Origin of the sequence: Pseudomonas alloputida (assembly GCF_021283545.2) — a bacterium.
Classification (GTDB): Bacteria; Pseudomonadota; Gammaproteobacteria; order Pseudomonadales; family Pseudomonadaceae; genus Aquipseudomonas; species Aquipseudomonas alloputida.
The window spans coordinates 5,607,844-5,663,717 of the sequence record NZ_CP128540.1 but is presented as its reverse complement, the minus strand read 5'-3'; the positions used below and the strand labels follow the sequence as shown (position 1 = coordinate 5,663,717).

The 55,874-nt window shown below is 63.6% G+C and carries 57 protein-coding genes (2 of these 57 only partly in view); 30 read left to right on the top strand and 27 right to left on the bottom strand.

Annotated features, from left to right (window positions below; genetic code table 11):
- The 5 genes from fis to LU682_RS26270 all read right to left on the bottom strand — a co-directional run.
- Positions 1–293 carry the 5' portion of a DNA-binding transcriptional regulator Fis gene (fis, locus tag LU682_RS26290; protein ID WP_003249693.1) on the bottom strand. 28 nt of this gene lie to the left of the window's left edge, so the window shows 293 of its 321 coding nt (coding positions 1–293); it begins with the start codon at positions 291–293; its stop codon lies beyond the left edge, outside the window.
- Complete coding sequence (gene dusB / locus LU682_RS26285; protein ID WP_010955431.1) at positions 290–1,303, bottom strand: tRNA dihydrouridine synthase DusB; 1,014 nt, start codon at positions 1,301–1,303, stop codon at positions 290–292. Before dusB ends, fis begins: the two co-directional genes overlap by 4 nt.
- A gap of 207 nt (positions 1,304–1,510) precedes the next feature.
- Positions 1,511–2,866 carry a DUF3426 domain-containing protein gene (locus LU682_RS26280; protein ID WP_060495267.1) on the bottom strand — a complete coding sequence of 452 codons (1,356 nt, stop codon included), beginning with the start codon at positions 2,864–2,866 and terminating at the stop codon, positions 1,511–1,513.
- A 42-nt stretch (positions 2,867–2,908) separates the two neighbouring features.
- On the bottom strand, positions 2,909–3,787 hold the full coding sequence (gene prmA, locus LU682_RS26275) for a 50S ribosomal protein L11 methyltransferase (RefSeq protein ID WP_010955429.1): 879 nt from the start codon (positions 3,785–3,787) through the stop codon (positions 2,909–2,911).
- A 117-nt stretch (positions 3,788–3,904) separates the two neighbouring features.
- A complete protein-coding gene (locus LU682_RS26270; protein ID WP_010955428.1) occupies positions 3,905–4,360 on the bottom strand; it encodes a MaoC family dehydratase in 456 nt (151 codons plus the stop codon).
- Between the two features lie 143 nt (positions 4,361–4,503).
- On the opposite strand from LU682_RS26270, the gene LU682_RS26265 reads away from it, so the two are divergent.
- From LU682_RS26265 to LU682_RS26255, 3 genes are read left to right on the top strand one after another with little or no spacing between them, the layout of a single operon-like run.
- Complete coding sequence (locus LU682_RS26265) at positions 4,504–4,866, top strand: CidA/LrgA family protein (protein WP_049586734.1); 363 nt, start codon at positions 4,504–4,506, stop codon at positions 4,864–4,866.
- On the top strand, positions 4,863–5,579 hold the full coding sequence (locus LU682_RS26260) for an LrgB family protein (RefSeq protein WP_004576852.1): 717 nt from the start codon (positions 4,863–4,865) through the stop codon (positions 5,577–5,579). The genes LU682_RS26265 and LU682_RS26260 overlap by 4 nt, the downstream gene beginning before the upstream one ends.
- Before the next feature lie 9 nt (positions 5,580–5,588).
- The gene (locus tag LU682_RS26255) at positions 5,589–6,179 is read left to right on the top strand and encodes an LON peptidase substrate-binding domain-containing protein (protein ID WP_049586736.1); all 591 of its coding nucleotides are present in this window, start codon (positions 5,589–5,591) and stop codon (positions 6,177–6,179) included.
- 111 nt (positions 6,180–6,290) lie between these two features.
- On the opposite strand, the gene LU682_RS26250 is transcribed toward LU682_RS26255, so the two are convergent.
- Together LU682_RS26250 and LU682_RS26245 are read right to left on the bottom strand one after the other, a co-directional pair.
- Positions 6,291–7,607, bottom strand: coding sequence for a bifunctional DedA family/phosphatase PAP2 family protein (locus LU682_RS26250; RefSeq protein WP_010955425.1), 1,317 nt, complete (start codon positions 7,605–7,607; stop codon positions 6,291–6,293).
- A gap of 2 nt (positions 7,608–7,609) precedes the next feature.
- Positions 7,610–8,278: a DNA-3-methyladenine glycosylase gene (locus tag LU682_RS26245; RefSeq protein ID WP_010955424.1), complete on the bottom strand. Its 669-nt coding sequence runs from the start codon at positions 8,276–8,278 to the stop codon at positions 7,610–7,612.
- A gap of 305 nt (positions 8,279–8,583) precedes the next feature.
- On the opposite strand from LU682_RS26245, the gene LU682_RS26240 reads away from it, so the two are divergent.
- From LU682_RS26240 to LU682_RS26180, 13 genes are all read left to right on the top strand, one after another.
- Complete coding sequence (locus LU682_RS26240; RefSeq protein WP_004576854.1) at positions 8,584–9,855, top strand: glutamate-5-semialdehyde dehydrogenase; 1,272 nt, start codon at positions 8,584–8,586, stop codon at positions 9,853–9,855.
- Positions 9,824–10,516, top strand: coding sequence for a nicotinate-nucleotide adenylyltransferase (nadD, locus tag LU682_RS26235; protein ID WP_010955423.1), 693 nt, complete (start codon positions 9,824–9,826; stop codon positions 10,514–10,516). Before LU682_RS26240 ends, nadD begins: the two co-directional genes overlap by 32 nt.
- 43 nt (positions 10,517–10,559) lie before the next feature.
- Complete coding sequence (rsfS, locus tag LU682_RS26230; protein ID WP_009685825.1) at positions 10,560–10,979, top strand: ribosome silencing factor; 420 nt, start codon at positions 10,560–10,562, stop codon at positions 10,977–10,979.
- Between the two features lie 10 nt (positions 10,980–10,989).
- Positions 10,990–11,457 (top strand): 23S rRNA (pseudouridine(1915)-N(3))-methyltransferase RlmH, encoded by a 468-nt coding sequence (gene rlmH / locus LU682_RS26225; RefSeq protein WP_003249722.1) that lies wholly within the window; start codon positions 10,990–10,992, stop codon positions 11,455–11,457.
- Positions 11,458–11,473: 16 nt separating this feature from the next.
- Positions 11,474–13,363, top strand: a complete 1,890-nt coding sequence (mrdA, locus tag LU682_RS26220) for a penicillin-binding protein 2 (RefSeq protein WP_010955422.1) — start codon at positions 11,474–11,476, stop codon at positions 13,361–13,363.
- Positions 13,364–13,401: 38 nt separating this feature from the next.
- Positions 13,402–14,505 (top strand): rod shape-determining protein RodA, encoded by a 1,104-nt coding sequence (gene rodA / locus LU682_RS26215; RefSeq protein WP_003249727.1) that lies wholly within the window; start codon positions 13,402–13,404, stop codon positions 14,503–14,505.
- A 17-nt stretch (positions 14,506–14,522) separates the two neighbouring features.
- Positions 14,523–15,533, top strand: coding sequence for a lytic murein transglycosylase B (gene mltB, locus LU682_RS26210; RefSeq protein WP_014592536.1), 1,011 nt, complete (start codon positions 14,523–14,525; stop codon positions 15,531–15,533).
- Entirely contained in the window at positions 15,533–16,534 is a 1,002-nt protein-coding gene (locus LU682_RS26205) for a septal ring lytic transglycosylase RlpA family protein (RefSeq protein ID WP_010955419.1), read from the top strand. Before mltB ends, LU682_RS26205 begins: the two co-directional genes overlap by 1 nt.
- A 220-nt stretch (positions 16,535–16,754) precedes the next feature.
- Positions 16,755–17,915 carry a D-alanyl-D-alanine carboxypeptidase family protein gene (locus LU682_RS26200; protein WP_010955418.1) on the top strand — a complete coding sequence of 387 codons (1,161 nt, stop codon included), beginning with the start codon at positions 16,755–16,757 and terminating at the stop codon, positions 17,913–17,915.
- A 73-nt stretch (positions 17,916–17,988) separates the two neighbouring features.
- Positions 17,989–18,264 carry a DUF493 domain-containing protein gene (locus LU682_RS26195; RefSeq protein WP_010955417.1) on the top strand — a complete coding sequence of 92 codons (276 nt, stop codon included), beginning with the start codon at positions 17,989–17,991 and terminating at the stop codon, positions 18,262–18,264.
- The gene (gene lipB / locus LU682_RS26190) at positions 18,264–18,911 is read left to right on the top strand and encodes a lipoyl(octanoyl) transferase LipB (protein WP_003249738.1); all 648 of its coding nucleotides are present in this window, start codon (positions 18,264–18,266) and stop codon (positions 18,909–18,911) included. Before LU682_RS26195 ends, lipB begins: the two co-directional genes overlap by 1 nt.
- A 2-nt stretch (positions 18,912–18,913) precedes the next feature.
- Positions 18,914–19,930: a lipoyl synthase gene (gene lipA, locus LU682_RS26185; protein ID WP_003249742.1), complete on the top strand. Its 1,017-nt coding sequence runs from the start codon at positions 18,914–18,916 to the stop codon at positions 19,928–19,930.
- 98 nt (positions 19,931–20,028) lie between these two features.
- Positions 20,029–20,967 (top strand): S66 peptidase family protein, encoded by a 939-nt coding sequence (locus tag LU682_RS26180; RefSeq protein WP_010955415.1) that lies wholly within the window; start codon positions 20,029–20,031, stop codon positions 20,965–20,967.
- A gap of 33 nt (positions 20,968–21,000) precedes the next feature.
- Here LU682_RS26180 and LU682_RS26175 read toward each other — a convergent pair whose 3' ends face one another.
- The 5 genes from LU682_RS26175 to leuS form a co-directional block, all read right to left on the bottom strand.
- Entirely contained in the window at positions 21,001–22,317 is a 1,317-nt protein-coding gene (locus LU682_RS26175) for a lytic murein transglycosylase (protein WP_010955414.1), read from the bottom strand.
- Positions 22,318–22,377: 60 nt separating this feature from the next.
- On the bottom strand, positions 22,378–22,542 hold the full coding sequence (gene arfA / locus LU682_RS26170) for an alternative ribosome rescue factor ArfA (protein WP_003249747.1): 165 nt from the start codon (positions 22,540–22,542) through the stop codon (positions 22,378–22,380).
- A gap of 216 nt (positions 22,543–22,758) precedes the next feature.
- Positions 22,759–23,796 (bottom strand): DNA polymerase III subunit delta, encoded by a 1,038-nt coding sequence (gene holA / locus LU682_RS26165; protein WP_003249749.1) that lies wholly within the window; start codon positions 23,794–23,796, stop codon positions 22,759–22,761.
- 39 nt (positions 23,797–23,835) lie between these two features.
- Complete coding sequence (locus LU682_RS26160; RefSeq protein ID WP_010955413.1) at positions 23,836–24,441, bottom strand: LPS-assembly lipoprotein LptE; 606 nt, start codon at positions 24,439–24,441, stop codon at positions 23,836–23,838.
- Between the two features lie 61 nt (positions 24,442–24,502).
- A complete protein-coding gene (leuS, locus tag LU682_RS26155; protein WP_010955412.1) occupies positions 24,503–27,109 on the bottom strand; it encodes a leucine--tRNA ligase in 2,607 nt (868 codons plus the stop codon).
- A gap of 227 nt (positions 27,110–27,336) precedes the next feature.
- Here leuS and LU682_RS26150 point away from each other — a divergent pair, with 227 nt between their 5' ends.
- On the top strand, positions 27,337–27,651 hold the full coding sequence (locus LU682_RS26150; protein WP_010955411.1) for a hypothetical protein: 315 nt from the start codon (positions 27,337–27,339) through the stop codon (positions 27,649–27,651).
- A gap of 134 nt (positions 27,652–27,785) precedes the next feature.
- Positions 27,786–28,547, top strand: a complete 762-nt coding sequence (locus tag LU682_RS26145) for a YdcF family protein (protein WP_010955410.1) — start codon at positions 27,786–27,788, stop codon at positions 28,545–28,547.
- A 146-nt stretch (positions 28,548–28,693) separates the two neighbouring features.
- Here the strand turns inward: LU682_RS26145 and lnt are convergent, their stop codons facing one another.
- Genes lnt through LU682_RS26125 form a run of 4 tightly spaced genes read right to left on the bottom strand, consistent with a single transcriptional unit; the run spans position 28,694 to position 32,549 of the window.
- Positions 28,694–30,211: an apolipoprotein N-acyltransferase gene (gene lnt, locus LU682_RS26140; protein ID WP_010955409.1), complete on the bottom strand. Its 1,518-nt coding sequence runs from the start codon at positions 30,209–30,211 to the stop codon at positions 28,694–28,696.
- Between the two features lie 8 nt (positions 30,212–30,219).
- Complete coding sequence (locus tag LU682_RS26135) at positions 30,220–31,059, bottom strand: CorC family transporter (RefSeq protein ID WP_003249762.1); 840 nt, start codon at positions 31,057–31,059, stop codon at positions 30,220–30,222.
- Between the two features lie 25 nt (positions 31,060–31,084).
- Complete coding sequence (ybeY, locus tag LU682_RS26130; protein WP_010955408.1) at positions 31,085–31,558, bottom strand: rRNA maturation RNase YbeY; 474 nt, start codon at positions 31,556–31,558, stop codon at positions 31,085–31,087.
- Positions 31,551–32,549, bottom strand: a complete 999-nt coding sequence (locus tag LU682_RS26125; protein ID WP_010955407.1) for a PhoH family protein — start codon at positions 32,547–32,549, stop codon at positions 31,551–31,553. The genes ybeY and LU682_RS26125 overlap by 8 nt, the downstream gene beginning before the upstream one ends.
- A gap of 232 nt (positions 32,550–32,781) precedes the next feature.
- Here LU682_RS26125 and LU682_RS26120 point away from each other — a divergent pair, with 232 nt between their 5' ends.
- Positions 32,782–33,108, top strand: a complete 327-nt coding sequence (locus tag LU682_RS26120; protein ID WP_003249769.1) for a DUF1820 family protein — start codon at positions 32,782–32,784, stop codon at positions 33,106–33,108.
- A gap of 3 nt (positions 33,109–33,111) precedes the next feature.
- On the opposite strand, the gene LU682_RS26115 is transcribed toward LU682_RS26120, so the two are convergent.
- The 4 genes from LU682_RS26115 to LU682_RS26100 all read right to left on the bottom strand — a co-directional run bounded on the left by LU682_RS26115 (position 33,112) and on the right by LU682_RS26100 (position 36,636).
- Positions 33,112–33,657, bottom strand: coding sequence for a tetratricopeptide repeat protein (locus tag LU682_RS26115; RefSeq protein ID WP_060489418.1), 546 nt, complete (start codon positions 33,655–33,657; stop codon positions 33,112–33,114).
- Between the two features lie 244 nt (positions 33,658–33,901).
- Entirely contained in the window at positions 33,902–35,185 is a 1,284-nt protein-coding gene (gene hemL, locus LU682_RS26110; RefSeq protein ID WP_010955406.1) for a glutamate-1-semialdehyde 2,1-aminomutase, read from the bottom strand.
- Between the two features lie 16 nt (positions 35,186–35,201).
- Positions 35,202–35,825, bottom strand: coding sequence for a thiamine phosphate synthase (gene thiE, locus LU682_RS26105; protein ID WP_010955405.1), 624 nt, complete (start codon positions 35,823–35,825; stop codon positions 35,202–35,204).
- A 13-nt stretch (positions 35,826–35,838) separates the two neighbouring features.
- A complete protein-coding gene (locus LU682_RS26100; RefSeq protein WP_010955404.1) occupies positions 35,839–36,636 on the bottom strand; it encodes a hydroxymethylpyrimidine/phosphomethylpyrimidine kinase in 798 nt (265 codons plus the stop codon).
- 265 nt (positions 36,637–36,901) lie between these two features.
- Here LU682_RS26100 and LU682_RS26095 point away from each other — a divergent pair, with 265 nt between their 5' ends.
- From LU682_RS26095 to LU682_RS26080, 4 genes are all read left to right on the top strand, one after another.
- Complete coding sequence (locus LU682_RS26095) at positions 36,902–38,890, top strand: sensor histidine kinase (RefSeq protein ID WP_010955403.1); 1,989 nt, start codon at positions 36,902–36,904, stop codon at positions 38,888–38,890.
- Between the two features lie 207 nt (positions 38,891–39,097).
- The gene (locus LU682_RS26090; RefSeq protein WP_010955402.1) at positions 39,098–40,750 is read left to right on the top strand and encodes an acyl-CoA dehydrogenase family protein; all 1,653 of its coding nucleotides are present in this window, start codon (positions 39,098–39,100) and stop codon (positions 40,748–40,750) included.
- 105 nt (positions 40,751–40,855) lie between these two features.
- Entirely contained in the window at positions 40,856–42,319 is a 1,464-nt protein-coding gene (amn, locus tag LU682_RS26085) for an AMP nucleosidase (protein ID WP_010955401.1), read from the top strand.
- 6 nt (positions 42,320–42,325) lie between these two features.
- Positions 42,326–42,958 (top strand): pseudouridine synthase, encoded by a 633-nt coding sequence (locus tag LU682_RS26080; protein WP_049586600.1) that lies wholly within the window; start codon positions 42,326–42,328, stop codon positions 42,956–42,958.
- A 35-nt stretch (positions 42,959–42,993) separates the two neighbouring features.
- On the opposite strand, the gene LU682_RS26075 is transcribed toward LU682_RS26080, so the two are convergent.
- Positions 42,994–43,197 (bottom strand): DUF2788 domain-containing protein, encoded by a 204-nt coding sequence (locus tag LU682_RS26075; RefSeq protein WP_003249787.1) that lies wholly within the window; start codon positions 43,195–43,197, stop codon positions 42,994–42,996.
- Positions 43,198–43,250: 53 nt separating this feature from the next.
- Complete coding sequence (locus tag LU682_RS26070) at positions 43,251–43,727, bottom strand: Lrp/AsnC family transcriptional regulator (RefSeq protein WP_003249795.1); 477 nt, start codon at positions 43,725–43,727, stop codon at positions 43,251–43,253.
- Between the two features lie 395 nt (positions 43,728–44,122).
- Between LU682_RS26070 and LU682_RS26065 the strand changes: the two genes are divergently transcribed.
- Complete coding sequence (locus tag LU682_RS26065) at positions 44,123–44,959, top strand: DUF6515 family protein (protein WP_049586602.1); 837 nt, start codon at positions 44,123–44,125, stop codon at positions 44,957–44,959.
- Positions 44,960–44,986: 27 nt separating this feature from the next.
- Here LU682_RS26065 and LU682_RS26060 read toward each other — a convergent pair whose 3' ends face one another.
- Complete coding sequence (locus LU682_RS26060; protein ID WP_269805815.1) at positions 44,987–45,859, bottom strand: cation diffusion facilitator family transporter; 873 nt, start codon at positions 45,857–45,859, stop codon at positions 44,987–44,989.
- 22 nt (positions 45,860–45,881) lie between these two features.
- Positions 45,882–46,301: a hypothetical protein gene (locus tag LU682_RS26055; RefSeq protein WP_014592516.1), complete on the bottom strand. Its 420-nt coding sequence runs from the start codon at positions 46,299–46,301 to the stop codon at positions 45,882–45,884.
- Between the two features lie 116 nt (positions 46,302–46,417).
- Here LU682_RS26055 and hrpB point away from each other — a divergent pair, with 116 nt between their 5' ends.
- Positions 46,418–48,946 (top strand): ATP-dependent helicase HrpB, encoded by a 2,529-nt coding sequence (gene hrpB, locus LU682_RS26050; RefSeq protein ID WP_010955397.1) that lies wholly within the window; start codon positions 46,418–46,420, stop codon positions 48,944–48,946.
- 69 nt (positions 48,947–49,015) lie between these two features.
- On the opposite strand, the gene LU682_RS26045 is transcribed toward hrpB, so the two are convergent.
- Positions 49,016–49,534: a hypothetical protein gene (locus tag LU682_RS26045; protein WP_049586603.1), complete on the bottom strand. Its 519-nt coding sequence runs from the start codon at positions 49,532–49,534 to the stop codon at positions 49,016–49,018.
- An 85-nt stretch (positions 49,535–49,619) separates the two neighbouring features.
- Positions 49,620–50,276: a YciC family protein gene (locus tag LU682_RS26040; RefSeq protein ID WP_010955396.1), complete on the bottom strand. Its 657-nt coding sequence runs from the start codon at positions 50,274–50,276 to the stop codon at positions 49,620–49,622.
- Between the two features lie 167 nt (positions 50,277–50,443).
- Here LU682_RS26040 and LU682_RS26035 point away from each other — a divergent pair, with 167 nt between their 5' ends.
- The 5 genes from LU682_RS26035 (at position 50,444) to rhlE1 (ending at position 54,910) form a co-directional block, all read left to right on the top strand.
- Entirely contained in the window at positions 50,444–51,202 is a 759-nt protein-coding gene (locus LU682_RS26035) for a DUF2076 domain-containing protein (protein WP_010955395.1), read from the top strand.
- Between the two features lie 160 nt (positions 51,203–51,362).
- A complete protein-coding gene (locus LU682_RS26030; RefSeq protein ID WP_010955394.1) occupies positions 51,363–51,842 on the top strand; it encodes a LabA-like NYN domain-containing protein in 480 nt (159 codons plus the stop codon).
- 9 nt (positions 51,843–51,851) lie between these two features.
- Entirely contained in the window at positions 51,852–52,463 is a 612-nt protein-coding gene (locus LU682_RS26025) for a 3'-5' exonuclease (protein ID WP_010955393.1), read from the top strand.
- Positions 52,464–52,602: 139 nt separating this feature from the next.
- On the top strand, positions 52,603–53,523 hold the full coding sequence (gene yedA / locus LU682_RS26020) for a drug/metabolite exporter YedA (protein WP_004576856.1): 921 nt from the start codon (positions 52,603–52,605) through the stop codon (positions 53,521–53,523).
- Between the two features lie 55 nt (positions 53,524–53,578).
- A complete protein-coding gene (gene rhlE1, locus LU682_RS26015; RefSeq protein WP_010955392.1) occupies positions 53,579–54,910 on the top strand; it encodes an RNA helicase RhlE1 in 1,332 nt (443 codons plus the stop codon).
- A gap of 67 nt (positions 54,911–54,977) precedes the next feature.
- Here rhlE1 and LU682_RS26010 read toward each other — a convergent pair whose 3' ends face one another.
- Positions 54,978–55,874, bottom strand: partial view of a TIGR03862 family flavoprotein gene (locus LU682_RS26010; RefSeq protein ID WP_010955391.1) — the 3' portion only. 342 nt of this gene lie beyond the right edge of the window; 897 of the gene's 1,239 nt are visible here — the last part of the coding sequence; the start codon falls outside the window, past its right edge — the gene reads right to left on this strand; it ends in the stop codon at positions 54,978–54,980.

Sequence of the window (55,874 nt, the reverse complement as noted above, 5' to 3'; positions counted from 1 at the left end):
TTGCGCAGGGTGCCTCGGTTCAGCCCGAGCATCTCGCTGGCCTTGGTCTGGTTGCCCTTCACGTAGTTCATCACGCTTTCGAGCAGGGGCGCCTCGACTTCGGAGAGCACCAGGTTGTACACGTCCGTCACGGTCGCGCCTTCCAGGTGGGCGAAGTAGTTGTGCAGCGCCTTCTCGACGCTGTCGCGAAGGGTCTGGCCCTCTTCGCTCGGCGTGTTGAGGTGCTGTTTCAGGTTGGCGTTGTCGCTCACGGGCGTTGTTCCACTCACAAAATTCTCGGTCATCATCGTCATGCGGCCACCCCTTGTCCGTCCTCTGTCTCAAGGCTCTGTCGACGTTCGCTGAAAAACGCGCGAACGTTGGCGCACTGCGCTTGTGTGTCTTCCAAAGCGTTGAACCGGGCGCGAAACTCCTTGCCGCCGGGTCGTGTTGCCAGGTACCAGCCAACGTGCTTGCGGGCGATACGTACGCCCATCACATCGCCATAGAAGGCATGCAGCGCGGCCAGATGCTCCAGCAGGATGCGTTCCACTTCGTCCAGTTGCGGCGCTGGCAGATGTTCGCCAGTGCGCAGGTAATGCTCGATCTCGCGAAAGATCCATGGCCGCCCCTGGGCAGCCCGGCCAATCAACAGGCCATCGACCCCGGTGGTTTCCAGCACCGCCCGGGCCTTTTCTGGCGAGGTGATATCGCCGTTGGCAAAAACCGGGATTGACACCGCCTGCTTGATGGCACCGATGGTGTCGTACTCGGCTTCGCCGGTGTACAGGTCGGCACGTGTGCGGCCATGCACCGCCAGCGCCTGGATGCCAGCCTGTTCGGCGATCTTCGCCACGTTCAGGCCGTTCTTGTTCGCCCGGTCCCAGCCGGTGCGGATTTTCAGGGTCACCGGTACGTCCACGGCGCTGACCACGGCGTGGAGGATCTCGCTGACCAAGGCTTCATCTCTCAATAAAGCAGAGCCTGCGGCTTTGTTGCAGACTTTTTTTGCCGGACAGCCCATGTTGATATCGATGATCTGGGCACCCGCCTCGACATTGGCCTTTGCCGCCGCAGCCATCATCTGCGCATCGCCGCCGGCGATCTGCACCGAGCGTGGCTCGGGATCACCTTCATGGATGCGGCGCAGGCTCGACTTGCGGCTGTTCCACAGGCTCATGTCGCTGCTAACCATTTCCGACACCACCATACCGGCGCCCAGGCGCTGGCAAAGTGTACGGAAAGGCTGGTCCGTGACCCCGGCCATGGGCGCGAGGATCAGGTTGTTACGTAGTGTGTATTGGCCGATGCGTACCGCCGACATAGGTGATCCCTGTTGTGGGGCCGAATCTTGGAGTTCGAAAAAGGGTTGGCATGATACCCGCTCTCGATGACTGGATAAAGATGGATTTGGATAAAATCTGAACAGTTGTCGGCTTATGCCTTTGCGCTTCAAGCAGCAGGCGACAGGACGAAAAGCGGTCGCGGTTGGGGCTTCTTGTCTTGTCGCTCGCTGCTGGCCGCTTGTCGCCTACTCTGGCGAACGGAAGCTCAGGCTGTAATTCACGGCCTTCGGGCCAGGGTCGAGGATGTCCAGGGCAATGTGGATTGGCGTCTGGCTGGGCATTTCACCGCGCCCTGCCAGTTCGCCCGACAGGTACTCGCTGGGCTTGAAGCGACGGCTGGCGATCAGTTGGCCATTGAGGTCGGCGAAGCGCAGCTCCAGCAACGGGAATGGCTGGGCGAACGGCGCGCGGTTGTAGATGATCGCGTCGACAATCAGCGCGCCCTTGAAGTCCGGGTGGCTGCGTACCACCAGATTGCTGCTCTTGATGCGTGCAATATCGACGCGGGTAGGCACCTGGCAACCGACCATCGGGCAGATCTGCTGGAAAATCGGCCGATACTGGTCCTGCCGGGCCATTTCGTCGAAGTGGAACCACACGTACTGGAACGCGAGCAGGCCGGCAGCCAGCAGGGTCAGAAAGCCCCACAGCAGGCGCTTGCCCCAGTTGGGTGCGGGTTTTTCCCAGCCTAGCTGCAATGGGTCGTCGACCACATCGACCAGCGGCTCCTTGCGCGAGGGGCGCTCGGATTTGCCGGCAAGGCCTGGTTCCAGGCGCTCTCCGGGCAGCGGCTCTACGGGCTCGTCGTCATGCGCCGACAGGCGCAGCGCCAGTGGCTCGTCGTCGCGGGCGCTCAGGCCCGTTTCCGGGGTTTCGTCATCGCTGATGCGCAGCGGTTCGCTGAATGCGGGCTGGTCATCGCGTTCGGCCGCACCGTGCACGGGGGGCTCGCCATCGATGTCCAGGTCAAGGTTGCTGCCCAGGGTAGGCTCGGTGCGTTCGCCGGGTGCAGGCTCCAGGTCGAGCTCCAAAGGTTCCGGTTCCAGCAGCACCGGGGTAGGCTCTGCCGGTTCCTGCGGCACGTAGGGCTCATCGGTAGCCGTGCCGAAAAGGTCTTCTGCGTGCTCGTGCGGGTGAAGTTCATCGCGCCGTGCCTGCAGCTTGTCATCCTGGCTGGCCGGGTGGGTCGGGGCCGGTTGGCCGCGACGCTCCAGGCGCTCCAGTTCCTTGTCGAGGTCGAGCTCGTCCAGCGCCTGGGCAGTCAGCGCCCAGTCCTGGTCAGGTGGGGTGCCGCGTACGCTGGTGGCAGGCTCTTGCGCCGGCTCGGCCAGCGGCTCGGCAGGCACTGCAGGTACCGGTGCCGGCACCACGGGGGCGCTGGTGGTGGCGGCGCGGTTTTGCTCCAGCAGCTGCTTGGCGGCATTGAATACCTGCAGGCAGTGACCGCAGCGCACCACGCCACGGGCCACGCCCAACTGGTGGTGGGTGACGCGAAAGCTGGTCTGGCAATGCGGGCACTGGGTGACGAAACTGTCGGTCATGCGGCGATCCGGGAGCTGTGCAGAAAAGTATTCTAGGCCCGCTTAGCGACGCCGACCACTGATGCGCACCCAGCCGTCGCGCACGACGATCGGGTCCAGTTCAAAGTCGGCGGCATAAGCGGCGGCCACGTCTTCACCTTGCTCGGCGAGGATGCCCGAAAGCGCCAGCAGGCCACCTGGGCGAACCAGGCCGGACAACTGTGGCGCCAGCGACACCAGCGGGCCGGCGAGGATGTTGGCAACCAGCACGTCGGCCTGCATCGCCGGCATGTGCTCGGGCAGGTACAGCGCCAGTTTCTCGTCGGCAATGCCGTTGCGTTGGGCGTTGTCGCGCGAAGCCTCGATGGCTTGCACGTCGATGTCGGTGCCTACCGCTTCGCGGGCGCCCAGCAGCAGCGCAGCGATGGCCAGGATGCCCGAACCGCAGCCAAAGTCCAGCACCTGGGTGCCTTCAAGCTGCTGGCCGTCGAGCCATTCCAGGCACAGGGCCGTGGTGGGGTGAGTGCCGGTGCCAAAGGCCAGGCCCGGGTCGAGCAGCAGGTTCACGGCGTCCTTTTCCGGGGCATCGTGCCAGCTGGGCACGATCCACAGGCGGCGGCCGAAGCGCATCGGCTGGAAGTTGTCCATCCAGCTGCGTTCCCAGTCCTGGTCCTCGATCACCTCGGCCTGGTGCTCGGGCAGCTCGGCGCCGGTCAGCAGGCGCAGGTGGGCGAACACCTGTTCAGGGTCGGCATTGGCCTCGAACAGCGCCAGCAGGTGAGTGTGCGACCACAGCGGGGTGGTGTTGAGGTCGGGTTCGAAGATCGGTTGATCTTCGGCATCCATGAATGTGACCGAGACGGCGCCTACTTCAAGCAGCGCATCTTCATAGGTTTCGGCTTGTTCCGGGCTGATGGCCAGGCGTACTTGCAGCCAGGGCATGGCGGGCACCTTTGATAAATCGACAGGGGCAGCCCTAGGCTGCGCGAAGGCTGGCAGTTTACGCGAGTGCGGGGGATTTGTGGATCGGGGGCTGCACAGCAGCTCCCCGGGCATGTATCAGACAAAACAGAGCGACAGCGACTCGGCTATATAAGCAGGCTTCTCTTCACCCTCAATCTCCAGCGTGGCAATCGCCTTGAGTAGCCACTGCCCCGGCTTTTTCTCCACCACCTCGCCCAGCTTTACCTTCAGCCGAACCCGGCTGTCGACCTTGACCGGCTGAATGAAGCGCACGCTGTCCAGCCCGTAGTTCACCACCATCTTCAGTCCTTGCGGCAGGACGAGGATGTCCTCGATCAGCTTGGGGATCAGCGACAAGGTCAGGAAACCATGGGCGATCGTGCCGCCAAACGGGGTTTTTGCCGCCTTCTCAGGGTCGACATGGATGAACTGGAAATCGCCGGTCGCCTCGGCGAACAGGTTGATGCGCTGCTGGTCGATCTTCAACCACTCCGAGTGGCCCAGCTCCTTGCCAACGTACTGCGAAAGCTCTGTAACCGGTACATGGGGCATCGCGGACTCTCCGGGTTGTCAGTTGGTACGAAAGTACAAGATCAGCACGGCGAACCGTTTCAGTCAAGTTGCCCGCTTTTCGGCGAATATCGGTCTACAGCCGAGCGTGCTTATAATGGCGGCCATGCCCGAGGGAGATGCTTATGCTGTTGCGTGGTTTGACCTGGCTGGTACTGTTCCAGCTGCTGGGGACGGCGATCAATCACCTGTTCGTGCCGTTTTTACCCGGGCCGATCATCGGCCTGTTGTTGCTGCTGCTCTTCCTCATGGCCCGCGGTGAGGTCGGCAAGCCGCTGAACGAGGCCGCAAGCAGCTTGCTGCGCTATCTCCCGCTGCTGCTGGTGCCGCCGGCAGTCGGGGTGATGGTATATGCCAAGGACATTGCCGCCGACTTCTGGGCGATTGCCGGGGCCTTGCTGATCTCCTGTCTGGTGACCCTGGTGTTCGTCGGTGTGCTGATGCAAAAGCTCATCCAGCGCCAGGGCAAGCGTGAGGAGCAGCCATGATGCTCGATTGGCAGGGCGCGCTCGATGCGGTCATTCATCACCCATTGTTCGGTATCGGCATCACGCTGGGGGCCTATCAGGTAGTGCTGGCAGCCTACGAGAAAACCCGCTGGATCTTCCTGCAACCTGTATTGGTATCGATGCTGCTGGTGATCGGTGTGTTGCTGCTGTGCGGCATCGATTACAGCGAGTACCGCAAAAGCACCGAAATCATGAACATCCTGCTGGGGCCCGCTACGGTGGCCCTGGCTGTGCCGCTCTATCTTAACCTGCGGCGGATCCGCCAGCTGTTCTGGCCTACATTTACTACGCTGGTAGTCGGAGGCCTGTTCGCCACGCTCTGCTGCCTGGTGCTGGGTTGGTGGTTCGGTGCCGAGCACATGATCCTGATGACCATGGCGCCGAAGTCCGTCACCTCGCCGATCGCCATGCTGGTGGCTGAGCAGATTGGTGGCGTGGCGGCCCTGGCAGCGGTGTTCGTGTTGATTACCGGGGTGATCGGGGCGATCTTCGGCCCGGCGTTGCTGAGCCGCTTCGGCGTGCACAGCCCTGAGGCGCGCGGCATGTCGCTGGGCGTGACCGCACACGCAGTGGGCACTTCGGTGGCCCTGCAGGAAAGTGACGAATGCGGCGCCTTTGCCGCGCTGGCGATGAGCCTGATGGGAGTGGCTACAGCGGTGTTCCTGCCGCTGGCGGTCAGCCTGGTGGCTTGAGGAATTGTGATGACGCTACCGCTGTTTCCGCTCAATACCGTGCTGTTTCCTGGCTGCTTTCTCGATTTGCAGATTTTCGAGGCGCGCTACCTGGACATGATCGGGCGCTGCATGAAGCAGGGCGAAGGGTTTGGTGTGGTGTGCATCCTTGAGGGCGATCAAGTCGGCAAGGCGCCGCCGGTGGTCGCCTCGATCGGCTGTGAAGCGGTGATCCGCGACTTCGTGCAGCAGGATAACGGCTTGCTGGGTATCCGCGTCGAGGGCGTGCGGCGCTTCAATCTGGAAAGCTCCGAGGTGCAGAAGGACCAGTTGCTGGTGGGCCAGGTGCAATGGCTGCCGGAGCAGGCCGACAGCCCGTTGCTGGAGGCCGATGACGACCTATTGGCGCTGCTGGTGGCCCTGGGTGAGCACCCCATGGTCGAAGCGCTGGGCATGCCGCGGCCGGTGGACGGGCGTCAGGCGCTGGCCAATCAGCTGGCGTACCTGTTGCCGTTCATGGAAGAGGACAAGCTGGACCTGCTGACCCTCGATTCGCCACAGCAGCGGCTGGGCGAGATCCAGAAGCTGCTGGAGCGGATTCAGGGGGAGTTGTTCGCCTGATGGTTCTGTATTGCCTGTGCCGGCCTATTCGCGGGTAAACCCGCTCCTACGATAAGCGCGATCCCGTGCGTAGGAGCGGGTTTACCCGCGAATAGGCCGGCACAGGCAACATCAATATTGATACCTGACCAACGCCTGCGGCAACGCATGCATGGCGAAGAACGCCAGCAGCGCCACGCATGCCGGCAACACCAGCCACCACACCCGCAGCGGCAGGGCTGGCAGGGTCTGCTGGCGTTGCACCAATGTCAGGCTGAGTGCGCACACGCAACAGGCCAGCAGGGCCCCGGCCAGGATATCGGTTGGCCAGTGCGCCCCCAGGTACACCCGCGACAGGGCAATCGCCAGCGCCGGAATGCACCCCAGCATCACCCAGGTCAGGCGCATGCGTGGTGGCTGCCCACGCCCCGCCAGTACGGCCATGACCAGGAAGAACGCGAACGATGCCGAGCTGTGCCCGCTGGGCATGCTGTAGCTGGTCAGTGGGTCGGTCAGTACTTCCGGCCTGGCCCGGGCAAATAGCCATTTCAGTGTGCCGTTGGCGATCGCCGTGCCCATCAACGCGCCCGCCGCGAAAAATGCGTGTCGCCACTGACGGGCAAGCAGCAGCAGGCCGGTCAGCAGGGCGCCGAGGAACAACTGGGTGCGGAAATCGCCTAGCCGTGTCACCAGCACCACGGTGCCGTCGATGGCCTGGCTGCGATGCTCCTGGACCAGTGTCATCACGCCTTGGTCGAACTCATGGAAGTAGGGCCAGCCGAGGAATACACCGGCCAGGGCGATGAAGCTGAGCGCGGCAACCAGCCGGGTGCCGTGGCGCTGGTCACGCAGGCTGGTATTGAGGCTCAGGCCGATCAGCACCGCGAGGGCGCCGGCTATGATCCCGGCGTCCAGCCAGAAGCCTTCCGGCAGGGGCAGGCGCATGGCGGCGCCGGTGGCCCAGCCGGGCAGCAGGTAGGCGACCGACCAGCCGGCGCCCGCCAGCAGGCTGACGGCGATGAAGCGCGGCAGGGGCATGTCGAACATGCCGGCGACCATTGGCAGCATCGGCCGCAGCGGGCCGATGAAGCGGCCTACCAGCAGGCTGGCGATGCCATAACGCTGGAAGTAGCTTTCGGCGCTGCCGATCCATTCCGGATGGTGGCGTAGCAGCGGCAGCCGGCGAATGTTCTGGTGGAAGTACTTGCCCACTGCGTAAGACATGGCGTCGCCCAGCAGGCCGCCGAGAAAGCCGAGGAGCAGCGTTTCGCCCAGGCTGAACGTGCCGTTACCGGCCAGTACCGCAACGGCGAACAGCAGTACGGTGCCCGGCACGATAATGCCGGCGATGGCCAGGCATTCGATGCAGGCCACCAGGAAAATCGCCAGGCCAAGCCACTGCGGGTTGGCGCTGAGCCAGCCGGTCAGGCTGTCGAGCCATTGGCCCATGTTCAGCTTCCTTGTTCGAGAATGAAGAAATCACGGCCTTCGACTTGGCCGCGACGTAACGGGTTCCGTGTGCAGAAACGGGCGTATTCGGCATCGACGAAGCGGTACGGCAGGTGCTCGTCGCGCCCGTGCGGGATGCCCAGGCGAGCGGCCTGGATCACCCGGGGCACGGCGTTGCCGCAGTCCTCGACGTACAGGCGTTCGGCGTCGAAACGCTGGGCGTCCCAATGCGGCACTTTCAGGCCCAGGGCCCGGCATAGCAGGGTCTGGCCGGCGCACAGGCGCTCTTGCGGGCGGATATTGCCGCTTGCATCGGGGTTGTTCAATTGCATCTGCGCCAGGCTGTCGGGCCCCGAGAGGGTGTCCTGCCAAGGATAGGCAGACTTGATCAGCACCGCGTTGCCCGGCCCGTGGGCGCTGAAGTTCAGCGAATCGCCGCCGCGGGCGTAGTACATGTAGATGTGCCCCCCATCCAGGAATAGCGCCTTGCGTTTTTCGGTGTAGCCGAGCGAAGCGTGGCTACCTTTGTCGGAAAGGTAGTAGGCCTCGGTCTCGATGATCCGCGCGGCCAGCCACAGGTCGCCGTGGCGGTGACGGATGACCTTGCCCAGCAGGGCCTTGGCCAGGGTCTGGGCGTCGCGGTCGAAAAAGCTGTCGGGCAGGGCTGGCATGCGGGGCAGTTCGTGGCTGGAGAGGCGGGGATGATAGCAATGAATGGCTTAATCGAGGCTGAATTGGACGGTGATGTTGGCAGTGCCGGCCCTTTCGCGGGTAAACCCGCTCCTACACAAATCCCAGTGGGAGCGGGCGCGCCCGCTAAAGGGCCGCGACAGGAGATGGAAATCTCGATAACCCCGGTTACATCTTTCCTACACATTGCCCCATCCATTTTCTACCATCCGCCACCCGCCGCTGGGCGTACACCTGCGCGGCAGTTATAATCAGCCGATTTCCCCTTCGCCAAGACACCGAACCCATGACTGAGTCCGTTCTTGACTATATGACCCGTTTGGGTCGCGCTGCCCGTGAGGCTTCCCGGGTGATTGGCCGTGCCAGCACCGCGCAGAAGAACCGCGCCCTGCAAGCCGCCGCCGACGCGCTGGATGCTGCCCGTGCCGAGCTCACCGCTGCCAACGAGCTGGACCTGGCCGCCGGCCGCGCCAGTGGCCTGGAGCCCGCACTGCTCGATCGTCTGGCGCTGACCCCGGCGCGTATCGACGGCATGATCACCGGCTTGCGCCAGGTGGCCAGCCTGCCGGACCCAGTCGGTGCCATCCGCGACATGAGCTACCGTCCATCGGGCATTCAGGTAGGCAAGATGCGTACCCCGCTGGGGGTGATCGGGATCATCTATGAATCGCGTCCGAACGTGACCATTGATGCCGCCAGCCTGTGCCTCAAGTCGGGCAATGCAACCATCCTGCGTGGCGGTTCCGAAGCCATCCACTCCAACCGCGCCATTGCCACCTGCATTCAGCGTGGCCTGGCCGAAGCCGGCCTGCCGGCGGCGGTGGTGCAGGTGGTCGAAACCACCGACCGCGAAGCCGTGGGCGCGCTGATCAGCATGCCGGAATTCGTCGATGTCATCGTGCCGCGCGGAGGCCGTGGCCTGATCGAGCGCATCAGCCGCGATGCCCGCGTGCCGGTGATCAAGCACCTGGACGGCATCTGCCACATCTATGTCAGCCAGCATGCCGACCTGGACAAGGCCTGGAATGTGGCTTTCAACGCCAAGACCTACCGCTACGGCATCTGCGGTGCCATGGAAACGCTGCTGGTCGACCAACAAGTGGCTGAGCGCTTCCTGCCAGAAATGGCCCGCCGCTTCGTGGAGAAGGGCGTGGAGCTGCGCGGTTGCGAGCGTACCCAGGCTATCATCAGCGCCAAACCGGCCACCGAAGCCGACTGGCACACGGAATACCTCGATGCGATCCTGTCGATTCGCGTGGTCGACGGCCTGAACCAGGCCATCGAGCACATCAACCACTATGGCTCGCACCACACCGACTCGATCATCAGCGAACACCAGGGTGAAGCCCGTCAGTTCATGGCTGAGGTCGATTCGGCGTCGGTCATGCTCAACACCCCGACCTGCTTTGCCGATGGCTTCGAGTACGGCCTGGGTGCGGAAATCGGTATTTCCACCGACAAGCTGCATGCCCGCGGCCCTGTCGGCCTGGAAGGCCTGACCTGCGAGAAGTATGTGGTGATCGGCGATGGCCAGTTGCGCGGCCAGGGGTCCTGCTGAGTTGAGCAAGGCCCAGGCAGTCCGGCGTATCGGCATTCTAGGTGGTACCTTCGACCCCGTGCATATCGGCCACTTGCGCAGCGCGCTGGAAGTGGCCGAGTTCATGGGGCTGGATGAGCTACGCCTGTTGCCCAATGCCCGGCCGCCGCACCGCGACACGCCACAGGTGGCCGCGCAGGATCGCCTGGCGATGGTCCGTGAAGCGGTGCAGGGCGTCGCTTGCCTGAGCGTCGATGCCCGCGAGCTGGAACGTGACAAGCCGTCGTACACCATCGATACGCTGGAATCGATCCGCGCCGAACTGTCCGGCCACGACCAGCTGTTCCTGGTGCTGGGTTGGGATGCCTTCTGTGGCCTGCCCGCCTGGCATCGCTGGGAAGAATTGCTGCAACACTGTCACATCCTGGTACTGCAACGTCCGGATGCCGACGTAGAACCCCCTGACGAGTTGCGCAACCTGTTGGCTGCGCGCTCGGAGAGCGATCCCACCGCCATGTCCGGCCCGGCGGGAAATATTTCGTTCGTCTGGCAGACGCCGCTTGCGGTGTCGGCTACACAGATCCGACAGCTGCTGGCCAGCGGCAAATCGGTGAGGTTCCTGGTGCCGGACGCCGTACTGGCCTATATCGAGGCGCACGAACTATATCGTGCGCCCAACTGACGGTGCCTCTGGCGCCTCATCCAACGAGTTGAACGAGTTTTATATGACCAAGCAGAAAATTTACGGCGAAGAACTGGTCGCAGTGACCAAGGCAGCGCTGGAAGACGTCAAGGCCCAGGACATCCAGGTCATCGACGTGCGCGAGAAGCACAGCCTGACCGACTACATGATCATTGCCACCGGTACCTCCAACCGCCAGATCAACGCGATGGCCGAAAAGGTCCGTGAAGCAGTCAAGGCCAAGGGCGCCCAGCCACTGGGTGAAGAAGGCAAGGGCGACAGCGACTGGGTGCTGCTGGACCTGAACGACGTCATCGTGCACATGATGACCGCCGCTGCCCGCCAGTTCTACGACCTTGAGCGTCTGTGGCAGGGTGCCGAGCAAAGCCGTGCCGCCGATGGCAAGCACCACAGCCCGGACCATGCCCACGAGTACTCCGACAAGCTCAAAGACCGCGAATAAGGAAAGCGCTGTGCGTCTGCGCCTGATTGCGGTCGGCTCGCGCATGCCGAAGTGGGTCGAGGAAGGCTGGCATGAATATGCCAAGCGCCTGCCCGCCGAGCTGTCGCTGGAGCTGGTGGAAATCCCGCTGAATACCCGTGGCAAGAATGCCGACGTCGCCCGCCTGATCCGTCAGGAGGGCGAAGCCATGCTGAGCAAAGTGCAGCCTGGGGAACGCATTGTCACCCTCGAGGTCCATGGCAAGCCATGGAGTACCGAGCAGCTGGCGACCGAGCTGGACCGCTGGCGCCTGGATGCGCGCACGGTGAATTTGATGGTGGGCGGCCCGGAGGGCCTGGCGCCTGAGGTTTGCGCGCGCGCCGAGCAACGTTGGTCGCTGTCGCCGCTGACTTTGCCGCACCCGTTGGTAAGGATACTCATCGGCGAGCAGATCTACCGCGCCTGGACCGTGTTGTCCGGGCACCCTTACCACAAATGAGCCTGTAAGCAGTCCGATGTCGCAGCCGATCCGTCTCAAGGACCACGAGAAAGACGCCCGCCTGGTGCGCAAACGCGTCGTGGTCGGCGCAGTCGCGATCATGCTGCTTGTGTGCGTGTTGATCGCACGGCTGTACTACCTGCAGATCATCCAGTACGACTACCACTCCACGCTGTCGGAGAACAACCGGGTGCATGTGCAGCCGATCCCGCCGACCCGCGGGCTGATCTTCGACCGCAACGGGGTGATCGTTGCCGACAACCGCCCCAGCTTCAGCCTGTCGATGACCCGCGAACGTGCGGGTAACTGGCAGGAAGTGCTGGATACCATCGTCGAAGTGCTGGACCTCACCGCTGACGACCGTGCCCTGTTCGAGAAGCGCATGCGCCAGGGCCGCCGGCCATTCGAGCCGGTGCCGATCCTGTTCGAGCTCAACGAAGAGCAGATCGCCCGCGTGGCGGTAAACCAGTTCCGCCTGCCGGGTGTCGAGGTGGTGGCACAGCTGGTGCGGCATTACCCGCAGGGTGCGCATTTCGCCCATTCGGTGGGTTATGTCGGGCGGATCAACGAGAAAGAGCTGAAAACGCTCGACCCGGTGAACTACAGCGGTACCCACCATATCGGCAAGACCGGCATCGAGCGCTTCTACGAGGCCGCCCTGCACGGTCAGGTGGGTTACGAGGAAGTCGAGACCAACGCCCGTGGCCGGGTGTTGCGGGTGCTCAAGCGCACCGATCCGAAGCCGGGCAAGGACATTGTGCTGAGCCTGGACATCAAGCTGCAGGAGGCCGCTGAAGCCGCCCTGGGAGGCCGGCGTGGTGCAGTGGTTGCGCTCGACCCGCGAACCGGCGAGGTGCTGGCGATGGTGAGTCAGCCTAGCTTCGACCCCAACCTGTTCGTCACCGGCATCAGCTTCAAGGCCTATGCCGAGTTGCGCGATTCGATCGATCGGCCGCTGTTCAACCGCGTGCTGCGTGGCTTGTACCCGCCGGGGTCGACCATCAAGCCGGCGGTGGCTATTGCCGGTCTGGACAGTGGCGTCGTGAATGCCAGCAGCAGGGTGTTCGACCCTGGCTACTACCAGCTGCCCAACTACGACCATAAATACCGTAACTGGAACCGCTCCGGGGATGGCTGGGTCGACCTGGACACCGCCATCATGCGCTCGAACGACACCTACTTCTATGACCTTGCGCACAAGATGGGCATCGATCGCTTGTCCAGCTACATGAACAAGTTCGGTATCGGCCAGCGGGTTTCCCTCGACATGTTCGAGGAGTCTGCCGGGTTGATGCCGTCGCGCGAATGGAAGCGTGCCACCCGTCGCCAGGCCTGGTTCCCTGGCGAAACCCTGATTCTCGGCATCGGCCAGGGCTATATGCAGGCCACGCCGCTGCAACTGGCCCAGGCCACTGCACTGATCGCCAACAAAGGTGTGTGGAACCGCCCGCACCTGGCCAAGACCATCGAAGGCTTGCCGCCGGTAGACGACAACCCCATGGAAGACATCGTACTGCGTGACAAGTCCGACTGGGCCAAGGTCACCCATGGCATGGAACAGGTGATGCACAACGCCCGCGGTACCGCGCGCAAGGCAGCTGCCGGAGCCCAGTACCGCATTGCCGGCAAGAGCGGTACCGCCCAGGTGGTGGCGATCAAGCAGGGCGAGAAGTACGATCGCAACAAACTCCAGGAGCGCCACCGCGACCATGCCCTGTTCGTCGCGTTTGCCCCAGCCGAAGCCCCGAAAATCGTGGTTTCGGTGATGGTCGAGAACGGTGAGTCCGGCTCGGGTGTCGCCGCTCCGGTGGTACGCCAGATCATGGACGCCTGGCTGCTCGACGAAAATGGCCGGCTCAAACCCGAGTTCGCGCCCGCCACCGTTACCCAGGAATCGGCCCTGTGATGAACAATTTCGATCGCATGCTCTCCAGCGAGGATGTGATGCGTCGGCGTGCGAGCTTTCTGCAACGCATCCATATCGACGGCCCCTTGCTGATCATTCTGCTGACCCTTGCAGCCGGCAGCCTGTTCGTACTGTATTCGGCCAGTGGCAAGAACTGGGACCTGCTGCTCAAGCAAGCCACCTCGTTTGGCATCGGTCTGGTGTCGATGTTCGTCATCGCCCAGCTGGAGCCGCGCTTCATGGCGCGTTGGGTGCCATTGGCCTACCTGGCCGGGGTGCTGTTGCTGGTAGTAGTGGACGTGATGGGCCACAACGCCATGGGGGCCACACGCTGGATCAACATTCCTGGGGTGATCCGCTTCCAGCCCTCGGAATTCATGAAGATCATCATGCCGGCGACCATCGCCTGGTACCTGTCAAAGCGCACCTTGCCGCCCCATTTGAAGCACGTGGCGATCAGCCTGGTGCTGATCGGCGTGCCGTTCATGCTGATCGTACGTCAGCCCGACCTGGGGACCGCGCTGCTGATCCTGGCCTCTGGTGCCTTCGTGCTGTTCATGGGCGGCTTGCGCTGGCGCTGGATCCTCAGCGTGCTGGCGGCAGCCGTGCCAGTCGCGGTGGCAATGTGGTTCTTCGTCATGCACGACTACCAGAAGCAGCGGGTATTGACCTTCCTCGACCCTGAAAGCGACCCGTTGGGCACCGGTTGGAACATCATCCAGTCCAAGGCGGCGATCGGCTCGGGCGGGGTGTTTGGCAAAGGCTGGCTGCTTGGCACGCAGTCGCACCTGGACTTTTTGCCGGAAAGCCACACCGACTTCATCATCGCCGTGCTCGGCGAGGAATTCGGCCTGGTAGGCATCTGCCTGCTGCTGATTGTCTACCTGCTGCTGATCGGCCGTGGCCTGGTGATCACCGCCCAGGCGCAGACCCTGTTCGGCAAGCTGCTTGCGGGCAGCCTGACCATGACTTTTTTTGTATACGTGTTCGTCAATATCGGAATGGTAAGCGGCCTTCTGCCCGTGGTGGGCGTGCCGTTACCTTTCATCAGCTATGGCGGAACATCGTTGGTGACGCTGCTGTCAGCGTTTGGCGTTTTGATGTCGATCCATACGCACCGCAAATGGATCGCGCAGGTTTGAATAAGGTGAACAATTTCATGCAAGCAGTGCGTAACTGGGCTGCCCGTTGTGCGCCTTGGATCGGTGCGGTGGGCCTGTTCGGCGCTGTACAGCTGGCCCATGCCGGCGAATACGACGGCTCGCCCGAGGTAGCCGCGTTTGTTGGCGAAATGAGCCGCGACTATGGTTTTGCGCCTGAGCAACTGATGGGTGTGTTTCGTGAGGTGCAGCGCAAGCAGTCGATTCTCGACGCCATCTCGCGCCCGGCCGAGCGGGTCAAACCGTGGAAGGACTACCGGCCGATGTTCATCACCGATGCGCGTATCGCTCGCGGTGTGGATTTCTGGCGTCAGCACGAGGCTGTATTGGCACGTGCCGAGCAGGAGTACGGCGTACCTGCGCAGTACATTGTCGCGATCATCGGCGTGGAAACCTTCTTTGGCCGCAATACCGGCAACTACCGGGTGATCGACGCCCTGTCGACGCTGGGCTTCGACTACCCGCCACGGGCCGAGTTCTTCCGCAAGGAGCTGCGAGAGTTCCTGCTGCTGGCCCGTGAGGAGCAGCTTGATCCCTTGACGCTCAAGGGCTCGTACGCCGGCGCCATGGGGCTGCCGCAGTTCATGCCAAGCAGCTTCCGCAACTACGCGGTGGACTTCGACGGGGACGGCCATATCAATATCTGGAACAACCCTGACGATGCCATCGGCAGCGTGGCCAGCTACTTCAAGCGCCACGGCTGGGTGGCCGGCGAGGGTGTGGTCAGTCGCGCCTGGGTGGAAGGTGAGCGCGCCGACGAAGGCCTGACCACCGGCATCGAGCCGGTGAAAACGGTAGGGGAGTTGCGTACGCTTGGCTGGTCGGTTCATGATTCGCTGCGCGATGATCTGCCGGTTACCGCCTTCCGTCTCGAGGGCGAGAGCGGCCCCGAGTACTGGATGGGCCTGAAGAACTTCTACGCGATCACTCGCTACAACCGCAGCGTGATGTATGCCATGGCGGTACATCAGCTTGCGGAACAGCTGGTTCAAGTACGGGGCGTCAAGTAATGCGCGCAATCATCTCTGGCAACGCTTTCAAGCTGCTCACCTGCCTCGCCGTCGGTGTGGCGCTGGCCAGCTGCTCTTCCAACCGGCCGGCCCCGAAAAGCAGTGGTAATGTCGTGCGCAGCCAGCCGGGCCTGGACATCAACCGGGCGCACAAGGACGGCGCACCGTGGTGGGACGTGGATGTCAACAAGATCCCCGATGCCACCCCGACCGTGCACACCGGTAACTACAAGGCCAACCCGTACACCGTGCTGGGCAAGACCTACTACCCGATGCAGGACTCGCGCAACTACCGCGCCGAGGGTACGGCATCGTGGTACGGCACCAAGTTCCACGGGCAGAACACTGCCAACGGCGAGCTGTACGACCTGTATGGCATGAGCGCAGCGCACAAGACCCTGCCGCTGCCAGCCTATGTGCGGGTGACCAACCTGGCGAACGGCCGCAGCGTGATCCTTCGGGTGAACGACCGTGGCCCGTTCTATTCCGACCGAATCATCGACTTGTCCTATGCTGCCGCGAAAAAGCTCGGCTATGCCGAGATCGGCACCGCGCATGTGCGCGTCGAGGGTATCGATCCGCAGCAGTGGTGGGCTCAGCGCGGCCAAACGCCGCCGATGGTGCTGAAGGAGCCGCAAGTGGCGCAGACCCAGGCAATACCGGCCAGTACCGGGCGGGTCGAGCAGTGGACCCCGCCACCACAGCAGCACGCAGCGCCCGTGGTACCCGTGCAGGTAGGTGGCAACAACGTGCCCGGCGGTAACGGTGGCAGTTTCTTGCAGGTAGGCGCGTTCGCCAACCCGGACGCTGCCGAGTTGCTGCGCGCCAAGCTCAGCACCATGGTCAATGCACCCGTGTTCATCAGCTCGATCGTGCGTAACCAGCAGACCCTGCACCGCGTGCGCCTGGGGCCGATCGGCAGCCAGGGCGAGATCCAGCAAGCACAAGACAGCATTCGCCTGGCGAACTTGGGGCAGGCAAAGCTGGTCACAGCAGACTGACTGTGGGAGCGGGCGCGCCTGCGAAGACGGCAACACCAAACTATCGGTTTTGTCATGAATTGCCGGTCGCGGCCATGTACAATGACCGCTTTTGCCCGCAGCGACATAAAGCCGCACGTTCGCGGGCCAGGCCATTGGCCATAAAACTAGACTGACTGGCGCTGGGCACATGATCTTGCCCAGGGAACATCTCAGACCATTAGCGATTTTCGAGAGACGGATGAACATCACCAACCTTGCCAAACGACTTTGCCTGCCTGTACTGCTGCTGATCACGCCTGCCGCCTTCGCGGCGGAGCAGATGACGCCGGCGCCACCGCAACTGGCAGCCAAGTCCTACGTACTCATGGACGCGTCCAGCGGCAACGTGCTGGTCGAGAACAACGGTGACGAGCGCCTGCCGCCAGCCAGCCTGACCAAGCTGATGACCGCCTATATCGCCACCCTGGACATCCGCCGCGGCCAGATCGGTGAAAGCGACCCGGTTACCGTCAGCGAAAACGCCTGGCGTACCGGCGGTTCGCGCATGTTCATCAAGGTTGGTAGCCAGGTAACGGTCAGCGACCTGCTGCACGGCATCATCATCCAGTCCGGTAACGACGCCTCGGTCGCCCTGGCCGAGCACATCGCCGGCAGCGAAGACGCCTTTGCCGACATGATGAACAAGACGGCTGCCGACCTGGGCATGACCAACAGCCACTTCATGAACCCTACCGGTCTGCCGCACCCCGAGCATTACTCGTCGGCGCACGACATGGCGACCCTGGCCCGTGCGATCATCAACGTCGACCCGGCCCACTACGCCATCTACTCGCAGAAAGAGTTCTTCTGGAACAACATCAAGCAGCCTAACCGCAACCTGCTGCTGTGGCGTGACAAGACCGTCGATGGCCTGAAAACCGGTCACACCGACGAAGCCGGCTACTGCATGGTGGCTTCGGCCGTTCGTGACGGCCAGCGCCTGATCGCCGTGGTGTTCGGTACCAACAGCGAGCAATCGCGTGCTGCCGAAACCCAGAAGCTGCTGACCTACGGTTTCCGCTTCTTCGAAACCCAGACCTTCTACCAGAAAGGCACCGAGCTGACCCAGGCGCCGGTCTGGAAGGGCGCTACCAGCCAAGTCAAGGCTGGCCTGGCTGACGACCTGACCATGACTATGCCTAAAGGCCAATTGAAGCGCCTGCAGGCTTCGATGACCATGAACCCGCAGCTCACCGCACCGATCGCCAAAGGTGACGTGATCGGCAAAGTGGAAGTCAAACTGGACGAAAAAGTGATTCACAGTGCCGACCTGATCGCCCTTGATGGCGTCGAGGAAGGTGGTTTCTTCCGCCGTATGTGGGATAGCATCCGTCTATTCTTCTACGGGTTGTTCAACTGATACGTGACCTGCATGCCCCCGCGCCTACCGCGGGGGTGTTGTTGTTGCCACGGCTTACGAGGCCGTTTCCGCCATGAGCGAACCAGACGTCAAGTCGCACAAGATCGAATTCCCTTGCGACGATTACCCGATCAAGGTCATTGGTGACACCGTTGTCGGTTTCAAGGACATGGTCATCGAGGTGCTCAGCAAGCACGCCAAAGTCGACCTTTCCACCCTGGCCGAACGCCAGAGCAAGGAAGGCAAGTACACCACCGTGCAATTGCACATCGTTGCCGAAAGCGAGAACCAGCTGCACGATATCAACAGCGCCCTGCGCGCTACCGGCATCGTGAAAATGGTGCTTTGATGTCCGCCTGCCTCGGTTTTCGCGAGCTTGGCCTGCAGCCCTATGAACCGGTGCTGGAGGCCATGCGTCGTTTTACCGAGCAGCGCAGCCCGGACAGCCAGGATGAAATCTGGCTGGTCGAGCACCCTGCGGTCTTCACCCAGGGGCAGGCCGGCAAGGCCGAGCACCTGCTGGTGCCGGGCGACATTCCGGTGGTGCAGACCGACCGCGGCGGCCAGGTCACCTACCATGGCCCCGGGCAGCTGGTGGCCTACCTGCTGCTGGATGTGCGCCGGCTGGGCTTTGGCGTGCGTGAGCTGGTCAGCCGTATCGAGCTGGCCCTCATCGACCTGCTCGCCAGCTATGCTGTTCAGGCGTCTGCCAAGCCCGATGCCCCGGGTGTCTATGTCGACGGAGCGAAAATCGCCTCCCTCGGCCTGCGAATTCGCAACGGCCGTTCGTTTCACGGCCTTGCCCTGAACGTGGACATGGACCTTGCGCCATTCCGCCGAATCAACCCCTGCGGCTATGCGGGGCTGGCGATGACCCAGCTGCGCGACCTGGCAGGTCCGATCGAACTCGACGAGGTCAGGACAAGGCTGCGCGGACAGCTGGTCAAGCACCTCGACTACGCTGAGCAGACGACCCTCACGGGCGGAATCGACTGAATATGACAACTGTGCAAGAAGCCGTGCCGAACCTGATACCTACCCAGGATGCCACCCCGCGCCCAGCGCCGAAGAAGGTGGAAGCTGGGGTCAAGCTGCGTGGTGCCGACAAAGTCGCGCGCATCCCGGTGAAGATCATCCCTACCGATGAGCTACCCAAGAAGCCCGACTGGATTCGCGTGCGTATCCCGGTGTCGCCCGAGGTAGACCGCATCAAACAACTGCTGCGCAAGCACAAACTGCACAGCGTGTGCGAAGAGGCCTCCTGCCCGAACCTGGGCGAGTGCTTCTCGGGTGGTACCGCCACCTTCATGATCATGGGTGACATCTGCACCCGTCGTTGCCCGTTCTGCGACGTTGGTCACGGCCGACCGAAGCCGCTGGATCTGGACGAGCCGAAAAACCTGGCTGTCGCCATTGCCGACCTGCGCCTGAAGTATGTGGTGATCACCTCGGTGGACCGCGACGACCTGCGTGACGGTGGTGCCCAGCACTTTGCTGACTGCATCCGGGAAATCCGCGCGCTGTCGCCGGGCGTGCAGTTGGAGACCTTGGTGCCTGACTACCGTGGCCGTATGGACGTTGCCCTGGAGATCACCGCGCAAGAGCCGCCGGATGTGTTCAACCACAACCTCGAGACCGTACCGCGCCTGTACAAGGCCGCGCGCCCGGGTTCGGACTATGACTGGTCGCTGGACTTGCTGCAGAAGTTCAAGCAGTTGGTGCCGCACGTACCGACCAAGTCGGGCCTGATGCTCGGCCTGGGCGAAACCGACGAGGAAGTGATCGAAGTGATGCACCGCATGCGCGAGCATGACATCGACATGCTCACCCTCGGCCAGTACCTGCAGCCGTCGCGCAGCCACTTGCCGGTGCAGCGTTTCGTTCACCCGGACACCTTTGCCTGGTTCGCCGAGGAAGGTTACAAGATGGGCTTCAAGAACGTTGCTTCTGGCCCGCTGGTGCGTTCTTCGTACCACGCCGACCAGCAGGCCCACGAAGCCAAGATCAAGCTCTGAGCTATGCTCTAGCCTAGAGCGGAGCCACAGATGCCGATGCGCGCCCAAGGGCGGCATCGGCATTTTTGTTTGTGTCCAATGCGCTGCAAGGAGCCGCGATGTACTGCGCCAAAACCTTCCAACCCACCCTGCCAGCCGCGCTGCCGGCCAACGCATGTTTTGCCATTGTCGCCCCGGCGGGCGCGGCGCGGCTTGATGCGCACAAGGTTAGCCAGTGGTTCGTTGACCGCGGCTACCGTTGCCGTATCTACCCGGGTGCCCTGCAGGCGCAGGGCTACCTGGCGGGGCCGGACCAGCAGCGCCTGCAGGACTTGCATGCAGCGTTTGCCGATCCGGCCATGGACGCCATCCTGTGCATGCGTGGGGGCTACGGCAGCATGCGCCTGCTTGACCAGCTCGACTTTGAACTGATCCGGCGCAACCCCAAGCCGCTGATCGGCTACAGCGACATCACCGCGTTGCATACGGCGATCTACCGGCATGCCGGGCTGGTGACCTTCCATGGGGGGATGCTCAATGCCGACCTGTTGGGGGCCAAGTTGCCACCGACCGAGTCGTCGTTGCTGGCGCAACTGGGTGGGCATGTGAGGGCAGGCGAGCAGGTCGCGCACCCGGCGGGCTTCGCATTGGACTGCGTGCTGCCGGGGGTGGCCAGCGGACCGTTGCTGGGGGGCAACCTGTCGATGCTGGGGGCGACCATGGGGACCCTTGCCGAGCTGGATACCCAGGGCTGCATCCTGTTCATCGAGGACGTCAATGAGCCGTTGTACCGGGTGGATCGGCTGCTGACCCAGTTACGCCTGGCAGGCAAGCTGGAGGGGGTCAAGGGCGTGCTGGTGGGCGACTTTGCCGGGATTACCACAGCGGCGCTGACGCCGTTGCTGGAGGATACGTTTGCACCGCTGGGTGTGCCGGTGCTGGCGGGTTGGCGCAGCGGGCACTGTGACCCGAATGTATGCTTGCCCCTGGGGGCTCGGGTGAGGCTGGACAGTGTTCAGCAAACACTGGTGCTGGAGCAGGATCTGTTCAGGGCGTGAGATTACCGGGGCCGCGCAGCGGCCCCGGAATGCTTACTGCTGGCGCAGGCTCTCAAGCAGCTTGTGGGTCGGGTAGCCATCCGCCGGCCATCCCAGCCCTTGCTGGGCATTGCGGATTGCCTTGCGGGTATTGGCCCCGATAATGCCATCGGCATTACCCGCATCATGCCCGCGGCTGTTCAGCAAGTTCTGCAACTCCATGCGCTCGGTGCGGCTGAGCGGCAGGTCCTCTTTCGGCCAGCTGCCGGCAATGAAGCCCCAGCCGCTGAAGCGATCCCCGAGCAGGCTCACCGCCAGGGCATAGGACGACGAGTTGTTGTATTTGAGGATGGCGCGGAAGTTGTCCAGCACCAGGAACGCCGGGCCGCGTGCACCGGCCGGCAGCAGCAGGGCGGCAGACAGCTGGTTGCTACCTGCCGGCAGCTGGGTACCCGCTGGCAGTTTCACGCCCATCGCCAGCCATTCACTCACCGGTTTGCGCAGTGCACCATCGGCCTGCCAGAAGTCGAAGCCGGCCGGCACCTGTACCTCGAAGCCCCACGGTTGGCCGCGTTTCCAGCCCGAACTCTGCAGGTAGTGCGCTGTTGAGGCCAGGGCGTCTGGTGTGCTGTTCCAGATGTCGCGGCGGCCATCGCCGTCGAAGTCCACGGCATGGGTGTTGTAGGTGGTCGGGATGAACTGGGTCTGGCCCATGGCGCCGGCCCACGAGCCACGCATGGCTTCAGGCTGGATGTCACCATGCTGGATGATCTGCAGCGCGGCAATCAGCTGATCCTGGGCGAACTGTGGGCGGCGGCCCTCATAGGCCAAAGTGGCCAGCGAGCGGATCACCGACTTGCTGCCCTGGAACTGGCCGAAGTTGCTTTCCATGCCCCACACCGCGACCAGCACCTGGCGGTCCACGCCATAGCGTTGCTCAAGGCGAGTCAGCAGCTCGGCGTTCTGCTCCAGCAGCTTCTTGCCGTTGCGCACACGCAGGGGCGACAGGGCGCCTTCGAGGTATTCCCACACCGGGCGGGTGAACTCCGGCTGGCTGCGGTCTGCCTTGATCACGTCCAGGTCGGGGGTGACACCGAGGAAGGCGCGGTCGAAGGTGCTCGGCGAAATGCCGGCTTGCAGGGCCTGCTCGCGGAAGCCCGCTTGCCATTGGGCGAAGGTTTGCAGGGGCTGGATGTCAGTGCTGACGTCGGGCGTTGCGCCGGGCACGGTCACCACGGGATTGGGTTGGGCAGGGGCCAGCGGCAGCGCGTCGGCGGCGGTGGGCTTTTCCGCACAGGCCACGAGCAGGATGAAGCTGGAGGCCGCGATCAGCTGGCGGGTTTCCCAGCGGGGGATAAGACGGAAGAGCATGCACAGATCCAGAGTTGCAGGTCAGGTGACGACCATACCATGCCTGCGCTTGCGATGCTTTCATGCAGCCAAAAAGTAGGAAGCCTCCCAATCTCTCGATTGGAAGGCTTCGCGGCGGTAGCTGCCTTTGCCCTTGTTCGGTTGTTCCTGGCGGCAGCGGAACAGTGGCTGGGCAACGATGGACTTGGCCTTGTTGGGGCCGTGCTTTTTCGGCTTTTTGCTCATGGTGGGCTTCCCGGGTTGGGTGAGTTTCGGGCGCACTGTAGGCCCCCCGAAGGGTGGGGGCCAATTGATTGTGTATATGGTCGAGGCGCTGGTGCCTATGTGTAGGAGCGGGTTTACCCGCGAATACGGTGGCGGCGGCAACGGTGAACGGTGGGTGGAGATTGATTAGCAGGTCCGGCCTCTTCGCGGGTAAACCCGCTCCTACGACGGCCGCAGTTACTCGGGAGGGAGGGCCAGGCGCTGGCCAGCCATCAACAGCGACAGCCGCGCCAGGCCAATCCACGGCGAACCTTCAGCCTGCCCTTTGATCTGCGCATCGATTCGCTGGGCATCCTGCAGCAGTTGCGCCCAACGCTGCGCCGAGAGGCGCTGCAGGGCCTTGCTGACCAGCGGTCGGCGTTTGTCCCAGATGGGCGGGCGGGCCTGGCTGAACGCTTTGTCCAATGGCACGCCTTGGCTGAACTGCTGGGCTAGCCCCGCCAGTTGGCGCAGCTCACGGGCCAAGGCCCAGAGGATGACTGGCGGCTCCACACCTTCACCGCGCAAGCCTTCGAGCATACGCAGGGCATGCGCAGCCTCGCCGTTGAGAATGGCATCGACCAGGCCGAAGACATCGAAGCGGGCACTGTCGGCGACGGCAGCCTGCACGGTTTCCACGGTGATCTGGCTGCCTTCGGCCAGCAGCTTGAGTTTTTCGATTTCCTGCGCGGCTGCCAGCAGGTTGCCTTCCACGCGCGCGGCAATCAGGTCGACGGCATCACGCTGGGCTGACAGGCCGGCCTGTTGCAGGCGCTGGTTGATCCACTGCGGGAGCTGGTGCACATCCACCGGCCAGATCTGGATGAACTGGCAATGGGCGCCTTCGATCAATGCCTTGCCCCACTTGGTCTTCTGCGCACTGCTGTCGAGCTTGGGCAGGCTGATCAGCAGCAGCGTGTCTTCGGCGGGGTTGGCGCAGTATTCCATCAGCGCAGCGGCACCCTTGTCACCGGGCTTGCCCGAGGGCAGGCGCAGTTCCAGCAGGCGGCGCTGGGCGAACAGCGACAGGCTTGCACCGGCCTGGAGCAGGGTGCCCCAGTCGAAGTTGGCGTCGGCACTGAATACCTGGCGTTCATCGAAACCTTGCTGACGCGCGGCATTGCGGATGGCGTCGGCGGCTTCCTGGCACAGCAGCGGGTCGTCGCCACTGACCACGTAGACCGGTGCCAGGGCGCCTTGCAGGTGCTTGTTGAGTTGGGCGGGGGCGAGTTTCATGGGGAACAGGCGGGGCGCCCGAGGGCGCCCCTCGCGGGCTTAGTTGCCCGGTACTTCCAGTGGCGATTGCTGAGGCGTCTCGGCTTGCTGGCGGCGGGCAGCCTCCAGCGCGGCAGCTTCGGCTTGGGCGCGCTCGTCTGCTTTACGCTGCAGCTCATCCAGTTGGGGCGGGGACAGCATCTGCAAACGTACGACCATGGCGTTGACCAGGTCGCGGCGCATTTCTTCGCGGGCGCGTTTGGCTTCCTGCTCGGAGCCGGTGATGTTCGAGCCGTCACGCACGTAGACCTTGCGTACCTCCAGCTTGTCGCTCATCAGCTCCAGGTTGTTCAGGCCCAGGATGCTGTAGTCCAGCTTGGTGGTCAGCTCGTACTCGGCGGTACGGTTGCCGCTGTTGTAGGTCGCCGAGCGCTCGCGCTCCTGTTCGTTGGTCAGCACCAGGCGATACGGTGCGCCGGCGTGCACGTTGACGCCGCTACGTTCCAGCACTTCACGCAGCTGGAGCACGGTCGGGCCGTAGGCATTGCGCGCGCTGACGTCCATTTCCTTCACGCTCAGCTCGGTGGCGCCGGTGCCGCGCAGCTGGAAACCGCAGGCGCTGAGCATGACCGCCAGGCCGATTACCAGCAAATTGCGTTTGATCATGTTGTTGCTCCCTTTTGGGCCTGTTCCGCCCACCCGCAATCGATGCGGGTGGGCGTTTTCATCAGTTGGCGACGATGTTGACCAGCTTGCCCGGTACCACGATGACCTTGCGGATGGTCAGGCCATCGATGAAGCGCAGGACATTCTCGTTGCTGCGGGCAGCGGCTTCGACTTCTTCGCGGCTGGCAGCGGCAGGCATCTCGACCTGGCCGCGCAGTTTACCGTTGACCTGAACCACCAAGGTAATGGAGTCCTGCACCAGCGCCTGTTCGTCGACGCTTGGCCAGGCGGCATCGATCACCGAGCCTGCGTGGCCCAGGTGCTGCCACAGCGCGTGAGAGATGTGCGGAGTGATCGGCGCCAGCAGCAGGGTGACGGCTTCCAGGCCTTCCTGCAGCAGGGCGCGGTCCTGTTCGGTGGCTTGCGGGGCCTTTTCCAGCACGTTCATCACGGTCATCACCTGGGCGATGGCGGTATTGAACTTGTGGAACTGGCCCACGTCGGTGCTGGCCTGCTTGATGGCAGCGTGAATGGCGCGGCGGATGACCTTTTGCGCGTCGTCCAGGGCGGCAACATCCAGCTTGCCTGGCAGGCCCTGGCTGACGTGAGCCTGAGCCAGACGCCAGACACGGCGCAGGAAGCGGCTGGCACCTTCGACGCCGGAGTCGGACCATTCCAGGCTCATGTCGGGCGGCGAGGCGAACATCATGAACAGGCGGCAGGTGTCGGCGCCGTAGGCTTCGATCATGGACTGCGGGTCGACGCCGTTGTTTTTCGACTTCGACATTTTCTCGGTGCCACCGATTTCCACCGGCAAGCCGTCGGTCTTCAGGCGGGCGCCAATGATCTTGGCTTTGGCATCACGCTCGATTTCGACATCGGCCGGGTTGAACCAGTCCTTGCCGCCGTTGCTGGCAACGCGGTAGTAGGTTTCGGCGACCACCATGCCCTGGGTCAGCAGGTTCTTGAACGGCTCGTTCGAGGTGACCAGGCCTTCGTCACGCATCAGCTTGTGGAAGAAGCGCGCGTACAGCAGGTGCAGGATCGCGTGTTCGATACCGCCGATGTACTGATCTACCGGCAGCCAGTGGTTGGCGGCTTTGGGGTCGACCAGGCCTTTGTCGTAGTTTGGCGAGGCGTAGCGGGCGAAGTACCAGGACGACTCGACGAAGGTGTCCATGGTGTCGGTTTCGCGCTTGGCCGCAGCACCGCATTTCGGGCAGCTGCATTCGTAGAATTCAGGCATGCGTGCCAGTGGCGAACCGGCGCCGTCCGGCACCACGTTCTCCGGCAGGGTGACCGGCAGCTGGTCTTCCGGCACCGGGACGTCGCCGCAGGACGGGCAGTGGATGATCGGGATCGGGCAGCCCCAGTAGCGCTGGCGGCTGATACCCCAGTCGCGCAGGCGGAACTGTGTACGCGATTTGCCCAGTTCCTTGCGGATCAGGGCCGCTTCGATGGCGTCGAAGGCGCCAGCAAAGTCCAGGCCGTCGAATTCTGCGGAGTTGATCAGCTGGCCGTGCTCACCATAGGCGGCCTGCCACTCGCTGCCGACTTCATCGCCAGCGCTGGTGCGCACCACGGCCTTGACCGGCAAGTTGTACTTGTGGGCGAACTCGAAGTCGCGCTCGTCGTGGGCCGGCACGGCCATTACCGCGCCATCGCCGTAGTGCATCAGCACGTAGTTGGCGACCCATACTGGCAGCTTCTCGCCGGTGAGCGGGTGCTCGACCAGCAGGGAAGTGGCCATGCCTTTCTTCTCCTGGGTGGCCATGTCGGCTTCGGCAACGCTGCCGCTCTTGCACTCATCGATGAACGCCTGCAGCGCCGGGTTGCCCTGCGCAGCCTGGGTGGCCAGCGGGTGCTCGGCGGCGACGGCGACATAGGTGGCGCCCATCAGCGTGTCCGGACGGGTGGTGAAGACCTTGAGGGTGCCTTCGTGGCCGATGCTGGCCTTGTCGTACGGGAACTGGACTTCCATGCCGCGCGATTTGCCGATCCAGTTGCGCTGCATGGTCTTGACCTGCTCAGGCCAGCCCGGCAGCTCGTCAAGGCTCTCCAGCAGCTCGTCGGCGTAATCGGTGATGCGGAAGTAGTACATCGGGATTTCGCGCTTCTCGATCAGCGCGCCCGAACGCCAGCCACGGCCGTCGATGACTTGTTCGTTGGCCAGTACGGTCTGGTCCGCCGGGTCCCAGTTCACGGTACCGTTCTTGCGGTAGATGATGCCTTTTTCGAACAGGCGGGTGAACAGCCACTGCTCCCAACGGTAATAGTCGGGTTTGCAGGTGGTGACTTCACGTGCCCAGTCGATGGCCAGGCCCAGGCTCTTGAGCTGGGTCTTCATGTAGTCGATGTTTTCGTACGTCCACTTGGCCGGGGCGACGTTGTTTTTCATCGCCGCGTTTTCCGCGGGCATGCCGAAAGCGTCCCAGCCCATCGGCTGCAGGACGTTCTTGCCCAGCATGCGCTGGTAGCGGGCAATCACGTCACCGATGGTGTAGTTGCGCACGTGGCCCATGTGTAGCTTGCCGCTCGGGTACGGGAACATCGATAGGCAATAGTAGGTGTCTTTGCCTGGCTGTTCGGTAACAGCGAACGATTGTTGCTCGTCCCAGAACTTCTGGGCGGCGGCTTCGATATCACGGGGCGTGTATTGTTCGTGCATGGCTACTTTTGGCTGAGAGAGAAGAGACCTTGTTCCAGGCAGCGGAACCTCGCTGCGTCCGGCACTCCGGTGTCGTTTAGAGTGAACGCCGTAGCATACAGCAGCGCCGCGCATCGTGGGAAACCTTCGTTGCGAATGGCCGCTGGTCGCGGCGCACGGCTGCTTTTTGCAGCGACGCTAAGCTCAGGTGTGGGGGGAGATATTCTTACCTTCAATGAGGTGAACGGATGGGAGAGACGCAGCTACCCGCAATCAGACCGGAGCTTTACGAGCGCCTGATCGACCGGCTTGGCCTGGCACTGGAAACGGCCAGGACCTCGGTGCGATTGCGCGACGAGATGCCAGCTGAGCTTGAGTTGCGTGGCCTGAGCCACGCAGAGTTCGAAGTGATCAAGGCCTACCTGGAATCCCTTCCGGAGCGCCACAATGCCCCTGTCGGCAGTTACCCACAAGCGGAGCCGACATCGGCCAAGATCATCTGGCTCAAGGACAAGAAACGCCCCGCCAGTACGGCGAGATCCAGGACGCTGCCACATCGCTAGCCGTTCAGGACGCCAGGCGCAGGCTATCGCGCGCCGGTTCTTCACTATCACACAACTCAAGATCGACGCCGGTACGCACTTGTTGACCGGCGTCGATCCTTCTAGGCTGCACGCCTGCCAAGGAGGTGTGGCCGATGCCGATCCGATTCTTCATCAAACAATGGCTGATGCCGCCGGGCGTGCTGTTCTTGCTGCTGCTTGCGGCATGGTGGCTGCGTACGCGGCGGCCCCGGTTGGCGGCGCTTTGCTTTAGCGTAGGGCTGGGTGGCCTGTGGTTGATGAGCCTGCCGCTGGTGGTGCAGGAAACCGCCCGTGTGCTGGAAAGTGAGCCGCCGCTGGCCGTGAGCGACTGGGCCGGCCTGGCGAGCCGGGCGGATGCCATTGTGGTGCTGGGCGCCGGGCGCGAGCGCGGGGACCCGGCCTGGGGTGGCGGTGACCAGCCCACGGCCACGGCACTGGAACGGATGCGCTTTGCCGCGCGGCTGGCCAAGGCTTCGGGCCTGCCAGTGTTGACCAGTGGTGGGTTGCATTACGGCACGCCGCCCAGCGAGGCGAGGCTGATGGCGGAACGCTTGCATGAAGATTTCGCTGTCGAGGTGAAATGGCGCGAAGAGGCCAGCCGCACGACCTGGGAAAATGCTCAGCTGACGGCCAAGGTGCTGCAGCCTTTGGGATTTCGCCGGGTGGTGCTGGTGACCCAGGCCTGGCACATGCAGCGCTCACGCTGGAGTTTTGAACAGGCGGGGTTCGAGGTGGTGCCGGCGCCGGTGGGGTTCCTTGGGCGCGATCATGCGCGGCCGTTTGGCGGGCTGCTGCCAGAGAGCCGGGCGATGTGGCAGAGCGGGCAGTTGTTCAATGAAGTGGTGGGGTTGGTGGGGTATCGGGTGTTCTACTGATTCACCGGCTTACATAATCCCCTGTAGGACCGGGCTTGCCCGCGAAAGGGCCTGCCCTGCTGGCCAATCTCCACCCGCCGTTCACCGTTGCCGCGACTACCGTATTCGCGGGTAAACCCGCTCCTACAGTGGTCGCGTATCGTCAATCAGACGGTTTTTGCAATACGCCCTGCCAGCAACGCCCAGCCCAGCAGCAATGCACAGACAATCGCCAGCGGCCATGAGCGCCATTGCAGGTAAGGCGTCAGCTGCTGCATCGGCACCACCTCGCCATACAGCACGGCCTGCTGGAACTGCGGAATCTGCGTGGTAATGCGGCCAAACGGGTCGATCAGCGCGGTCACGCCGTTGTTGGTGGCGCGGATCATCCAGCGGCCGGCTTCCAGCGCGCGCATCTGCGCCATCTGCAGGTGCTGCAAGGGGCCGATCGATTTGCCGAACCAGGTGTCGTTGCTGATGGTCAGCAGCAGGTCGCTACGCGCAGCCAGGCCGGCGGCGAACTCGGGGTAGACCACCTCGTAGCAGATGTAAGGGGCAATCTGGTAGCCCTTGGCCTGCAGCAGCGGCTGGTCTTCCGGACCGCGGGCGAAGTCGGACATGGGCAGGTTGAAGAACTCGATGGCCCCACGCAGCACGTCTTGCAGCGGCACATACTCGCCAAATGGCACCAGCTTCTGCTTGAGGTAGGTGCCGTCGCCTTCGCCAGTGACGGTGATGCCGTTGTAGTAGCGGCGCTGGTGGTGCACTTCTTCACGCACCGGCACGCCCGTGATCAGCGCCGAGTGGCGCTCGGCGGCGAAGCGGCCCATCACGTCGATGTAGCCCTGGGCCTGGTCCTTGAGCACCGGAACGGCGGTTTCCGGCCACACCAGCAGGTCCACCGGCCTGGAGCTGAAGCTCAGGTCGCGGTATAGCGCCAGTTGCGCGTCGATGTGCGCGGGGTCCCATTTCAGGTCCTGCTCGACGTTGCCCTGGATCGCTGCCACTTTCAGCGGATCGCCTGCCGGAATGGTCCAGGCATGGCCCTTGAGCGCCAGGCCCAGCCCCCAGGGGGCCAGCAACAGCACGCTGGCCACGGCCAGGAACGAGGGGCGGGGGCGCAGGCGGTGCAGGTTGCACAGCAGGGCGGCGGTAAGGGCGAGGGTGAAGGAAATCAGCCATACCCCGCCCAGTGGCGCAAGGCCGGCCAACGGGCCGTCCAGTTGGCTATAGCCGGCGTAGAGCCAGGGGAAACCGGTCAGGAACCAGCCGCGGAAGGCCTCTTGCAGTAGCCAGAGGGCGGCGAAGCACAGGGCGTCGGCCAGTGGTGCTTCGTTGCGCCGTAGCCAGCGCGCCCATAGCCAGGTGGGCAGGGCGAAGAACCAGGCCAGTGCGGCGAAGAACGCCAGCAGCAACACGATTGCCAGCAGCGGCGAGGCGCCGCCGTAGGTGTTCATGCTGACGTAGATCCACCAGGTGCCGGCGCCATACAGGCCAAACCCAAACCACCAGCCACGCCACATGGCCTGGCGCGGGCTGAGCTCGCGCAGGCCAAGGTAGAGCACCGCGATGGACAACACCGCCAACGGCCAGATGTCGAACGGCGCCAGGGCCAGGAGGGTGGAAGCACCGGCCGCCAGGGCCAGCAGGTTACCGGGCCAGCCGGGGCGGGTGATCCAACGCATGTTTGTCCTTAACGGGTGATCGGGGTCAGGCGCAGCAAGTGTATCCGCCGGCTGTCGGCGTTGAGAATACGGAACTTGTAAGACCCGATCTCAGTGGTTTCGTTGCGCTTGGGCAGGTGGCCAAAGGCGCTCATCACCAGGCCGCCGACCGTGTCGAACTCGTCATCGGAGAACTCGCTGTCGAAGAACTCGTTGAAGTTCTCGATCGGGGTAAGCGCTTTGACCAGGAAATCACCGCTGGGCAGTGGTTTGATGTAGCTGTCTTCCTCGACGTCGTGCTCGTCTTCGATATCGCCGACGATCTGCTCCAGCACGTCCTCAATGGTGACCAGGCCCGCCACGCCGCCATATTCGTCGATGACGATGGCCATGTGGTTGTGGTTGGCGCGGAATTCACGCAGCAACACGTTCAGGCGCTTGGACTCGGGCACGAAGGTGGCCGGGCGCAGCAGGTCCTTGATGTTGAAGCTGTCGCCGTTCTCCTTGAGGATCAACGGCAGCAAGTCTTTGGCGAGCAGGATCCCGAGCACATCGTCATGGCTTTCGCCGATTACCGGGTAGCGCGAGTGCGCGGCGTCGATCACCGCCGGCAGGAACTCGCGAGGCGACTGGCCGGCCTTGATGCTGTTCATCTGCGAACGCGGCACCATGATGTCGCGAACTTGCAGGTCGGCGACCTGAATGGCGCCTTCGACGATGGTCAGCGCTTCGCTGTCCAGCAATTTGTTCTGATGGGCTTCGCGCAGCAGCTCAAGCAGCTCCTGGCGGTTTTTCGGCTCATGGGCAAAAGCCTGGGTCAGTTTACCCAGCCAGGACTTCTGCCCGTTGCTCGATCGATCTTCGCTCATGGCGGTTCTCGTGATCCTTCGTGTATCAGTGTGTGATTGTGTCGGTTTCATCATCGGCATACGGGTCGGGGTGACCCAGTTCTGCCAGCAATTCCCGTTCCAGGCTTTCCATTTCCTCGGCTTCCTCATCCTCGATGTGGTCGTAGCCGAGCAAGTGCAGGCAACCGTGGATGACCAGGTGCGCCCAGTGCGCTTCCAGCGATTTGCCTTGTTCGGCCGCTTCGCGCTCGACCACCGCTACACAGATGACCAGGTCGCCCAGCAGCGGGATATCGAGCAGGTCATCGGGCACATCGGCCGGGAACGACAACACATTGGTCGCGTAGTCCTTGTGCCGGTAGGTGTGGTTCAGCTCGCGGCCTTCGGCTTCGTCGACCAGGCGAATGGTCATTTCCGAGTCGGCGCTGCGCTGGCGCAACGCCAATTCGCACCAGCGGCGCAAGGCGGCGTCTTCTGGAGTGGCAGCATCCGTGGCCCGTTGGATATCAAGTTCAAGCATCTTTGCCGGACGCCTCGGGCTTGGGCTGGCGGGCTTCGAAGCGGTCGTAGGCTTCGACGATACGCTGAACCAGTGGGTGACGAACCACATCCTTGGGTTGGAAATGGGTAAAGCTGATCCCCGGAACGTCCTTCAGCACCTCGATGACGTGCGCCAGGCCCGACTTGGTGCCACGGGGCAGGTCGACCTGGGTGATGTCACCGGTGATCACCGCGGTAGAGCCGAAACCGATGCGGGTCAGGAACATCTTCATCTGCTCGAGCGTGGTGTTCTGGCTTTCGTCGAGGATGATGAAGCTGTTGTTCAGGGTGCGGCCACGCATGTAGGCCAGAGGGGCGATTTCGATCACCTGGCGTTCGATCAGCTTGGCCACGTGTTCGAAGCCAAGCATTTCGTACAGGGCGTCGTACAGCGGGCGCAGGTACGGGTCGATTTTCTGTGCCAGGTCGCCGGGCAGGAAACCGAGCTTCTCACCCGCCTCGACCGCCGGGCGCACCAGCAGGATGCGGCGCACCTGTTCGCGTTCCAGCGCGTCCACGGCGCAGGCTACGGCCAGGTAGGTCTTGCCGGTACCGGCCGGGCCGATGCCGAAATTGATGTCGTTGGCCAGGATTTCCTTGACGTAGCGCTGCTGGTTGAGCCCGCGCGGGCGGATATTGCCCTTGCGCGTGCGCAGCGACACGCTGACCTCGTTGACGGCCGGGTTGTCGATGTTCTCGACAGCCGACTCCTGCAGGTACAGGTGCACGGTTTCCGGTGACAGGTCGGTGGCCTTGGTCTCGCGATAGAGACGGCGCAGCAGCTGTTCTGCAGCGGAGGTGGTCCTGGGTTCGCCGATCAGTTCGAACTGATTGCCGCGGTTGCGGATCTCGATGGCCAGGCGCTGTTCGATCAGGCGCAGGTGCTCGTCGAACTGGCCGCACAAGTTGGCGAAACGGTGGGCCTCGAAGGGTTCGAGGATGAAACGATGGGGTTCTATGGGTGCGTTCAAGGTCGTTTTTAGCCGCTCGACGGCGATGGAGTTGAACTCAAGAATAACCCTTGAATGGCAGTGGCGAAAGCACTGAAACGTTCAACGGTATGTACAGGCTGTTCTGGCCTCCCCGCGGGTCAACCCGCTCCGGCAAGGGCGGTGGGGATCCTGTGGGCGTGGGTCCACCCGTGAACAGGCCAGAACAGGTATCATGCCCACCTTTTCTTACGCATGTGTTATCTGGCCGAACATGAGCAAACGCGAACCCGCCATCTATAAAGTGATCTTCCTGAACCAGGGTCAGGTCTTCGAGATGTACGCCAAGCAGATCTACCAGAGTGACCTGTGGGGCTTTCTGGAAATCGAGGAGTTCGTGTTCGGCGAGCGCTCGCAACTGGTAGTGGACCCGAGTGAGGAGAAGCTCAAGAGCCAGTTCGACGGAGTGGTCCGCAGTTTCGTGCCGATGCACTCGATTGTGCGCATCGATGAGGTGGAGCGCCTGGGCACGGCGAAGATCAGCGAGGCCAAGGGCGGCGGCAATGTGATGCCGTTCCCGATGCCAATGCCGGAAAAGTGACCTTCAGGGAAGCGGCGAGAACGGCGTGCGCCCTTCGGCGTTCTGCAGTTCGAGCAGGTACTTGCGGAAAATCTGGCCGAGCACCTGGGTGGCATGCTCCAGTTCGTCGCGGGGCATTTGCTCGGTCACTTCGTCGGCCATGTCCAGCGCATCTTCGGCGCCATTGACCGCAGCCATTTTCAGCAGGATGTAGGCCTGCACGTTGTTGGCCTTGACCCCTTCGCCATGGAAGAACATGGCACCCAGACGGTATTGGGCGTCGGCTTGGCCTTGCAGCGATGCCTTCTGGAACCAGTCCAGGGCTTTGCCCAGGTTTTTTGGCGTTTGCGTGTAGTAATACTCGCCCAGTTCGAATTGCGCCTGGGCATCCCCCGCAGTCGCCGTCTGCTCGCAGGCCTTGAGGGCGTTTGCCAGGTCTTCAGGCTGAACGTTCAAGGTGCAGTGGCCCGTCGCCGGAATCAGCAACGAGTTACCGCCCTCCGCCAGGGCCAGCAGGGGCTGAAGAAGCAACAGGCAGCCCAGGGTCAGGGCGCGGCCGGTGCGGTTCATGGGGATCGACTTACCTCTGCAAAGCTGCGGCCAATGTCTCTGGTGGCACATTATGGGATAAGCAGCGCCAACCTTACAAAGTTTTACTCGAATTTCTGCTTGGTTGGGGAAGTCAGCTGATTGTGTGTGCGTATTTATTGCCTGTGCCGGCCTCTTCGCGGGTGAACCCGCTCCTACAAGGGGGTGTCGCTTTCTTGAGTGTAGGAGTGGGTTGGCTCACGAAGAGGCCGGTACAGGCTGGCCATCACTTCAGGGCAGCAAAGGCTTTCTCAGCCGCATCCAGGGTGATCTGCAGCTCCTTGTCGCCATGGGCGATGGAGGTGAAGCCCGCTTCGAATGCGCTCGGTGCCAGGTACACGCCACCGTCGAGCATCAGGTGGAAGAAGCGCTTGAAGCGCTCGGCATCGCTGGCCATCACGTCTTCGAAGGTGACGATATCGTCGGCGCCGCTGAAGTACAGGCCGAACATGGCACCGGCCTGGGTGGTGACGAATGGCACGCCAGCGGCATCGGCGCGTTGCTGCAGGCCGTCAAGCATGCGGCTGGTGTAGTCGGTCAGCTCGGCGTGGAAGCCTGGGCGGCTGATCAGCTTGAGGGTGGTCAGGCCGGCGGCCATGGCCAGCGGGTTGCCCGACAGGGTGCCGGCCTGGTAGACCGGGCCGAGCGGGGCGATGCAGCCCATGATTTCACGCTTGCCGCCGAAACAGCCGACCGGCATGCCGCCACCGACGATCTTGCCGAAGGTCGACAGGTCCGGCTTGATGCCGTAATGGCCCTGGGCGCCGCCGAGCGAGACGCGGAAACCGGTCATCACTTCGTCGAAGATCAGCACCACGCCATGCTTGTCGCATTGCTCGCGCAGGCCCTCGAGGAAGCCCGGTGCTGGTGGTACGCAGTTCATGTTGCCGGCCACTGGCTCCACGATGATGCAGGCCACGGTCTGGCCAACTTCGGCCAGGGTCTTCTCGACGGCGGCGATGTCGTTGAACGGCAGGGTCAGGGTGTGCTTGGCGAAGTCCGCTGGCACGCCTGCCGAGCTTGGCACGCCTTGGGTCAGCAAGCCCGAGCCGGCTTTTACCAGCAGGCTGTCGGAGTGGCCGTGGTAGCAGCCTTCGAACTTGATGATGGCGTCACGGCCAGTGTAGCCACGGGCCAGACGGATGGCGCTCATGGTGGCTTCAGTGCCCGAGCTGACCATGCGCACCATTTCCATCGACGGTACGATCGAGCAGACCAGGTCGGCCATCTCGGTTTCCATGGCGGTCGGCGCGCCGTAGGACAGGCCGTGCTCCAGCTGCCTGCGTACCGAGTCCAGCACGTCCGGGTGGCCGTGGCCGAGGATCATCGGGCCCCACGAGCCGACGTAGTCGACGTAGCGTTTGTCGTCCTCGTCAACGACATAGGCGCCTTCGGCATGCTTGAAGAACAGCGGCGTGCCGCCAACGCTCTTGAAAGCGCGGACCGGCGAGTTGACACCGCCAGGGATGTGCTTCTGGGCTTGGGCGAACAGGGCTTCGGAACGGGACATGGAAGTATCTCTCGAATCAGGATGCGAACAAGGCGTTGAAGGCGCGGGCGCGGCGGGTGACTTCCTGCGCGCTGTCGGCACCGAACAAGCCGTGGATCACCGCCAGCAGGTCGGCGCCGTGGGCGACCAGTGGGGCGGCGTTGTCGAGGGTGATGCCACCGATCACGGCGATCGGCAGTTTCACCTGGGCGCGGGCCTGCTCGAGCAGGCCGACGTTGGCAGCGGGCGCGCCCGGCTTGGTGACAGAATTGAAGAAGCGGCCAAAGGCCACGTAGCTGGCGCCTTCGCTGGCAGCCTGGGCGGCCAGTTCGAGGCTGGCGTGGCAGGTGGAGCCGATGATTGCCTGACGGCCGAGCAGTGCGCGGGCCGGGGTCAGCGGGCCGTCGGTCTGGCCCAGGTGCACGCCGACACCCAGGCGGGCGGCCAGTTCGGCGTCATCGTTGATCAGCAACTGGGTGCCGTAACGCTCGCAGAGCTTCATCAGCCCTTCGGCTTCACGCAGGCGGCGCGCAGCATCGTCGGTCTTGTCGCGGTACTGCAGCAGACACACGCCGCCTTCCAGGGCCGCCTCGACATGGGACAGGAAACGGCCGGCGAGCAGCTGGCTGTCGGTGATGGCGTACAGACCGCGTAGCTTCATTGAAGGCCTCGTATCAGGAGCAGAAGTCCAGGGGCAGGCGGCGCGGCACGTATTGGCCCTTGCCCAGTTGCTCGGCGTCACGCAGGGTGCGCCAGGTGTAGTCCAGGGCGGTGCGCACGGCGCTTTCCAACTGCTCGCCGAGCGCCAGGCGGCCGGCCAGGGCGCTGGCCAGGGTGCAGCCCGAGCCATGGTAGCTGCCCGGCAGGCGCTGGCAAGTCCAAGTGAAGTGCTGGCCGTCCTGGGTGTACAGGCGGTTGTGGATTTCGTCTTCGTCGCCGTGACCGCCGGTAATCAGCAGGTGTCTACAGAACGGCAACAGTTTCTCGGCACATTCGTCAGCGGTGCCCTCGGGCAGTTCTGCGAGGATGCGTGCTTCGGGCAGGTTCGGCGTGGCGATGGTCGCCAGCGGCAGCAACCGTTCACGCAGGGCGTAGCCCACTTCGTCCTTGCCCAGGCGGCCACCGCCACCGGCACGCAGCACCGGGTCGCAGACCAGCGGCAGGTGAGGGTGGGCGGCCAGCAGTTCGGCGACGGTGTCGACCATCTCGATCGAGCCGAGCATGCCCAACTTGACGGCGGCCACCGTGGAGTCGGCCAGCACGGCATTGGCCTGGGCCAGCACCCACTCGCGGTCGAGCACGCGGAAGTCGGAAACGTTGACGGTATCCTGCACGGTCAGGGCGGTCACTGCAGGTGCAGCGTGGCAGCCTTGGGCGATCAGGGCTTCGATATCTGCCTGCAAGCCGGCGCCGCCACTGGGGTCGTGGCCGGAGAGACAGAGGACAACGGGGCGGGAGCTGTAGGTATTCATGGTCGGCGAGCTTACCACCAAACCTGTTTGGGCGGATCGTCCGACAAACGAGTTTTACTGATCGATCGGTCAGGTTATTGATTGGTTTTCTATTGAAAGCATTGATTTAGAGCCTTTTCTTTGTGTTTTTATGTGGCCGATTGCCAGGTTGTGAGGCTATGCTAGAGTGCTCGGATAACTCGATAAACGGGTTCTGCAGGATCACGTCGTCTCAAACGGATGGGAGGCTACCGCGACGCGACCGGACAGGCCATGCTGGGGCTGTATGCGCTATTTGCTGATTGTGCTTCTGGGTTTGCTGCCCGTGCTGGCCGGAGCGGTCGATTTCGACGACGCTACCCGGCATCTTCCACTGGGCAAGGCCATGCAGGTTTATGAAGACCCCGATGGCAATGCCAGCATCGCTCAGGTCAGTGCCCCCGGTTTCGCCAAACACTTTCAGCCCCACCATGAGGATGTGCTGAACGCCGGTTACTCCACCTCGGTGTTCTGGCTCAAGGTCGAACTGCGCCCCACTGCCGCGCCCAACGCCGCCCCGCGGTCATGGCTGCTGGAGTTGGCCTACCCGCCGCTGGATCACCTCGAACTGTATTTGCCTGACAGCAGCGGCTTGTACCGCCTGGCGCAGCGCACCGGCGATGCCTTGCCCTACGACAGCCGGCAGATCCGGCAGAACAACTACTTGTTCGAACTGCAACTGCCACCTGGCAAGGTGACCACCGCGTACCTGCGGCTGCACAGCCAGGGTTCGGTGCAAGCGCCGCTGGCGTTATGGTCCCCTGAAGCCTACCTGGAAGAGCAGCCCACGCGCCTGTATGTGCTGGGGATGATCTACGGCGTTTTACTGGTGATGCTGGTGTACAACCTGTTCATCTACCTCAGCGTGCGTGACGTCAGCTACCTCTATTACATCCTTTACATCGCGTCGTTCGGCCTTTACCAGGTCTCGGTGAACGGCGCCGGTGTAGCCTATTTCTGGCCAGACAGCCCTTGGTGGGCGAACGCCTCCACGCCTTTGTTCATTGGTGCAGCCGGGCTGTTCGGTTGCCAGTTCGCCCGGCACTTCCTGCAATTGGGCAGCCTCAACCGTGGCTTCGATCGCCTGTTGCAACTGCTGATGCTGGGGGGGGCGCTGGTCATGGTACTGGCGGTGAGCATGCCTTACGGCATTGCGCTGCGCATGGCCACGCTGCTGGCGCTGCTGTTCACCATAAGCGTCTTCAGCGCCGGCCTGTATGCCTGGTGGCGCGGCTTGCGAGTGGCGCGCTGGTTCATCATCGCCTGGACGGCGTTCCTGCTTGGTGGCCTGGTCAACACCTTGATGGTACTGGGCTACCTGCCGAACGTGTTCATCACCATGTATGCCAGCCAGCTGGGTTCGGCCTTGGAAGTGGCCTTGCTGTCGCTGGCACTGGCCGACCGCATCAACAGCCTGCGCGAGCAGCAGGCACAGACCTTGCGCGACACTGGGCGTACGCTGGAGCAACTGAACCTGCAACTGGCCAGGAGCAATCGCCTGAAGGACGAGTTCCTGGCCAGCGTGACTCATGAGCTGCGTACCCCGATGAACGGAGTGATTGGCTCGCTCGAGCTGATGCACACCCTGCCGATGGGGGCTGAAATGGCTCAGTACCATCACACGGCTGTGGGGTCTGCCCAAGGCATGATGGATATGGTCGATGCCATTCTTACCCTGTCCGAACTGCAGGCCGGCCGCCTGCGGGCGCAGCCGGCACCGTTCAGCCTGCGCGCCCTGTTGCAGGGTTTGCGCGCCGGTTATGCCGGGCAGGCGCTGGGCAAAGGCCTGTACCTGAGCCTGGACATTCCGGCCGACCTGCCGGACGGGTTGCTCGGTGACGGGCAGAAGCTGGCGCACTGCCTGGGTTGCCTGGTGGACAACGGTTTGAAGTTCACCCATCAGGGCGGTGTGATGATCCAGGTGCGCGGCCGCCGGGTGGGGCCGGATGATCTGGCGTTGACCTTTACCGTCAGCGACAGCGGTATCGGTTTCGATGATCTGGAGCAGTCGACCCTGTACCAGCGGTTCTTCCAGGTCGATGGTTCGATGACCAGGCGGTATGGCGGTTTGGGGATTGGGTTGTCGATTTGCCGGCAGATGGGGGAGTTGCTGGGGGCCAGATTGGCGCATGAATCGACGCGCGGGCTGGGTAGCCGCTTCGAGTTGAGTTTGAACATGGCGATTTCGCAGGCGCAGATGAGCCCGCACATGCTGCAGGCGCGGCGCTCGCTGTAGGAGCGGGTTCACCCGCGGAAGGGCCGGGTCTGCTGGCCAATATCCACCCACCGTTCACCGTTGCCGCCACCACCGTATTCGCGGGTAAACCCGCTCCTACGCGCGCACGCCAGCAACCACACGTTTAGTCATTAATACCCCTTTGACTACCCCGCAAGCAGTGCTTCACTGGGTCTCTCAAGCCTACCCGGATCCAGGAGCCCCCCGATGAGCCTGCACCAGTACGCTGAAACCCACGAAGTCACCAACCAGCCGCCGCCGCTCGACGGTGCCAACCTGTACCGCCTCGACCTGCCCTTGCAAGAATGGTCAAGGCGTTTTGGCGCGGGCTGGGCCGAGTCGCGGATCGACGCCTATGGTGCCCTGGCCGGCGGCCCGCTGATGCAGGCAGGCTTCCTGGCCAACGCGCACAAACCCGAGTTCAGCAGCCACGACCGCTACGGCCATCGCATCGACCTGGTCGAGTTCCACCCGGCCTACCATGAGCTGATGCGTACCGCCGTCGAACATGGCCTGCCTTCTTTACCATGGGCCGAACCCCGTGCTGGCGCCCATGTTGCACGGGCGTCGATGACCTACCTGCACAGCCAGGCCGAGGCCGGCACCGGCTGCCCGCTGACCATGACGTTTGCCGCCGTGCCGGCATTGCGCCTGCAGCCTGAGCTGGCTGAATACTGGCTGCCGAAAATCCTTGCCTGCGAATATGACCCGCGCAACGTTGGCGACCGGCACAAGGCCGGGGTCACCCTGGGCATGGCCATGACCGAAAAACAGGGCGGCACCGATGTGCGCGCCAACACTACCCGGGCCTATCCGGTCGGTGCGCCGGGCCCGGGGCAGGCCTATGAGCTGGTTGGCCACAAGTGGTTCTGCTCGGCGCCGATGTGCGACGCTTTCCTGACCTTGGCGCAAACCGAAAAAGGCCTGAGCTGCTTCCTGCTGCCGCGCCACCGCCCCGATGACAACCGCAACCAGTTCTATATCCAGCGCCTGAAGAACAAGCTGGGCAACAGCTCCAACGCCTCCAGCGAGGTGGAGTTCCGCGGTGCGCTGGCGTGGATGATCGGCGAAGAGGGACGCGGCGTGCCGACCATCATCGAGATGGTCGCCATGACCCGGTTCGACTGCATGGTCGGCTCCAGCGCACTGATGCGCCAGGCGTTGACGCAGGCGGCCCACCATTGCGCGCATCGCAAGGTCGGCGGGCGGGTGCTGAACGAGCAGCCATTGATGCAGAACGTGCTGGCCGACCTGGCCCTGGAAAGCGAGGCTGCGCTCGCCCTGAGCTTGCGCATGGGCCAGGCGCTGGAGCAACTGGACGACCCGCAACAGGCGCATTTTGCCCGGCTGGTCACGGCGGTGGGCAAGTACTGGATCTGCAAACGTGCGCCGGCCATGATCAACGAGGCCGCCGAATGCCTGGGTGGCGCGGGTTATGTGGAAGACAGCATTCTGCCACGGCTGTACCGCGAGGCACCGGTCAACTCGACCTGGGAGGGCTCGGGCAACGTGCAGTGCCTGGATGTGCTGCGGGCCTTGTCCAAGGAGCCGGGCGTACTCGATGCACTGTTTGTCGAACTGGGTGACGGGCATGGCGACCCGCGCCTGGCGGCGCATATCGGCAACCTCAAGGGGGCGTTTGCCGACACCGGTGACATGCAGTACCGCGCGCGGCAACTGACCGAGGATATTGCCCTGGCGTTGCAGGCCAAGCTGCTGCTGGAGGCCGGGAATGCAGACGTCAGTGATGCGTTTATCGGCAGCCGCTTGGCCGGTGGTGGCCGGGTGTACGGGGCGCTGCCGCGAGGTGTAAATGTGATGGCATTGGTCACAAGGGCTACGCCTGCCTGGCCCCTGTAGCAGCGGGCTTGCCCGCGAATGAACCCAACACCGATCAATGGGGGTGTATTTAACCAAGAAGGCAGGCAAGATGGATCACATGCATGTCCAGACAGGAAGCACAGTGTGAGCCACGCTTTTGTAGTCGTTGATACCCCCGAACAGGCCGTCGACCGTCTGGCGGCCTTGCATGAACAGGCCACAGGTGCCCTTAGTCAGGCCCTGAAGCGTTACCTGAAGGACCGTACCGAGCCCGATACCGATGAGCGCGACCTGTTCCGCTACCCGGCTCTGCGCCTGACCTACTACAGCCATGGCGAAGTCGCCGCCACCACCCGTGCCTATGCCAAGGTCCAGGTTGCCGGCACCTACAGCGTCACCGTCACCCAGCCCGCTGCGTTCCGTGGCTACCTGCTTGAGCAACTGCGCCCGCTGATGCATGACTACACCGTTACGGTAGAAGTCGGCGTCAGCGAGCAGAATATCCCTTACCCCTATGTGGTCGACCAGGGCGACGAGCTGGCCGGTAGCGGCATTACCGCTGCGCAGCTGGCGCGGGTGTTCCCCAGCACCGACCTGTCGGCGGCCACCGACAACATCGCTGATGGCCTGTACGACTGGGACCGTGCTGAAATCATGCCACTGGCGTTGTTCGATGCCGCGCGCGTCGACTTCTCGCTACGCCGCCTGGTGCACTACACCGGCAGCGACTGGCGCCATGTACAGCCGTGGATCCTGCTGACCAACTACCACCGCTATGTCGACCAGTTCATCAGCCATGGCCTGGACCAACTGCGTGACGACCCGCGCTTCGTACGTATGGTGCTGCCGGGCAACGTCGTGATCGAAAAGGGCATGGACCATGGCGAAACCCAGGCCCTGGTGGCCAGCGTGGTCTGGCACCGCTACCAGATGCCGGCCTACCACCTGATCGCCGCCGACGGCGATGGCGTTACCTTGGTCAACATTGGTGTGGGCCCATCCAACGCCAAGAACATCACCGACCACCTGGCCGTGCTGCGCCCGCATTGCTGGCTGATGATCGGTCACTGCGGCGGCCTGCGGCAGTCGCAGACCATCGGCGACTACGTGCTGGCACACGCCTATATGCGCCGTGACGGCATTCTCGACCGGGTCGTGCCGCCGAATATCCCGATCCCGGCCCTGGCCGAAGTACAGATGGCCTTGCAGGAGGCCGCCGCTCAGGTCACTGGCGAGCGTGGCGAGCAGTTGAAAAAGCGCCTGCGCACCGGCACCGTGCTGACCTACGACGACCGCAACTGGGAGCTGCGCTGGGCTCAGGAACGCCCGCTGATCAACCTGTCGCGTGCCGTGGCGGTGGACATGGAAAGCGGCACCATTGCTGCCCAGGGCTACCGTTTGCGCGTACCTTACGGCACCTTGCTGTGTGTGTCCGACAAGCCGCTGCACAGCGAGATCAAACTGCCAGGTTCGGCCAACGCCTTCTATAACCGGGCGGTCAGCCAGCACCTGAAGATCGGCATTGCTGCCCTCGATCTGCTGCGCACCGAGCTCAACTCGCTGCACTCGCGTAAACTGCGCAGCTTCGATGAGCCGCCGTTCCGCTGAGGATCCATGTCACTGCCACCCCGTAACAAGCCGCGCCGCCCCCAGGCGCGGCCTGCCGCCGGCCCGCGTCGCCAGGCCAAGGCGCCACCCGCCGAGCCGCGCCTGATCCTGTTCAACAAACCGTTCGACGTGCTGACCCAGTTCAGCGACGGTGAAGGGCGCGCGACGCTCAAGGACTTCATCGACATTCCGGGCGTATACCCGGCCGGGCGGCTGGACCGCGACAGCGAAGGCTTGCTGTTGCTGACCAACGATGGCGGGTTGCAGGCGCGGATTGCCGATCCGAAGCACAAGCTGGCCAAGACCTACTGGGTGCAGGTGGAGGGTGAACCGAGTGACGAGCAGTTGCAGCGCTTGCGTGATGGCGTTGAGCTGAACGATGGGCCGACCTTGCCGGCTGAGGCGCGGCGCCTGGAAGAACCCGAGCTGTGGCCGCGTAACCCGCCGGTACGGTTTCGCAAGAGCGTGCCGACCAGCTGGCTGGAACTGGTGATTCGCGAAGGGCGTAACCGCCAGGTGCGGCGGATGACGGCAGCAGTGGGCTTGCCGACCTTGCGCCTGGTGCGCGTGCGCATTGGTGACTGGGCGCTGGATGGGCTGGAGCAGGGTTGCTGGCGGGAGGTCCCTGCCAGGCTTTAGTTCAGGTCAGGGCCCGCGAATGGCCCTGAAATGTTTTATACGCCTTCCAGAAACCCCACCACCACGCTTTTGATGATGAAGGCCAGCACCCCCAGGCCCAGCACGAAGAACAGGATCAGCGTCCCGAACTTACCCGCCTTGGACTTTTTTGCCAGGTCCCAGACGATGAAGCCCATGAAACCGATCAACACGGTGACCAGGATGATCATCATCCATTCTTCGAATACGGCGGGATCCATCGGTGTTCTCCAGGCGGGTTGAGCGTCCGATTATACGTCGGCTGGGCAAGCAATTAACGCAGGTGGGTCAATGGCAGCTCGGTGCTGGCCAACACCTGGTTGAGCACGAAGCTCGAGCGCACGCTGGTGACGCCTTCGATACGGGTCAGGCTGCCTAGAAGCAGTTTCTGGTAGTGGTCCATGTCCGGCACCACCACTTTCAACTGATAGTCGGCATCCATGCCGGTGACCAGGCTGCACTCGAGCACCTGTGGCAGGTTGCGGATGGCGGCCTCGAATGTTTCAAAGCGCTCCGGGGTGTGGCGGTCCATACCTATCAACACATAGGCGGTCAGGCTCAGGCCCAGCTTCTTGCGGTCGAGCAGGGCCACCTGGCGCGAGATATAGCCGTCGTCCTCCAGTTGCTTGACCCGACGCGAGCATGGCGATGGCGACAGGCCGATGCGTTCGGCCAGTTCCTGGTTGGAAATGCGCGCATCGCGCTGCAATTCGGCGAGGATGCTCAGGTCGTAGCGGTCAAGTTTGCTCATGGCATTTGCCTTTTCTGTTCGGATTGCTGCGAATTATCAATCCAGGGTGAAAAATTGCGCAAGTGCTATTTATCTGAGCAATCTTCGCAATCCTCTGTCGCAACCCGTCCGGTATCTTTATCACCAGAATCACTGCCCGGACATCAGTCCACGGCGACGCGCCCTAGGCGGGCGGTCGCGGCCGGCCATCCAACAGGATCTGCAGGCCCCCGGGCTACACACCCTCCAGAAGACGGTGTGAGGTGAGCCGGCGCCACAAGTGCCGAGCACGGACGACAATTCCTGAAGGGAGGCCCTGTGGTCTCCCTTTTTTCATGTCGGGAATTTTAATTGGCCTGTGTGGTGGGCACGGTAGACTGGCGTTGGTTGCAGTTTTTTCTACCGAGAGGAACACCATGACGTCGCGCATCTGGCAGTTGGCAGGTGTTGGTTTACTGGGTTTGAGCATCAGCCTTGGGGCCTTGGCTGAAGGGCCCGGCGAGGGGCACGGTGAACGTGGCCAGCAGGTGCAAGGTGAGGGTGGACCGGGGCGCTCGCTCAACTCGCGCGACGAAGTGCGCCAGACCCAACCGCCGCGCCAGGGGTATTACCAGGACATCCCCCGCCGCCACGGTGATGATCACCACTGGCAAACCGGTGGCCCGGGGCAACGGCCCGGTGGCGACTGGCAGGGGCGCCCGGATGGCCATGGCAATGGCTGGGGGCCTGGGCCGCAGTATCGCCCAGGGCACACGGTGGATCATTTTCCTGACCGCTACTGGAAAGTACCCTACCGGGGCGCTGACTATTTCTACTCCGGGGGTTACTGGTACCGCCCGCACGGGGGCCGTTACATCGTGGTGACCCCGCCGTACGGCGTGCGGGTCAGTTATCTGCCGCCTTACGCGCGGGAAGTGTGGTTGGGTGGTGCGCTGTTCTTTCTGGTGGCCGATACCTATTACCAGTACCTGGCAGACAGCCAGGAATATGTGGTGGTCAACCCGCCGGTCGGCGTGCCGTCGCCCGTGCCGGTGGCCCCGGCAAATGGCGGGTATGACGTGGTGGCTTATCCGATGTATGGCCAGGGTCAGGAACAGCAGGAGCAGGACCGCTACCAGTGCCATCGCTGGGCGGTGAGCCAGTCGGGCTTCGACCCGGCGACGGCGACGTACGCACCGGCGGCCACTGTGCTCAGCCACTACCAGCGGGCGCTGGGGGCTTGCTTCAGTGGTCGGGGTTACAGCATCAACTGAACCCTGCAGGGGTAGGGATTAATTACCTCATACCGGGTCGGCGTGCACCGTCACGTCTGCCTGTGGGTAACGCTGGCGGATCACCCGCGAGGCCTCCACGCACAAGCTATGCGCTTCATGCAGCGGCAGTTGCCCCGGCAGTTCCAGGTGCAGTTGCACAAACCACTGGTTGCCCGACACGCGCGTGCGCAGGTCATGCACGCCTTTCACGCCTGCAACGGCCAGCACCAGCGCGGTCATGTCCTCGCCAACATCGCCGGGTAAGGCCTTGTCCATCAGGATCGCCGTACTTTCGCGGGCAATCTGCAACGCACTCCAGAGGATGTAAAAGGCGATGCCCAGGCCGAACAGCGCATCCAGCTGCGGCCAGCCAAAACGCGTCAGCAACAGGGCCAGCAGAATGCTGCCGTTGAGCAACAAGTCAGAACGGTAGTGCAGGGAATCTGCCCGTACCGCAGTGGAGCCGGTGAGCCGGATGACCTTGTACTGCAGCGCCAGCAGGGCGACCGTCAGCACCAGCGACAGCAGCATCACCGCGATACCGATGGAGGTATCACCCAGCGGTTGCGGGGTGTACAGACGCTCGACCGCCTGCACCCCGATCAGCACCGCACTGCCACCGATGAACAGCGCCTGCGCCATACCGGCCAAGGCCTCGGCCTTGCCATGGCCGAACCGGTGATCGTCGTCGGCCGGGCGCAGGGCGTAGTGCACCGCCAGCAGGTTGAGGAACGAGGCCACGGCGTCCAGTGCCGAGTCGGTCAGCCCGGCCAGCAGGCTCACCGACCCGCTCAGCCACCAGGCCAGCGCCTTGCTCAGCACCAGGATGCCGGCCACCGCCAGTGATGCGCGCGTGGCAAGGCGGAGCAGGCGCTGGTGTTCAGCCGGGGTAGTGATCATCCGTGGTCAGTGTCCTTGTGGCTCAGGCTGCCGGGACCAGGCCCAGGCTGGCCAGTTGTTCGATGCTGCCGCGGTGCTGGATCAGCCGTGGGTCGTTCAGCGGCAGGCGCTGGCCCAGTTCGCTTTCCAGAATGGCCTGCAACTTCAGGTTGTCGACCTTGCCATCGGGGCTGACGGCTTCCTGCAGTTTGGCCGGGTCAACCTGGGCAGTTCGGCCACCTGGGTAGTAAATGGCGCCGGTGGCAAAGTCGATGCCGAAGGCAATGAGCCCCGGGATCACGTAGAACAGGATACCGATGGCATCCATTGCAGCAACCACAGGGTCGATCTTGCCGCCGATCTGGCCGCGCCGGTCCGGGTAGAAAATGGTGCCGCAGGCCGTCAGTTGAGTCAGCAAGGTGGCGATGAGGGCGCCACCGATGACGCGGGTCGAGATGCGCATGTAAATCTCCGAAAAGGTGTTCAGCAGGACAAGCGAAGCGCCTGCACCTGATGTTAAGACCATGATAGAGCAGGCTGGGTTCGCCGTTATACTCGCGAGACTGCTCGAGGACCACCATGATTTCATTACCCATTGATGCTGCCTTGCCCGCCCTGCGCCAAGCTCTGGAAAACCGTGACGAAGTGGTGCTTGAAGCGCCGCCTGGCGCTGGCAAGACCACCCGCGTGCCACTGGCGCTGCTGCACGAACCGTGGCTGGCCGGGCAGAGCATCCTAATGCTCGAGCCACGGCGCCTGGCTGCGCGGGCAGCGGCCGAACGGCTGGCCAGTGAGCTGGGCGAGCAGGTTGGGGAAACGGTGGGTTACCGCATCCGTCTGGACAGCAAGGTCGGGCCGAAAACCCGTATCGAAGTGGTGACCGAAGGCATCCTCACACGCCGCCTGCAAGCCGACCCGGCGCTGGAAGGTGTGGGCCTGCTGATCTTCGACGAATTTCACGAGCGCAGCCTGGATGCCGATCTCGCACTTGCGCTGAGCCTTAACGGCCGCGAGTTGCTGCGTGACGACCCGCCACTGAAGATTCTGCTGATGTCCGCGACCCTGGAAGGCGAACGCCTGTCGCGGTTGCTGGACGATGCCCCGGTGGTCAGCAGCGAAGGCCGCATGCATCCGGTGGATATCCGCTGGGGGCGGCCGTTCCAGCCAGGCGAGTTCATTGAGCCACGGGTGGTGGACTGCGTGTTGCATGCGCTGGCTGACCAGGCCGGCAGCGTGCTGGTGTTCCTGCCTGGGCAAGCCGAGATCCGCCGGGTTCACCAAAGCCTTCAGGAGGTACTGGGCGCGCGCCCCGAGATTCTGCTGTGCCCGCTGCATGGCGAGCTCGACCTCAATGCCCAGCGCGCCGCTATCGACCCGCCGGCCAAGGGGTTGCGCAAGGTGGTGCTGGCCACCAACATCGCTGAGACCAGCCTGACCATCGATGGCGTGCGCGTGGTGATCGACGCAGGCCTGGCCCGGGTGCCGCGCTTCGACCCCGGCAGCGGCATGACCCGCCTGGACACCCAGCGCATTTCCCGCGCCAGTGCCACCCAGCGCGCTGGGCGTGCCGGCCGCCTGGAACCCGGCGTGTGCTACCGCCTTTGGTCCGAGGCCCAGCATGACCAGCTGGCCGCCCATGGCAGTGCCGAGATTCTCCAGGCCGACCTGGCCGGGCTGGCCCTGCAGTTGGCGCGCTGGGGTGTAACCCCCGAGCAGTTGCGCTGGCTCGACCAGCCGCCAGCTGCAGCGTACGCCCAGGCACAGGACCTGTTGGCGCGACTCAGCGCCTTCCGGCCGGGCAGCCGCGACACCCTCAGCGAACATGGCCAGGCCATGGCCGAACTGCCGGCTCACCCACGCATCGCGCACTTGTTGCTGCGGGGTCAGGATCTGGGCCTGGCACAGATGGCCTGCGATGTGGCTGCACTGCTGGGGGAGCGGGACATCCAGCGTGGCGGTGGTGCCGACTTGCACAGCCGGCTTGCGCTGGTCAGCGGTGAGAGCAAGGCAGCGCGTGGCGGCCAGGGTGGTGTGCAGCGTGCTCGTCAGCTGGCCCGGCAATACCGTGGCCTGTTGCGTGGCAAGGTCGGTGCGCCGGTCGCCGACCCGGACCACCCACGCTGGCTGGGCGCCCTGCTGGCGCTGGCCTACCCTGACCGGGTCGCCCAGCAGCGCCGGGCGGGTGGGGCGGAGTATCGGCTGGCCAACGGCCGTGCGGCCCTGTTTGGCGAAGTCGATGCATTGATGAAGTGCCCATGGCTGGTGATCGCCGACCTGGGTAGCCGCCAGGGGCAGCGTGAGGAGCGGATCTATCTGGCAGCCGAATTCGATCCGGCGTTGCTTGAGGGGGTACTGGCCGAGCAGGTCGAGCGGGTCGATATCCTCGATTGGGACGAGCGCGAGCAGGTGTTGCGCGCCGAGCGTCAGGTGAAGGTTGGCGAACTGGTCCTCAGCCGCGAGCCGCTGCCTGGGCTGGATGATGAAGCCAGGACCCGGGCGCTGCTTGGCCTGGTCCGGCGCAAAGGTTTGAACCTGCTGACCTGGACGCCGGAACTGCGGCAATGGCAGGCACGTGTGGCGCTGCTGCGTCAGCTCGACCTGCAGAAGGATGGCCACAGCGAATGGCCTGACCTGGGGGACGAAGCCCTGCTGGCCAGCCTGGAAGACTGGTTACAGCCTTACCTGAGCAAAGTATCGCGCCTCAGCCACTTTGCCGCGCTGGACTTGCCGTCGATGCTGCGCAACCTGCTGCCCTGGCCGCTGCCGCAACGCCTGGAAGAACAGGCCCCGGCGCATTTGGCCGTGCCGTCCGGCTCGAACATCCGCCTGGATTACAGCGAAACCCCGCCGATTCTTGCCGTGCGTCTGCAAGAACTGTTCGGCCTTGCCGACACCCCGCGCATCGCCAATGGCCGGCAGCAGGTCAAGCTGCACCTGCTGTCACCGGCGCGTCGGCCGGTGCAGGTGACCCAGGACCTGGCCAGTTTCTGGCGCACGACCTATGCCGAGGTGAAGAAAGACCTGAAAGGGCGATATCCGAAGCACTACTGGCCGGACGACCCTCTGGTGGCCGAGGCTACCGCCAGGGCCAAGCCGAGAGGGAGCTGATGCACACCACCGAGTGCGGCAGGCCGAAAAAATCATGCGCTGGCCACGACGTGTCAGTGGTCGTGCCATTCATCGTATTGCCCCGGCCAGTGAAGCTCGATCTGCCTGCCTCAATAGGAACGTGATCACTTCGCCTTCCTCGACGTTGAGCCAGGCTACCCACTCCCCACTCCTGTGCGGCGTATCCGTGAGGGCGCCGACCCTGTAGCCCCGCTGGTCGCGCAGATGGCAGACAAGTCCTTCATCTGTCAGCGCCAGCGGCTCGATTTTCCAGTATTCGCTAACCTCTGCATGCCAGTAGAAGCCCAGATAGCCATTGCGGCTGAATCCTAGCTTCTTGGTCTCCGGGCGCCCTGGCATGCTGATGCGGTAGTGCAGGCGATCGTTGGTCCGCGAGTGGTAATGAAAGTCCATCACCGGCGAGTCCTGCCTTCCACCCGCCTGCAACCAGTCATCCTCAGGGGTAATGCCCCAGCCGAACTTGTCTGTACTGCGGCTGAGGCGTAGCGGGATGTCCCGGTCGACGGTGCGCATGTACAGCTTGCCGCGAAAAGACCTGGCGTACCCGGCCTGAATGGTTTCGTTCATGGTGCACTCCTTGAATAGCATTGAGGATGTGCACTGTGGCGCCAGGGCTGGGCAGCCGGCAGGTCGAAAACATTCCCCGGTGGCCTCAGGTGCTGGCTTCACCTTCCAGCAACATGAACAGGCGGTACAGCACCACGGTGCTGAACAGCTGCAGGAAGCCGCTGAGGCTGTCCATGGCCAGTTCCATCCCAGGTGATGGCTCGGGGAAGGCCATCAACAGCAGCCCGTCGATGAGCCAGATCGGCGCCAGCACGCCTAAGACGCAGATCATGATGCGCATGAAATGCCCGGTGGTCATGCTTGCGCTTTCGCGCATCGCCTGCACCACCGGCCGGCCGCGCAGCACCAGCAGGTACTCGGCGAACACCAGGTTGATCATGATCCACACCCCCGGGAAGATGAACAGCGCAAGGCCGGCCATGATCAGTAGCGAGCTGATCAGTATCAGCAGGGCCAGTTGCGGCCACAGTTGAAGGGCGCGGGCGAACAGGTCGCGCTTGGCGATTTCCTGGCCGTTGCTGCGTGTGTCCAGGTACAGGATCAGGGCTGCGCTGTACAGCGGGTAGAACAGCAGGCTGACCAGCATGCCGTAGGCCGGTGATGCCTGGTCGCCCAGCTGCCGGTCCAGCAATTGGGTGAGCAGGGCTTCCACCACCACCAGCGGTAGGCACAGCTGGAGGATGTTTGGCAGGTGACGGCGGAAGAAGTACAGGGAGTCGCGCAGAACGCTCAGCGGATTCATCAGTCAACATCGCATGGCAGTAAAAACAGGGGCCTAACTTTAGCCCAAAGCAGGCCTGGAGCTGTCACTTGCTGAAAAAAGTTTCACCGCAGCAGTGATTGAATCCCGCGCCTGTACGCCCCATCTTTGACGCTGTCCGATGTCCCGCTACCCCACGAGGTCGCCCCATGAACACTGAAGAACAAACCCTGATCGACGGCCTGTTCGGCCGCCTCAAGCAAGCCGAAGACCCAAGTCAGCCGCGTGACGCGCAAGCCCAGGCGTGCATCGAGCAGCACGTGCGTCAGCAACCGGCGGCGCCTTACTACATGGCCCAGGCGATTTTGGTACAGGAGGCCGCGATCAAGCGCCTCGACGAACAGAACAAGCAGCTGCAAGCCGAGCTGCAGCAGGCCCGTGCCCAGGCTCAGGCGGCACAAGCCGCCAGCAGTGCGCCGAGCAATGGCGGGGGTGGCTTCTTGTCCAGCATCTTTGGTTCGGGTGGGCGCAACGCAGCCCCGGCGGTGCAGCCACAGCGTCCTTCGGCGCCCCCTGTAGCGTCCGGTGGTGGCTGGCGCGAGCCGTCGGCACCTGGTTTCGCCCAGCCTCAGGCGCCGCAGCCTGGCTATGGCGCCGCGCCTGCGCGCAGCGGGGCCAGCAGCTTCCTTGGCGGGGCCATGCAGACCGCCGCCGGTGTGGCCGGTGGTGTGCTGCTGGCGCAGGGTATCAGCAGCCTGTTCAACCACAACTCGCAACCGGAAGAAGTCGTCGAGGTCATCAAGGAAGAGCCGGCGCCAGCCAGCGACAGTAGTGGCTGGAACGACCAGGTCGGGCAGCAGCAAGTGGCTGACAACGGTGGCTGGGGCAGTGACCAGGGCGGATACGCCGACGGTGGTTTTGGCAGCGATGACGGTGGGTTCTTCTCGGACGACGATTCTTACGTCTGACAGGTCTGGCATACTGCTGGCATTTCCGGGGGCGCTTTGCGCCCCTTCGCGGGCACGCCCGCTCCCACGGGTGTACGCGCGATACCTGTGGGAGCGGGCGTGTCCGCGAAGGTCTGCGCAGCAGCCCCCCGGCACTCCAGGCCAAAAATGAGGTTCCCAGGTGAAAAAGATCGCGCTGTTCGCCGATGTGCAGAACCTCTACTACACCGTGCGCCAGGCCCACGGCTGCCATTTCAACTACACCGCCCTGTGGGCCGATGTCAGCCGCGAAGGCCAGATCGTCGAGGCCGTGGCCTATGCCATCGATCGTGGCGACAGCAAACAACAGCAGTTCCAGCAGATCTTGCGCAACCTCGGTTTCGAGGTGCGCCTCAAACCGTTCATCCAGCGCAGTGATGGCTCGGCCAAAGGTGACTGGGATGTGGGCATTACCCTGGATGTGATCGACGCGGCCAGCCGGGTCGACCAGGTGGTGCTGGCCTCCGGCGACGGTGATTTCGACTTGCTGCTGGAGCGGGTAATCCAGCGCCATGGCACCGAAGCGGTGGTGTATGGCGTGCCGGGGCTGACGGCGTTGTCACTGATCCGTGCTGCCACCCGCTACGTGCCCATCGAAGGCGCGCTGTTGCTCAAACACTAAGGTCTTTTCATGGAACGTATCGCTGTCATCGACTTTGAAACCACCGGTATTTCCCCCGGTACCGGCTGCCGTGCCACCGAGGTGGCGGTGGTAATGCTTGAGGGTGGGCGCATTGTCGAGCGCTACCAGAGCCTGATGAATGCTGGCGTGCCGGTGCCGGCCTTCGTCGCAGGGCTGACCGGCATTACCACCGCCATGCTGCGCAGTGCGCCGCCGGTGGAGAAAGTGATGAACGAGGTGGCCGAGTTCGTCGGTGGCACCCCATTGTTGGCGCACAACGCTGCTTTCGACCAGAAGTTCTGGGACTACGAGCTGGGCCGTATTGGCCGCAGCCGCAGCCAGCCCTTCGCGTGTTCCCTGTTGCTGTCCCGGCGCCTGCTGCCCGCCGCGCCGAACCACAAGCTGGGCACTTTGACACGCTGGGCTGGGTTGCCGGACACGGGGACCGCGCACCGGGCCATGGCCGATGCCGAAATGGCCGCCAACCTGCTGCAGTATCTGGCGGGTGTATTGCGCCAGGACCACGGGGTTCAGCAACTGTCGCACGAGCTGCTTTGCCGGCTGCAGAAAACCCCGGCTGCGAAGCTGCGCGAAGCGCTGGCCAAGTACTGCAGGGATTAGCCAGTGAACGTCGGGGGGAGGGTCGCCTACGTCGAACGCACCAGAATTGTGCCGCTCAATTGAACCCGTTCTGTAACGTCCCTTCACCCAGGCAGGCCGTTAAACTGAGGCACCCGTAAACGGATTTCGAGTTTCCCCCATGCCTGCCTCCCGTCGTTTCCCGCTGCTGCTGATTGGCGCCTTCCTGGCCCTGTATCTGGTCTGGGGTTCTACTTACCTGTTCATTCGCATCGGCGTCGAGAGCTGGCCTCCGATGCTCATGGCCGGTGTGCGCTTCCTGATCGCCGGTGGGCTGCTGTACGGCTTCCTGCGTTGGCGCGGCGTGCCGGCACCTACCTGGCCGCAATGGCGGGCGGCAGGGGCGATCGGTTTCTTGTTGCTCAGCTGTGGCAACGGCGGGGTGACCGTGGCCGAGCATGCCGGCGTGGCTTCGGGCGTGGCGGCTTTGGCGGTGGCGACGGTGCCGCTTTTCACCTTGCTGTTCGGCCTGTTGTTCGGGCACCGCAATTCGAAGCTGGAATGGGCAGGGATAGCCCTTGGGCTGGTGGGCATCGGCCTGCTGAACCTGGGCTCCAACCTGCAGGCAAGCCCGATAGGTGCGGCGCTGATCATCTTCGCGGCGGCGTCCTGGGCGTTCGGCTCGGTGTGGAGCAAGACCTTGCCGCTGCCTCAGGGGCCGATGGCCAGCGCAGCGGAAATGCTGGTCGGGGGTGCGGTGCTGTTGCTGGGCAGTGTGCTATCGGGCGAACGCATGACACAGCTGCCGACCGCCGCTGGCTGGGGGGCGCTGGCCTACCTGGTGTTCTTCGGTTCGATCCTGGCGTTCAGTGCCTACATGTACCTGCTCAAGCACGTGCGCCCGGCAGCGGCCACCAGCTACGCCTACGTCAACCCGGCGGTGGCGGTGCTGCTAGGGATCGTCTTTGCCGGTGAGCAGATTGGCGCTGAAGAGTGTGTGGCGATGGCAGTGATCATCGGCGCGGTGGTGCTGATCGGCCTGCCGCAGTGGCGCAAGGCGCCTGAACCTGTACAACCGTTGAAAGGTGAAATCTGCAAGTAGGCAGGGGCGATGCGGTAAACTTGCCGCCTTCGCTGAACCCCCTGACGGTATTGCCATGAATTTCGCCAAACTCGGCCTGATCGAACCGCTGCTGCGCACGCTGCAGCAACTGGACTACACCACCCCGACCCCGGTGCAGGCCAAAGCCATCCCCGCCGTGCTGGCCGGCCGCGACCTGATGGCCGCAGCCCAGACCGGTACCGGCAAGACCGCAGGCTTTGCCCTGCCTGTGCTGCAGCGCCTGGCGCTGGAGGGCGAGAAGGTGGCCAGCAACTCGATCCGCGCCTTGGTGCTGGTACCCACTCGCGAGCTGGCCGAGCAGGTGCACAACAACGTGCGCGAATACGCCGAGAACCTGCCGCTGACTACTTACGCGGTGTATGGCGGGGTCAGTATCAATCCACAGATGATGCGCCTGCGCCGGGGTGTCGACCTGCTGGTGGCTACCCCTGGCCGCTTGCTCGACCTGTTCCGGCAGAACGCCGTGAAGTTCAACCAGGTGCAGACCCTGGTGCTGGATGAAGCCGACCGCATGCTTGACCTGGGCTTTGCCGAAGAGCTGCAGTCGGTGTACGCGGCACTGCCGCGCAAGCGCCAGACGCTGCTGTTTTCCGCCACCTTCTCCGATCAGATTCGCATGCTGGCGGGGCTGGCGCTGAATGACCCCCTCAGTATCGAAGTGAGCCCGCGCAACGCCACGGCCGCCAGCGTCAAGCAGTGGCTGGTGCCTGTGGACAAGAAGCGCAAGGCTGACCTGTTCTGCCACCTGCTGCGCAAGCAGCGCTGGAAGCAGGTGCTGGTGTTCGCCAAGACCCGCAATGGCGTCGATCAGCTGGTGGAGCGCTTGCTGGCCGAAGGCGTGAATGCCGACGGCATCCACGGTGACCGCCCACAGGCAACCCGCCAGCGTGCGCTGGACAGCTTCAAGGCCCGTGAGGTGCAAGTGCTGGTGGCGACCGATGTGGCGGCCCGTGGCCTGGATATCGATGACTTGCCGCTGGTCGTCAACCTCGACCTGCCGATCGTTGCCGAAGACTACGTGCACCGCATCGGGCGTACCGGGCGGGCGGGCAACAAGGGCGAGGCGATTTCGCTGGTGTGTGCGGATGAAGTGCAACTGCTGGCGGCCATTGAAGTGCTGACCCGGCAGACCCTGCCGCGCCATGAAGAGCCGGATTTCATCCCCGAGCACCGGGTGCCGATGACCGATGCCAGTGGGCAGGTTATCAAGAAACCGAAGAAGCCCAAGAAGCCGAAAGAAAACAGCGCCAAGCGCGGGCTGGGGCGTTGGATGGACAGCACTGAAGCGGCCAGTGCGGAACCGGCGGTGAAGGCTGTACGCAAGGTGCCGAGCTTCAATGGTGGGCCGCGCAAGCGTAAGCCGTGAGATTTTGGGGGCCGCTTTGCGGCCCTTTCGCGACGCAAGGCCGCTCCCGCATGAGCCCGGCAATCTGTCAGGAAGCCTGCACCCAATCCGCCGCTGCCCGTCCGGCGCGCAAGCCGCTGGCAAAGCACGCCGTGAGCAGATACCCCCCGGTCGGCGCCTCCCAGTCCAGCATCTCGCCGGCACAGAACACCCCCGGCATGCCCTTGACCATCAACCCCTCATCCAGGCCCTCGAAGCGGACCCCGCCGGCACTGCTGATCGCTTCATCCAGCGGCCGCGTGCGTACCAGGGTGATGGGCAATGCCTTGATGGCCCGGGCCAAAGCATCAACGTCGGCAAAGGTCGCCTGATCGGTCAGTTCGCGCAGCAGTGCGGCCTTGACCCCATCAATCCCCAGCTGGCTGTGCAGGTGCTTGGCCATGGAGCGTGAACCGCGTGGTTTGGCCAATGCCTGGGCAATCTTGTCCACAGGCTTGTCCGGCAGCAGGTCGAGCAACAACACCCCGCGGCCTTCACGGTGAATGGCCTCGCGGACCGGTGCCGACCAGGCATACACCAGGCTGCCTTCCACGCCTTGAGCGGTGAGAATGAACTCGCCCTTGCGCGGTGCGCTGCCCGGGACGCTGAGGGCGATGTTCTTCAGCGGTGCGCCCGCGAACTTGTCCTTGAGTAGCGCGCTCCAGCCCGCTACTTCAAAACCGCAGTTGCTCGGCTGCAAAGGCGAGATATCCACAGCCCGTTCTGCCAGCAGCGGTTGCCAGCTGCCGTCAGAACCCAGGCGCGCCCAGCTGGCACCACCCAGCGCCAGCACCACGACCGAGGCTTTCACCTGACGCTCGCCCTGTGGATAAGCAATGCGCAAGCTGCCATCGGTGTTCCAGCCCAACCAGCGATGGCGGGTGTGGATAACTACCCCGTTGTCGCGCAGGCGCTTGAGCCAGGCACGCAGCAACGGTGCGGCTTT

Coding starts and splice junctions, on each gene's coding strand:
- dusB (WP_010955431.1), bottom strand. CDS start 1,303: ATGTCGGCGGTACGCATCGGCCAATACACACTACGTAACAACCTGATC.
- LU682_RS26280 (WP_060495267.1), bottom strand. CDS start 2,866: ATGACCGACAGTTTCGTCACCCAGTGCCCGCATTGCCAGACCAGCTTT.
- prmA (WP_010955429.1), bottom strand. CDS start 3,787: ATGCCCTGGCTGCAAGTACGCCTGGCCATCAGCCCGGAACAAGCCGAA.
- LU682_RS26270 (WP_010955428.1), bottom strand. CDS start 4,360: ATGCCCCATGTACCGGTTACAGAGCTTTCGCAGTACGTTGGCAAGGAG.
- LU682_RS26265 (WP_049586734.1), top strand. CDS start 4,504: ATGCTGTTGCGTGGTTTGACCTGGCTGGTACTGTTCCAGCTGCTGGGG.
- LU682_RS26260 (WP_004576852.1), top strand. CDS start 4,863: ATGATGCTCGATTGGCAGGGCGCGCTCGATGCGGTCATTCATCACCCA.
- LU682_RS26255 (WP_049586736.1), top strand. CDS start 5,589: ATGACGCTACCGCTGTTTCCGCTCAATACCGTGCTGTTTCCTGGCTGC.
- LU682_RS26250 (WP_010955425.1), bottom strand. CDS start 7,607: ATGGGCCAATGGCTCGACAGCCTGACCGGCTGGCTCAGCGCCAACCCG.
- LU682_RS26245 (WP_010955424.1), bottom strand. CDS start 8,278: ATGCCAGCCCTGCCCGACAGCTTTTTCGACCGCGACGCCCAGACCCTG.
- LU682_RS26240 (WP_004576854.1), top strand. CDS start 8,584: ATGACTGAGTCCGTTCTTGACTATATGACCCGTTTGGGTCGCGCTGCC.
- nadD (WP_010955423.1), top strand. CDS start 9,824: ATGGCCAGTTGCGCGGCCAGGGGTCCTGCTGAGTTGAGCAAGGCCCAG.
- rsfS (WP_009685825.1), top strand. CDS start 10,560: ATGACCAAGCAGAAAATTTACGGCGAAGAACTGGTCGCAGTGACCAAG.
- mrdA (WP_010955422.1), top strand. CDS start 11,474: ATGTCGCAGCCGATCCGTCTCAAGGACCACGAGAAAGACGCCCGCCTG.
- rodA (WP_003249727.1), top strand. CDS start 13,402: ATGCGTCGGCGTGCGAGCTTTCTGCAACGCATCCATATCGACGGCCCC.
- mltB (WP_014592536.1), top strand. CDS start 14,523: ATGCAAGCAGTGCGTAACTGGGCTGCCCGTTGTGCGCCTTGGATCGGT.
- LU682_RS26205 (WP_010955419.1), top strand. CDS start 15,533: ATGCGCGCAATCATCTCTGGCAACGCTTTCAAGCTGCTCACCTGCCTC.
- LU682_RS26200 (WP_010955418.1), top strand. CDS start 16,755: ATGAACATCACCAACCTTGCCAAACGACTTTGCCTGCCTGTACTGCTG.
- LU682_RS26195 (WP_010955417.1), top strand. CDS start 17,989: ATGAGCGAACCAGACGTCAAGTCGCACAAGATCGAATTCCCTTGCGAC.
- lipB (WP_003249738.1), top strand. CDS start 18,264: ATGTCCGCCTGCCTCGGTTTTCGCGAGCTTGGCCTGCAGCCCTATGAA.
- lipA (WP_003249742.1), top strand. CDS start 18,914: ATGACAACTGTGCAAGAAGCCGTGCCGAACCTGATACCTACCCAGGAT.
- LU682_RS26180 (WP_010955415.1), top strand. CDS start 20,029: ATGTACTGCGCCAAAACCTTCCAACCCACCCTGCCAGCCGCGCTGCCG.
- LU682_RS26175 (WP_010955414.1), bottom strand. CDS start 22,317: ATGCTCTTCCGTCTTATCCCCCGCTGGGAAACCCGCCAGCTGATCGCG.
- arfA (WP_003249747.1), bottom strand. CDS start 22,542: ATGAGCAAAAAGCCGAAAAAGCACGGCCCCAACAAGGCCAAGTCCATC.
- holA (WP_003249749.1), bottom strand. CDS start 23,796: ATGAAACTCGCCCCCGCCCAACTCAACAAGCACCTGCAAGGCGCCCTG.
- LU682_RS26160 (WP_010955413.1), bottom strand. CDS start 24,441: ATGATCAAACGCAATTTGCTGGTAATCGGCCTGGCGGTCATGCTCAGC.
- leuS (WP_010955412.1), bottom strand. CDS start 27,109: ATGCACGAACAATACACGCCCCGTGATATCGAAGCCGCCGCCCAGAAG.
- LU682_RS26150 (WP_010955411.1), top strand. CDS start 27,337: ATGGGAGAGACGCAGCTACCCGCAATCAGACCGGAGCTTTACGAGCGC.
- LU682_RS26145 (WP_010955410.1), top strand. CDS start 27,786: ATGCCGATCCGATTCTTCATCAAACAATGGCTGATGCCGCCGGGCGTG.
- lnt (WP_010955409.1), bottom strand. CDS start 30,211: ATGCGTTGGATCACCCGCCCCGGCTGGCCCGGTAACCTGCTGGCCCTG.
- LU682_RS26135 (WP_003249762.1), bottom strand. CDS start 31,059: ATGAGCGAAGATCGATCGAGCAACGGGCAGAAGTCCTGGCTGGGTAAA.
- ybeY (WP_010955408.1), bottom strand. CDS start 31,558: ATGCTTGAACTTGATATCCAACGGGCCACGGATGCTGCCACTCCAGAA.
- LU682_RS26120 (WP_003249769.1), top strand. CDS start 32,782: ATGAGCAAACGCGAACCCGCCATCTATAAAGTGATCTTCCTGAACCAG.
- LU682_RS26115 (WP_060489418.1), bottom strand. CDS start 33,657: ATGAACCGCACCGGCCGCGCCCTGACCCTGGGCTGCCTGTTGCTTCTT.
- hemL (WP_010955406.1), bottom strand. CDS start 35,185: ATGTCCCGTTCCGAAGCCCTGTTCGCCCAAGCCCAGAAGCACATCCCT.
- thiE (WP_010955405.1), bottom strand. CDS start 35,825: ATGAAGCTACGCGGTCTGTACGCCATCACCGACAGCCAGCTGCTCGCC.
- LU682_RS26100 (WP_010955404.1), bottom strand. CDS start 36,636: ATGAATACCTACAGCTCCCGCCCCGTTGTCCTCTGTCTCTCCGGCCAC.
- LU682_RS26095 (WP_010955403.1), top strand. CDS start 36,902: ATGCGCTATTTGCTGATTGTGCTTCTGGGTTTGCTGCCCGTGCTGGCC.
- LU682_RS26090 (WP_010955402.1), top strand. CDS start 39,098: ATGAGCCTGCACCAGTACGCTGAAACCCACGAAGTCACCAACCAGCCG.
- LU682_RS26080 (WP_049586600.1), top strand. CDS start 42,326: ATGTCACTGCCACCCCGTAACAAGCCGCGCCGCCCCCAGGCGCGGCCT.
- LU682_RS26075 (WP_003249787.1), bottom strand. CDS start 43,197: ATGGATCCCGCCGTATTCGAAGAATGGATGATGATCATCCTGGTCACC.
- LU682_RS26070 (WP_003249795.1), bottom strand. CDS start 43,727: ATGAGCAAACTTGACCGCTACGACCTGAGCATCCTCGCCGAATTGCAG.
- LU682_RS26065 (WP_049586602.1), top strand. CDS start 44,123: ATGACGTCGCGCATCTGGCAGTTGGCAGGTGTTGGTTTACTGGGTTTG.
- LU682_RS26060 (WP_269805815.1), bottom strand. CDS start 45,859: ATGATCACTACCCCGGCTGAACACCAGCGCCTGCTCCGCCTTGCCACG.
- LU682_RS26055 (WP_014592516.1), bottom strand. CDS start 46,301: ATGCGCATCTCGACCCGCGTCATCGGTGGCGCCCTCATCGCCACCTTG.
- hrpB (WP_010955397.1), top strand. CDS start 46,418: ATGATTTCATTACCCATTGATGCTGCCTTGCCCGCCCTGCGCCAAGCT.
- LU682_RS26045 (WP_049586603.1), bottom strand. CDS start 49,534: ATGAACGAAACCATTCAGGCCGGGTACGCCAGGTCTTTTCGCGGCAAG.
- LU682_RS26040 (WP_010955396.1), bottom strand. CDS start 50,276: ATGAATCCGCTGAGCGTTCTGCGCGACTCCCTGTACTTCTTCCGCCGT.
- LU682_RS26035 (WP_010955395.1), top strand. CDS start 50,444: ATGAACACTGAAGAACAAACCCTGATCGACGGCCTGTTCGGCCGCCTC.
- LU682_RS26025 (WP_010955393.1), top strand. CDS start 51,852: ATGGAACGTATCGCTGTCATCGACTTTGAAACCACCGGTATTTCCCCC.
- yedA (WP_004576856.1), top strand. CDS start 52,603: ATGCCTGCCTCCCGTCGTTTCCCGCTGCTGCTGATTGGCGCCTTCCTG.
- rhlE1 (WP_010955392.1), top strand. CDS start 53,579: ATGAATTTCGCCAAACTCGGCCTGATCGAACCGCTGCTGCGCACGCTG.